The sequence below is a fragment of the Brevibacterium sp. UMB1308A genome, from assembly GCF_030230605.1.
Taxonomy (GTDB): Bacteria; Actinomycetota; Actinomycetes; order Actinomycetales; family Brevibacteriaceae; genus Brevibacterium.
The window spans coordinates 1-57,671 of the sequence record NZ_JASPDO010000008.1 but is presented as its reverse complement, the minus strand read 5'-3'; the positions used below and the strand labels follow the sequence as shown (position 1 = coordinate 57,671).

The following is a 57,671-nucleotide window of genomic DNA, read 5'->3' as shown; positions in this document are numbered from 1 at the left end:
ACCTTTTGAATGAGAAGTTGGGCGATCCTGTCGCCTGCCGAGATTTCCACTGGCTCGTGCGGGTCCAGGTTGATGAGCGCCACCTTGATTTCCCCACGGTAGCCCGCGTCGATCGTGCCCGGAGCGTTGACAACCGTGAGGCCGTGTTTGGTGCTCAATCCCGATCGCGGGTGCACAAGCCCCACATACCCCATGGGGATCGCTAGCGCAATGCCCGTGGGAACGGTAACGCGTTCAAAGGGTTGGACCGTCACATCGATACGTGCGCGCAGGTCCGCACCGGCGTCCCCCGGATGACCATATGTGGGGACCTGGGCGCTTTCATGTACGCGCATGAGTTGAATGGGTAAGATTTCCACGCCCTTGACTCTATCGATCTAGGAATCGTAATAAAAGCCCGGCGACAAAAGAAACGTAGGGGACGTGAAAGAATAGCCCCTATGACTGCACCTTCTTCGCTTTATTCCGAACGCGTCACGCCATCGATCTGGTGGTGGGTTGTTGCGCTCGTTCTCTCCGCGATGACGTCGCTTATGGTGATCCCGCTGTCCTGGATCGCAGGGATTATCGTCCCGATTGTCGTTTTCATCGCGGTCGCTTTAACCCTGCGTTCGCTTATCCCTCGCGTGACGGTGACACAGGACGTGTTGTTCGCTGGCCCCGCTCATATTGAGCGGTCATTTATCACCGAGGCAACACCGCTGAAGGGCGAGGACGCGTTTAAGGCACGTGGTCAAAAGCTCGACGCGCGGGCATTCCTGGTCACCCGCCCGTGGGCTAAAGACGTTGTGAAAGTCGACATTGAGGACCCGAACGATCCCACGCCCTATTGGATTGTGTCGACGAACAATCCAGACGAACTCGCTCGGGTACTCACCCAGCAGGGTTAAACACCCGCTGGTCAGCTACTAGTCAGCGCAGTCTGTGCAGACTGGGCTACCTTCTTCTGATTCGTCGGACATCTGTGAACGGTGACGAACCAGGAAGCACTCTGTGCAGGTGAATTCGTCGTTCTGTTTAGGCAAAACGCGCACCGACAGTTCTTCGTTGGAGAGGTCTGCACCAGGAAGTTCGAAGCCTTCGGCAGCCGCAGTTTCGTCCTCATCAACCTGACTTGCCTGCTGCTGATTGCGTTGGGCCTTCAGTTCCTCGATCGAATCGCTCGAAAGATCCTCGTCCTGTTTACGTGGAACGTCGTAGTCGGTGGCCATGAACCCTAATCACACTCCTGTAAAAGTGTCAGATGCACACATGGTTTGCGCAATGTCTAAAGCATTTTGCATTCTCAAGTAGCTTTTGGCAAGAATCCAGAAGCGACTGTGCATGTGATTTACCGCATAAGAGTAAACAGTAGATGAACTCACGTCAATAACTGGTCTTTCTGCGATAAAAAGACACCCTGTGACGGCACGGGTACTGTTCGTCATGTACGTTGTCTACATAACGCAGACGCAGTCACGCACTGATGCAGAGGGGAAACGCATGAGCGAATTTACCGACGAGATCGACCGCAAAGCTGATCTGTTGCGGGAGAAAATCAACGAGGCTCGCGAAAACGATAACGAGTTCCTCGCAGAACAGCTCATTGACGAACTCCGCAACATCGAGTTGATCGCCCGCGAGCACGACCTCGACACCTCGGAGATCAGACAGGTTATTGCCACCGAAACTGGCCAGCTCCCCGTTATTAACAAAGAACCCTAATCCCCCACCGCGCTTTATGGCATGACTGGCTTGTCAGTTCTGCCCTTACAGCACTGACCTGACTGAGCCAAAGTACATCCGTCGACCGGACCTTCTGGGGTGAGTGCCGGCTGTTCAGGCTCTTCACCACGAACCTGAGCGGCTTTCTCTTCAAGCAAGTCCACAAGGCCCATGACAAAGGCCGGGTTGGTTCCAACCGTTGCAGCCCGCACATAGTCCAAGCCCACACGTTCAGCTGTTTCAGCGGCTTCGACATCGAGGTCGAACTTCACTTCCATGTGGTCTGATACGAACCCGATTGGCGCCACAATCACCCCGGTGATTCCCTGCGAAGCGAGCTTTTCCATCCGGTCGTTCACATCTGGTTCGAGCCACGGAATCTGCGGAGGCCCTGACCTGGAGCAGAACACAAGTTCGTGCGGAAGCGAGTCGTCTAACTGCTGATCGATTGCGTTCATCAGCTGCAGGTGCTGGTCTGCGTACCCAGCGGTTGCCACCTCGGACGCCTCTTGCATCGTCGTGGGAATCGAGTGGGTGACGTACAGAATGCGGTGCTTCTGCGGGTCGAGTTCGCCCACTTTCGCTTCGAAGTCAACCAGCGCGTGCCGCATGATCTGCACTTGCGCGTTCACGAATCCTGGGTGGTTGTAGTACTGACGCACCTTGTTAATGGTCACGTCAATACCTTCGCCCTTGAGGGTTTCTACGGTTGCCCCAAAGTCTTCCCTATACTGCCGGCAAGAAGAATAGGAAGAGTAGGCCGAGGTCGTAATCGCCAAGTACTTCGTGGCACCTGTGCGTTCGTGGTGGTCGCGGATCACGTCAGTGAGGAACGGGTCCCAATTGCGGTTACCCCACAGGATAGGCGTGGTTATGCTACGACGCTCCAGCTCTCCTTCGAGCTGCTGCAAAAGCGCAATGTTCTGTTCGTTGATGGGTGAGACCCCGTCGAACATGTAATAGTGTTCGCCCACTTCCTTGAGACGTTCTTCTGGAATTCCGCGACCGGCGGTGACGTTCTTCAGAAACGGGACCACGTCGTCAGGGCCTTCGGGGCCTCCGAAAGACATGAGAACTACTGCGTCGAATGGAGACAGGGGCGATTCAGTCATACAACCACTCTAACCCGCAGGATATGGCCCAGAGAATTTCGACTCGCCACGTGAAGATCACGGTGAGACGCGCCTGGACGTGACACGCTTAGAAAGACTAAAAGGATGGTGTGTTGTGACTAGATTGTCTTTTCAAAGTATTGAAGATGACTCGCTCAAACTCGTTGATGAACAGGGTAATGAGTATTTTTTGCCCGCTACCGAGGACGTTTTTGCTGCGATCCGTCGAGTGCGCACACACACGGTAACCGGCCACAGCACGGGTCATGTGCGACCAAAAGTGATCCAGTCGATGATTCGCTCCGGAATGTCGGCCGAAGACGTTGCGCACGACACCGGTGCCCCACTGACGCAGATCCAGCAGTACGAAGGGCCCATTCTGGCTGAACGGCGCCACATCGCGCACACCGCTGGTCAGTGCCCGGTGTACTCCGAATCGGGTTCGCGTCCGCTCAGCGAAGTTGTCACCGAACGCCTTCAGGCACGCGATATCGAAGAATCGGACCAGACGTGGGACGCGTGGCGTACCGAAACCGGAGCGTGGCACGTTGAGTTGCGTTATCCAGCGGGCAACACCACCTCGGTCGCAAGCTGGGAATACCGGTCCGGCTCCGTCACAGCACTTGACGATGAAGCCCGTTGGCTGTCCGATACCGGTCCAACGGACTCCGGCCCGATCCCCGACTACGGTTCGGTGTTCAACGTCGAGGCCGATCACACACAGCGCGACACCCGTGACACACAAAGCGAAACCGGGCGCATTTTGGAGAGCCTGCGACGCCGCAAGAACGAAACACAGCCAATCGTGCGTTCAGTTCCGGACGCGCCTGAGTCGCAACCAGATGGCGCGCACTCAGCGCTGTCTCGCCCGCAAGACGCTCACGACGACGCCGTTATGGCGGCTCCCGCTTACCACGATGACGACCAGCCGTCGCTTTTGGACGAGCCAGGCGTGACAGACGACGCGGACGAACAACACGAAGAACAGCCTAAAAAGAAGGGACGTTCTTCCGTTCCCAGCTGGGACGAAATCATGTTTGGGAAAAAGGACTAGGCTCTACGGATCACTAGCGGCGTAGCTCACCCACGGCAATCACGCGGTCGCTCGGCCGGATAAGCGTGTGGTCGTGGGTCACTACGACTACCGCTTTGTCGTGCAAGATCTCACGCAGATCGTCCATGAGCGAAGTCGCTAACTGTTCGTCTAAATGGGCGGTGGGCTCGTCAAGAATGATGACCTGCGCCCCGGCCAGCAAGGTTCTGGCGACAGCTAATCGCTGACGCTGACCACCCGACAAATACGCGCCGGACGCTCCAATCCTGGAGTCGACTTCTGCCAGTTCTTCCAAGCCCACACGGACAAGAACATCGCGAATCTCTTGATCTGTTGGAGCGTTGTCCCGGTCACGTGCAATCGCCAGATTGTTGCGCACCGTGGAGTCGAAGACGTGTGACTCTTGCGGACACCACGCAAAGACCGAAGACAGTTGTGTGGCCGTCAGCTTAAGTGCGTCACCGCCGTTGAGCGTGTACTTTCCGCTCACTGGATCAATGAAACGCAGCAGGAGGCTTATCAGCGTGGTCTTTCCTGATCCTGAACGGCCCGTCACGGTTGTCCATGACCCTGGGGTAATGGAAGCTGAAACGTCACTAAAGACGTCCTCGGTCATGCCCGGCCAGCGGGCAGCCACCTTCTCAAGTTCTGCAGAGTCGAATTCCGCGACAGGTTCGCTAGTGTCCTTACGGATCTCGCCACGTTCATCGAGCGCTGGAACCCGAGCCAGGCTGTGCTTGAGAGCCGGCCAGTTCTGCACGGCAGTCAACGAGTCAATGTAACAGTCAATGAGCGCGAGCGGCAGCAACACCGTCACTGCGAGAAGTTCGGGCGACACCTCTCCACTGGCCACTGCAGACGCTAACAACGGCAACATGAGAACCGCGTTGAGCGTCGTTGCCACGGTGACAATTCCCTCACCAATTCCAGCAGCCCACAAAACCCTGAGTTCGGCGTGCGAAGCCTGCCTGTCGGTTTCGCGAATACTGTCGACCACCTCGGCGGCCCTACCATTGACCAGAACGTCCTCACGTGCCCACAAGAACGCACTGATACGCGCTAACACCTGCGTGCGCGTGCTCAAACGTGCGGAACTCGCCTGCCCGTCCACCACAAGCGTCACCGCAGGGGCACACACCACGCACACCAGCGCGCACACCGCGGTCAACACAGCAGCCCACGGGTGAATGAGCGCCATCACAACAATCGCAGCCACCGCAACGACGGCGGCGACAATCGGAGGTTGCACCACGCGGGGAGCGCCGTCACGCACATCGTCGACATCAGCAACCAGCCGGGTGAGTGCCAACTCCCCTCGAAGCAAGGTGCGGTTCGCGGTTCCGGCCCGCGCAAAACCCAACCACACGCGTTCGCGCAGCTGCGTAAGCGACGTCAGCATCGCATCGTGAAGCAACAGCTGCTTCACGTACGTAAACACCGACCGTGACAGCCCAAAGAACCGCACACCCACGATCGCCACCAACAAATACATGATGGGTGGCTGGAAAGACGCGTGCACAATGAGCCACGCGGACACACCCGAAAGCGCCGCCGCCGACGCAACCGCAGCCACCGCGAACAAGGTAGATCCGATGAACTTCGCAGAAAACACGTTCATCGCATTCACCAGCCTGCGAAGAGCCGTGCAGGTGCTGATCTGGGTTTCGGGCGCCGAGGTGGGCGCTGCTTTGGGTGTATGCGCAGGCTGGGTGTCCGCGGTGGTCGTGGTTGTTGTTTCAGTTGAGCTTGAGGCCCCATCTAAGCGAAGTTCCGTGCCCAGGTTGATGAGTTCTGGGTCGTGGGTCGCAGCGATCACGGGAATCGACTGGGAGATGTTGAGAAGTTCCGTGCGGATCGTGTGCGCCGTCTGCGCGTCCAAGTGGGCGGTTGGCTCATCGACAATGAGCAGTTTTGCTCCTGCGTCCACCCGCATGAGAGCGCGCGCAATCGCAAAACGGCGCAACTCCCCCGGGCTCAACGCAGACGGAGGGGTGTGTGGGTCAAGGTCCAGGCCCACGCGCTGAAGATAAGGCGTGAGCTCAGCGCCGTACAACTGGGCTTCTTCTTCTAACGTTTCTCCGCACGTGCGTGGCGCCTGACCGGCATACGCGATCCTTTCGGGAACACCCACAACGTGCCCGCTCACGGTACACGTGTCGTTTGTCCTAACAAGACCTGCCAACACACCCAGCAACGTTGACTTACCCGTTCCAGAGCCACCCGTCACAACTGTGAGGCCTGAAAAGGTCGCTGACACTGGGGACAGCGCCGGCCGAGGTCGACCCGCGTAGGTGACGGACACCTCGGCGATGGCCAGAGAACCAGGGCGGCACTCAACAGGCGCATTCACCGGCCGCGAAATCACACTTTTAACCCGCTCATACGCAGCCATCCCGTTTTCTGTTGCGTGAAAAGCCGCACCCAACTGACGCAGGGGCAAATAGCATTCAGGGGCCAGGATCAACGCGAGCAGACCGGCCTGTAAATCCAAACTGCCGCTGACCAACCGAACACCAATGAACACCGCAACCACCGCAACCGAAAGGGTCGCAATAAGCTCAAGCGCGAGCGCAGAAAGAAAAGCAACGCGCAAAGTCTGCAAGGTGGTGGTGCGATATGACTCGCTCATGGACTTCAACGCTGCAGTCTGTGCGTACACGCGCCCCAAGCCCACCAGAACAGGTAAGCCTCGGGCCAGCTCCACAAGATTGTTCGACAGTTGATCGAGCGACTGGGTCGCTTCACTGACACGCTCAAGCGTGTACTTGCCGATCAGGATCATGAAGAGCGGCACCAGCGGAAGCGTCACAACAATGACGACGGCCGAAACCCAATCGGCAAACAGAATCCGCACGATGATCAGTGCCGGCACGCACATGGTGGTTAACAGAGCCGGTAGGACGCGGACAAAATAGTCGTCGAGTTCATCCAGAGTGCGCGTGACACTCACCGCCAGGGCTCCGTCAGAAACGCCTGTGTCCCGGCCTGAACCCGCTGTGACCCGGTCCAAAACCCGCGACCGTAGCTCAGTTTTGAACCCGACCGAGGCACGTGCTCCCACGGCTTTTGTCAGCCACACGGCCACTCCGCGGATAGTCGCGCCAACGCACCCGAGTAGTAGAGCAAACTCGAACGGTTCGCCGTGCATGAGGGCGACGATGCCACGCGCGCAGGATTCGGCGATGAGAACCAGGCCCACCGCTTTAAGGACAGCGACGAGCCCCAACCAAGCGAGCGCCCGGGCACCCTGAGGTGCACCGAGCGCTATCGCTACGGGAGACTTACTCACGCTTTGATGCGAGCAGCCACCGGAATCTGGTGTGCTTCCGGAATGTGCTCAACGTGCAGACGCTTAGCCCACAGCGTGTACGAGAACACCGTGTACGCCAGGACGATGGGCACGAAGATCACCGTCACCCACAGCATGACGCCCAACGTGTAGTTAGACGACGATGCGTTTGCAAGGGTGAGCGAGAACTCCGGGTTGATTGTGGATGGCAGAACGTTGGGGAAGATCGAGGCGAAGACGCTTACGACTCCCGCGACCAGGAACAGACCCTGGAAGATAAATCCACCCTTTTCGGAACCTGCACGCAGGCGTACCCAGCTGATTGCTGCGAACACTGCGGCAAGCGCGATCACTGCCCAGCCCCACGCAGGACCGTGCATCACCTGAACGATGACGACCCATACGACGATCGGAAGCAAGAACACAGGACCCCACTTCGCGGCTAGCGCGTGAGCACGGTGGCGAATGTCGCCGTCAGTCTTGAGGCTGACGAAAAGCAGACCGTGCAGGATCGAGAATCCAAGGACTCCCAGACCGCCGATAATGGCGTACACGTTTACCCACGCGAATGGGCCACCGATATTGTCTCCGTTTTCGTTTAGAGGCAGTCCGGTCGTGGTCAGGGCGAGCATGGCCCCCACGCAGAAGGCGGCTACGGCTGAGCCTCCAGCCATGGCCCACGTCCAGAAGTTACGCCACTGATCCGAATGACCTTTTCCGCGGTACTCGATCGACACAGCCCTGAGGATCAGTGCAACGAGAGCGAGCGTCAGCGGCAGGTAGAGAGCCGAGAACAGGGAGGCGTACCACAGGGGGAAGGCCGCGAAGGTAGCACCACCAGCGGTCAGCAGCCACACTTCGTTTCCGTCCCACACCGGACCGATCGAGTTGAGAAGAACGCGACGTTCTTTTTCGTTTTTCGCCAGTGTCTTCATGAGGACACCTACGCCCAGGTCAAAGCCTTCGAGGAAAAGGTATCCCAACCACAGAACGGCGATGAGAATAAACCAGATAATCTGCAGAATTTCCATTGCCACTCCTTAGTAAGCGAACGCCAAGACGTCGTCGTTCTTCGCATCAACGGTGGGCTTGTTGTTGCGGGTGTCGAGTTCTGGCATGGCAGAAGCAACACCACCCCGGGTGTACTTGATGATGAGCTTAAGCTCAACCACCATGAGCGCACCGTACAACAGTGTCAGCGTGATCAAACTGAACAGGAGTTCAGCGGCCGTAACTGACGGTGAAATCGCCGCTGCCGTGTAAAGGAACACGCCGTCAACACCTGACGGGTCAGGGTTGGGGGCCACCACGAACGGCTGGCGTCCCATTTCGGTGAACACCCATCCTGCCGTATTCGCGATAAAGGGAGCGAAGATCGACAAGACTGCGAGAGTGTTCAACCATTTAGCTTGTGGCACAGTGCCCTTGCGAGTGAGCACCAATGCCAATGCGGCGAACGCTGCTGAGAGGACACCGAATCCGATCATCATACGGAAGCCCCAGTACGTGACGATCATGAGTGGCTGGTAGTCCACGGTTGCGCCCGAGTACTCGCCGTACATGTCGCCTTCCGGCAGAGTGGTGCCGTACTTCTCTTCATATTCCGGAATCAGGGTGTTCACACCGGGCACGTCGCTGGTGAAGTCGCCCTTTGCCAAGAAGGACAAGAGGCCAGGGATCTCAATAATGGGCTTAACCGAGTCACACGAGTTGAGGTCGGGCTTACCGATGGTCAGAACCGAGAACTGTCCACCGTCGTGGCACGCAGCTTCTGCCGACGCCATCTTCATGGGTTGCTGTTCGTACATGAGCTTCGCTTGGAAGTCACCTGTAATTGCTACGAACACAAACGCGATGATGGCCGTCCATGCACCCATGCGGAGCGATTTGATCCACACTGAGTGATCTTTTGCGTCACGTCCAGCAATTTCTGGAGCGTCTCCGACGACAACATTGCCTTTGTCATCAACCGTGTCGATGCCGTCCTTGCGACGGCGCCACAGGTGGTACCACGCGATACCCACAAGGAACCCGCCGCCCACGGCGACCGCACCAGCCAGTGTGTGAGCGTAAGCCCACAGGGCCGTGTTGTTGGTCAAAACAGCGACAACATCAACCATCACTGGACGTCCGTCGATCATTTCAACGCCCACGGGGTGTTGCATCCATGAGTTGGCCACAATAATGAAGTAGGCCGACAGCCATGATCCGATCACGGCGGCCCACAGAACAGTCAAGTGCAACGGCTTGGAAAGTCGCTTCCAACCGAAGATCCAAATTCCCAAGAAAGTCGATTCGAGGAAGAACGCGATAAGTGCTTCCATCGCAAGAGGCGCCCCGAAAACGTCTCCCACAAAGCGTGAGTATTCACTCCACGCCATTCCGAACTGAAATTCCTGAACAATACCGGTCGCAACACCCATGATGAAGTTAATCAGGTAGAGCTTGCCCCAGAACTTTGTGGAGCGTAGCCACCGCTCATCACCAGTGCGGTAGTACAGGGTCTGCATAATACCCACGAGCAGTCCAAGCCCGAGGGTGAGCGGGACCATCCAGAAGTGGTACACGGTGGTAATTCCAAACTGCCACCGGCCGATGAGTACCGGGTCCACGTCGCCTCCTCAAATGTGCACACCACGTGCGCAACAGTGTGGTTAATCCACCACAATTTTAACGATACTCACAGGATTTCAGGCTACGTGAGACGCATTCGAAATGGTTGGTCTCATTTTTCGGCTAGCGGAAGTTGCCTGATGGACAGTGCGGTTAAACGTGAGGCTTACGCGTCGATTCGCTGAGCGTCAAGTGAGGCAGCGCCGGACACAATGAACTGCTTACGCGGGGCCACCTCGGAACCCATCAGGAGGTTGAACGTGGTATCAGCCTTTGCGACATCGTCCATGGTCACCCGACGAAGCATCCGGTGTTCTGGGTCCATGGTCGTTTCCGCCAACTGGTCAGCGTCCATCTCTCCCAGCCCTTTGTAGCGCTGAGGCGTCTTGTAGCTCTTTTTCTGCCTGTCTAACCGCGCGATTGTCTTGTGCAGTTCGGCTTCCGAATACGTATAGATGACATCGTTTTCCTTACCCCGGTTGACCACTTCAATGCGGTGCAGAGGTGGAACCGCGGCAAACACCCTGCCGGCTTCGACAAGTGGACGCATGTAGCGGAAGAACAGTGTGAGAAGCAATGTTCGGATGTGCGCGCCGTCAACGTCAGCGTCGGTCATAATGATGACTTTGCCGTAACGCGCTTGTTCTAGATCAAAGCTGCGCCCCGAGCCCGCACCGATGACCTGTGTAAGCGCAGCGCATTCGGCGTTGGCGAGCATGTCGGCAACAGAGGCCTTTTGCACATTGAGGATTTTTCCGCGAATAGGGAAAAGCGCTTGCATTTCTGAGTTTCGCGCCGCTTTTGCCGTCCCCATCGCCGAATCACCTTCAACAATGAAGAGTTCTGTTTCGTCTACATCGGACTTCCTGCAGTCGTACAGCTTGGCAGGCAGGGACGAACTCTCCAATGCGGTTTTACGCCGCTGATTCTCACGGTGCGTACGTGCCGAAATCCTCGATTTCATTTCCGCAACCACTTTTTCCAACAAGGTATTCACCTGGGACTTAGTAGCGCGATGTGAGGACTCCAGGATGGATGTTAGTTCTCTTTCAACCGCCCGAGAAACGATTCCTCGCACAGGAGGCGTTCCCAGCACTTCCTTTGTTTGACCCTCAAACTGTGGTTCAGCGAGAGCGACAGTCACAACTGCCGTGAGGCCAGCAAGGATGTCGTCTTTCTCTAGCTTGTCCTTGCCCACTTTGAGGCGACGAGCATTACTTTCGACTGCCTTGCGAATCGTTTTGACAATTCCTTGTTCAAAACCAGAGACGTGCGTTCCGCCTTTGGGAGTCGCGATGATGTTCACGAACGACTTCAACATCGTGTCGTAGCCGTTTCCCCACCGCAGCGCGACATCGACCGTAATGTCGCGTTCAACCTCTTGCGATTCCATGTGTCCCGAAGAGTTAAGAACCGGAACTGTTTCTTTAAACGACGACTGGGTCGTAAAACGCCACGTGTCCGTCAGCGCGGCATCATGTGCCAAGTGGTCGACGAATGCGGAGATCCCGCCGTCGAACTGAAACTCTTCGACGCGGTGAGGAATCGGCGCACCAGTTTCGTCGACTGCTACTCCCCTATTGTCGACAAGCGTGATTTTAAGGCCCGGAACCAAAAAGGCCGTCTGACGTGCGCGATCCACAAGGCGGTCATAGTTGAACTTAGCGTCGCGAATAAAGATCTGAGGGTCGGCCCAGTAGCGAATCTTGGTACCGGTGACACCTCGTTTAGCCTTGCCGACGACCTCCAGTTTGGACTCTTTTTTAAACGGGGTGAAGTCGTTATCCGGGTGTGGCTCGTTCTTATCCGTGAACGTTCCGGGCGCTCCCCGCTTAAAGGACATGCGGTACACCTTAGAAGACCGCGTCACTTCGATGTCCAAGCGGCTTGACAGGGCGTTGACAACCGACGCGCCCACACCGTGGAGGCCACCCACTGCGGAATACGAACCACCACCGAACTTTCCTCCGGCATGGAGCTTCGTCATGACGAGTTCAACACCAGTCAGCCCCGTACGAGGTTCAATGTCGACGGGAATTCCACGCCCGTTATCTTCGACCGTGACAGATCCGTCTTCGTGGAGGGTCACCGTGATGTTTTCGCCGTAACCGCCTAACGCTTCGTCGACAGCGTTGTCGATAATTTCCCACAGACAGTGCATAAGGCCACGCGAGTCGGTGGATCCGATATACATTCCGGGACGCTTACGCACCGCCTCGAGACCTTCGAGGACCTGCAGTTGCCGTGCTCCGTAATCCGATGTTGCCACCGTCCCAGTCTAGGCCGAAGCCGGCGCAAAACCTTGGATTCACGGGGCTTGTGTCGAGTAGACTGACATATGTGAAACACGCAATTGCGCTATACGCGTGTGCAGTTATGGTCCTTCTGGGTGGCTGTGGGGGCACCCAGACGGCGCAGCCCCGCACCACCGTCGAACCGGAGCCCATTACGCACGAGCATAATCCCGGGGACACCTCGGCGTCGGAAACTCCTCAACGCAAACCTGACGAGTCAGACAGCACCGACAAACCGGCCAACTCTCTCGACGGCGTGACCATTGCATTAGACCCTGGCCATAACGGTGGCAACGCGTCACACCTTTCCCGCATTAACAAAAAGGTGCCGGACGGGCGCGGTGGGAAAAAGGCGTGCAACACCACGGGCACAGCAACCGACGATGGCTTTCCTGAGCACGAATTCAACTGGAACGTCGCAACAAAGGTGCGTGACGAACTCGAAAAGCGTGGCGCTCGCGTCATCATGTCACGCGACTCCAATGACGGGGTCGGACCCTGTGTGGATGAACGCGGGAAGTTCGCTGACGAAGCCGACTTCTTGGTCAGCATTCACGCCAACGGCTCAACAGACTCGTCGATTCGCGGATTCGGAGTCATCCTGGCTCCGGGCGAAAAGGTGGAAGAGTCCACCAAGCTGGCAGAAGCAATTGTGCGGGGGTTTAAGGATCACGACTTCCCTATCAACCGCGCCGGATACGGCAAAGACGGCATGGTGGAGCGCACCGACTTAGCTGGCTTAAACCATGCGTCAGTCCCTGCCGTCATCGTTGAATGTGGCGAAATGCGCAACCCTAAAGAAGCCGAACGCATGCAAAAGGACCCTGACGCATACGCGCGCGCTTTAGTCGATGGCATTGACGCGTTTGCGTCCTATGCAACAATGGGGCTGTGACTGAGAACAAGCCTGTAACCCCTTGTTGGATTGAGCTGAGCTCTCCAAACGTTGAAGAATCGCAGTCGTTCTATTCCGCCGTTTTTGGCTGGGATTTTGACGGCGTGGGCCCCATGGGAATCGGAACACGCGCCGTCGTAAACGGTGCGTCAGTTGCGGGTATCAGTCAACAACCCACCGAGGCGCCCCAGGGTCAGCCGGGGTTCTGGTCGCTGTATTTCCATGTCCCAGATTTTGAAGGATTCCTGCAGGAAATCGCTGAAAACGAGGGACAGGCGCTCATGGCGATCCCCAACTTTGACGACAATGCTTCGGTTGCTCTCGTTGCCGACGCAGCCCAAACCGGGTTTGGCGTATTGGCGTATGACGATGACCGCGGGTTCTCGCTCACAGACGCCGTGGGTGCCCCGGCATGGTTTGAACTGCACACCACCGACACCGGAGTCGCAGACTTTTACACCACTGTTTTCGGCTGGGACGTCCAGTCCAGCGCAGACGAGTACACCACCTTTTCTGCTGGGGACTCCCCCGTAGCAGGGATGGTTGACATCTCTGAGCTGTCAATTCCTGCGCACTGGAAAATATATGTGCGCGTCAGTGACGTAGATGCAACACTTGAGCGTGCTCAGGAACACGGTGGCGCTATTTTGTCGAAGCCCGTTGACACGCACTTGGGTCGCGTCGCGCAGATCATCGACTGCCACAATGCCGCTATTGCGATTGTGAGCACAACTCGCTGACCTGCGTGGGGCGCGGCTACCTCGAATATCAGTCGAGGTAGTCGCGGAGTACCTGGGAACGCGACGGGTGGCGGAGCTTAGCCATCGTCTTTGATTCGATCTGGCGGATACGCTCACGGGTCACACCGTAGACTTTGCCGATCTCGTCAAGAGTCTTGGGCTGACCATCATTGAGCCCAAAGCGCATCGAAACCACACCAGCTTCGCGCTCTGACAAGGTGTCGAGAACCGAGTGGAGCTGTTCCTGGAGCAAAGTGAAGCTGACGGAGTCAGCGGGCACTACAGCTTCTGAGTCTTCAATGAGGTCACCGAATTCCGAGTCTCCGTCCTCACCCAGCGGGGTGTGCAGAGAAATCGGTTCACGTCCATACTTCTGGACTTCGACGACACGTTCGGGTGTCATGTCGAGTTCTTTAGCGAGTTCTTCCGGTGTGGGTTCACGGCCCAAGTCTTGAAGCATCTGGCGCTGCACACGAGCGAGCTTGTTGATGACTTCCACCATGTGAACAGGAATACGAATGGTACGTGCCTGGTCGGCCATAGCGCGGGTAATTGCCTGGCGGATCCACCAGGTTGCATACGTGGAGAACTTAAAGCCCTTGGTGTAGTCGAACTTTTCGACCGCACGAATCAGACCCAAGTTACCTTCCTGAATCAGGTCCAAGAACAACATCCCACGACCCGTGTAGCGCTTTGCGAGCGACACCACGAGTCGAAGGTTAGCTTCGAGCAAGTGGTTCTTAGCAATCCGCCCGTCGTGAATAATCCACTTGTAATCGCGCAGGTCCCGCGCATCCGTAACCTTGCCTTCGTCGACAAGGTGTTCGGCATACATTCCGGCCTCAATACGCTTTGCTAGGTCGACTTCTTCGGCAGCGTTAAGCAGTGCGACCTTACCGATCTGCTTGAGGTAGTCCTTCACCGGGTCAGCGGTCGCGCCGGCAGTCGCAACCTGCTGTGCAGGCTGGTCCTCGTCGTCGGCATCGGACACCACGAAGCCTCCGGCTTCCTTAATCTGGGCGTCCTTTTCCTCTTCTTGAGAGTTACGAGTTTCAGTCGATTCGTCGGTTGTGGCGAGTTCTTCCACCTCGTCGGTTTCGACCTTGTCGTTCTCAACGTCTTCTGCGTCCTGGGCCTTCTGTCTGGTGGCCGTCTTCTTAGCGGCTTCTTTGGCTGCAGTTGCCTTGGCCGCACGCTTAGCGGTAGCTGCTGATTTAGCTGCAGTTGTAGTCTTCTTTGGAGCAACAGTGGACTTCTTAGCAGTAGTCGTACTCTTCTTAGCAGCTGTGGAAGCCGTCTTCTTGGCGGTGGAAGTTTTTGCAGTCGAGGAAGTCTTTTTCGCCGTGGTGGCAGTCTTCTTTGTGCCCGTTGTCTTGGAAGCTGTTGACTTAGATGTCGACGTAGCCTTCTTTGCGGTGGTAGAGGCTTTAGATGTTGTTGCCTTCTTCTTTGCAGTAGTAGAGGCTTGCTTCTCTTTCTCAACAGCTGGCACGAAGTCACCTTTCACCTAAGTTGCCACGCGGGCAGTACTAAGACCCAAGTCAAATCCTCGCGGATACAACTGGGTCAACACCCAATTTTCGCACGATATTCCCGGCAAGTGAAATCAGCGCGTCCACACAGCGGTGATCCCGCGTTCCACAAACGCTTCAACAGTGCCAGCGAAACTATTGGCCGAGTCCACAGCGAGCGCTGACCGTGCGAAATGATGCGCGTAGGAGTTGTGTCCGGCGACCCATTCGAACCAGGCGATTACGCCCAAGAGTTCACTAAAGTACTCATCAGATGCGTGGACTGCAATGAGTTTGAGATACATGAGGACGGAGTATGTGTATGGCATGTGAGGTCGGATCGCGTCCATTCCAGCAAGATGCTGCTCCATGTCCCCTTCTAGGATTTCCAAAATTGTTTCCAGAAATTCTTCTGGACTCAAGTGCCCCACTACATCGGGTCTAAAGCTAGGGTGCCGTGCAGAAAACAGAGTGATAAGAGCGTCTCTGCCAACGCCGTTATCGCTCAACGTCTCGATCGCTCGGACCGCCCCAGGGCTCACGTGGATACTGTCCCAATCGGACGGGGTAGCTTCTGAAAGAGCAAAGGAGCAAAGCTTACTCGCATCCCTAATGAGCGCTTCGAGATCACTCCGTTTATCACCGGTGCAATTTTCTAGTTGCTTACGCACGTGGTCCCTGGCGTGTGGGAGTGCGGACAACGGTGGCAGGTTTGTTGTGGTTTCTACGTTCGGGACAGGTACGCATTCTTCCGGATCGAGGATCCATCCACATTTATTGTGGCCTGTCCACACTGGAGGAATTGATCTCACACCAACTTTGAGCAGTTCACGTTTGATCGCAATCCACGCATGCACAAGTGCGTGAACATCCCGGCTGTTCTTTTCTTCTCCTGCATGTCCAAGAGCTCTGGCGATTTCATCACACGAAAAAACGGGGAGAACCACTTCACACGGCTCGAAACGACGAACCACCTGCGCTATTTGTTCAGCGAGGTCGTCGCTGAACCTGCGGACGGCTCTCATATCGAAATTGACACGTACGCTTCCGCTGAGAGCCCCCACACCTGTTGCGTTTCGTTTCAGAACAAAAACGAGCGAATCGGGCGGGACATGCCCCATGGCCATGTTGACGAGATGAACAATATCGACTGGTGTGCTGATGTTTATTGTTTCCATGACTTCACTGTCATGCTCATCCGCTTGACCCGTAACCCACTCGTTTCGCCCTGTGGAAAAAGGCGTATTCTCCACAGCTGCGGACCACTGCAACACAGTGAATGTGCACATCCCCGTACCCCTAACATCACCGCTGTGACAGGGGAAGACAATTACACTTGGGCCTTATGGGACGGAAACGGGCACAAGACACCAGCATCGAGGTCGAGATATCCACAGGAACTGCGCGCAAGGAAAACATTCCGGGTGACCCCAACTCGTGGGTCCTCTACGTCAACTCCGTACCCAGTTCGTCGATCACGGTCGGCGAACCAACCCGCTTAGATTTTCCATACCTCCACTGGATGGCAACCACAATTGACCACGTGTTCCCACCCGGAACCTCGGTCAGAGCTGTCCATATTGGAGCTGCCGGATGTTCTCTAGCACGGCGCTTGCATGCCACCCACCCGCGGTCCCGCCAGACAGCCATCGACGTCGACGCGCTTCTCATGGAATATGTCCGTGAGTGGTTCGATCTTCCTCGCTCCCCCGCGCTTGCTCTACGGGTGGGAGACGGGGCACGCGAAATCCAAACGTTCGCACCCGGCAGCATCAACATCGTCGTACGCGACGCGTTCGCAGAAGACACCACTCCCCAGGCACTCACAACCCACGATTACTTTGCCCACACCGCCTCAGCCCTTAAACCAGGAGGCCTGGCGTTGTTCAATATCGCAGGAACCCCCGGCCACGCTCGCCAAGAGATCAACGCAATCTCTTCCCAGTTCGCGCAGGTCTACGTCATCCACGCCAGCGGACGAACACGGGGGCAACGTGAAAACGTGGTCATCGCGGCATTGGCATCTGCAAGTGCCCTCGATAAGACGAGACTCGCCGCCACCCTGCGAACAGGGCCCGCTCCGGCGACAATTACCAAAGCATGATTTAACTCACTGCGCACACACCAAAATTCACATGGAATTCGACGCCAAGGTCGTTCGGTTCCGGCATAATTGAATGCCGGAAAGGTACAGGGTGAACGATTTGAACGAAATTTCCATCGAGCAGCAACACGTCGATGCGGTCTACACGAGGCTAGACGAGCTCCGTACCGAAACCACTCAAAAACTCCAAAATGTACGGCTCACCCACGTGGGAAACCACCACCAGAACCGGTCTGAGCGCGACGCTTTTGCCACGGTCTACGAAGACCAGCTCATTCGCCTCAACAGCGCGGAAGAAGGCCTGTGCTTTGGTCGCATTGACGACCGCGACGGCACCACCACGTACATTGGGCGGATCGGCATCAGTGACCAGGACCGGTCTCAGTTGCTCATGGACTGGCGAGCACCTGCCAGCGAACCGTTTTATCGCGCAACTGCAGCTCAACCAGAAAACCTTGTTCTCAGGCGCCATCTCACAACGCGCGGGCGTGAAGTTGTGGCTATTGAAGACGATGTCCTGAGCCTGAGCGATCTAGACTCCGACAAGCGCAAGCACTTGCGCGGCGAAGGCGCGTTGATCGCCTCACTCGACGCGCACCGTACGGGTCGCATGTCAAATATTGTCGAAACGATTCAGGCAGAACAAGACGCGATTATTCGCAAGCCGCTGTCTGGTGTCGTGGTCGTTCAAGGTGGACCTGGAACTGGAAAAACCGCTGTTGCCCTCCACCGCGCGGCATATCTTCTGTATAAGCACCGCACCAAAATTGCGCAGTCGGGGGTACTCATCGTTGGACCGTCGCCGGTGTTCCTCAAATACATTGAAAAGGTCCTGCCAAGCCTGGGCGAAACCGGTGCTGTCCTGTTAACTCCGGGCCAACTGTTCCCAGGGATCGACACGACGCTCCGGGACTCTTTTGCAACCTCGGCGGTCAAAGGCGACCTACGCATGGTCAAGGTGCTGTCCCGAGCGGTACGCAACTACCAGCGAATCCCGGCCTCAGACATCGAGTTGAACGTGGGGCTACGGCAGGTCACACTCACCCGCGACATGGTCAAGACCGCACGCGAACGGGCACGCCGGTCAGGGTATAAGCACAACCGTGCCCGCGAAGTTTTTGCAACCACTTTGATGAACGCCCTGGCGCAGCGAATCGTGGAAAACGGTGAAGGGGGCGCCTCCGAAGATCAGATCGCCGAGGTCGTTGACGATGTGCGGCGCTCCCGCGACGCGCGTGTTGCGATCAATACGCACTGGCTTCCGCTGACTCCCCGAGGTGTCCTGGACGCCCTGTTTTCGAAACCGCACAAGCTGGTGGCGGCGGCCGACAACATTCTGAGTTTCGAAGAGATGGCGCGCTTGCGTCGTCCTGCGGGCTCAGAGATCACGATTGAGGACGTCCCCCTTTTGGACGAGTTGGCTGAACTGTTGGGTACCGCACCTGGCCAGACGCAGGCTGGGTCGCACGAAGTCGAATATGCCGAACGTGTCCTTGAGATGACGGGAACGGGTGATCTCATTTCTGCCGAGCAGTTGGCTCAGCGGTATGCGGATGAGAGTTCGGCTCAGACCTTGGCCGAACGGGCCAGCGAGGACCTCGAGTGGACATATGGCCACCTGATCGTCGATGAGGCGCAAGAGCTCACCCCCATGCAGTTACGACTTCTGTTTAACCGGGTGCCGTCCAAGTCAGCCACGCTTGTGGGCGACCTTGCGCAGGCTTCGGTAGTGGACTCAGACCGCACGTGGAACACCATGTTGTCCCCGCACGTCGACTCCTTTGACGCGCAAGAGCTCACGGTTTCGTACCGCACACCGGGGCGCATCATGTCGATTGCCAATCAGCTTCTCATGGACCACTTCCCCACGCTTACTGTTCCCACTCCGGTCAGGGAGGGCACCCACGATCCCGAGGTCGTCCGGACGTCGTCTGTCTCTGAGTCTGCAAACCGCTTGGCTTCAGTACTGGGCGAGCAAGATTTAGGCGGCACGTGCGCGGTGATAACGGCAGTTGAGCACCGCGAAATCATTGAAGCTACACTGACCAGCACTGGACTTGACTACGGGGTTGGGCCTGCTGGAATCGACCGTACGGTTGCGGTTCTCACCCCCTTTGGAGCCAAGGGTCTCGAGTTCGACAACGTTGTGATTTTTGAGCCTGCATTTATTGCGCAATCGCAGAAGGGCGTGGGTGAGTTGTACGTTGCGTTGACGCGCGCTACTTCGCGTCTCACCGTTGTCACGTCGAATGAGTCAGTCTTAGACGCGTATCTGTAAACCCAAAACTGTGTCAGTGCCTCCTGTCACGATCGTGTACACAACACAAAACAGGAGGAAACATGTACACCCAACTCATTCAAACATTTAGTCCACATATCCCACACGTACCGTCTCTGTCGGCCCCCGTGCGCAGAGCTCACTGGGACAAATACTGGACAGGCGACCGCCCTCCCATTCTCGATGGGGCGAGTGAAGTCATGAGTCGCTGGACTCTCTTTAACCTGGGCGCACACATTGATGGCCCTCAATCAGCACTGAATTTCTACGCCGGTGTGAGCATGTGGGCTGCTGGAAACGCTCCACGGTCCGTTTACCGAGCGTGCAAGCCACTTGCCACGGAAGATTTCGCTAAACGGCTTTTCGAGGCGATCACGCACACACGCGAATGTGAACCCGAGGACGCGTACTGGGCATGGAGTACAGACGTGCGTATTCCATTCGTGGGACCGTCACATTTCACTAAGCTCATGTACTTTTCGCGACGTAACCCGTTGTACGAAAGCGAGAACATGCCATTGATTCTCGACGGTCGAATTGCGCGGGCTTTAAAGATGAAACAGCGGTCAGCGTGGACCGCGTCAACCTACGGAACGTATCTGCGGACTTTGGCTGAAATCGCACACGAGTGGGGCCCCGGCGCAACAGCGGAAGATGTGGAATGTCAGCTCACTGCGCAGGGAATTAGGGCCATTACGCGCAAGACCCAGTTGGCCCAAGCGGCCTAGAGGAACAGCCCCAGTGACCTGCAGAAATATGAAAAGGCCACTGGTGGCGTCGGCTTCCCCTCCGAAGCCACCAGTGGCGGGCGCCATAGCGCTTTTTTATCTTACACAGAACGCCATGCAAAGGCGCAAATCGATTCGTTCTCTGTTGACAAAAATGCTCGGCTCACTCTTCGCGACGTGCAGTTTCGCGTTCTGCACGTAGCGAGGAAATAGCGGCTTCAAAGTCTTCCAAGGAGTCGAATCCTTGGTACACGCTTGCAAACCGCAGGTATGCGACTTGGTCCAATTCGCGTAGGGGGTCAAGAATAGCCAGGCCCACCTCATCCGCGTCGATTTCAGCAATGCCTTGTGACCGGATATTTTCCTCGACACGTTGCGCGAGTTTCGCCAAATCGTCTTCGGATACTGGCCGTCCTTGGCACGCTTTTCGTACACCGGCGACCACCTTTTGGCGGGAAAACTCTTCGGATACTCCCGAACGCTTAATCACAGACAGGCTCGTAGCCTCAATCGTGGTGAACCGTCGCGAGCAGTTGGGGCACTGGCGACGACGCCGGATTGATGCGCCGTCTTCAGCGGTCCTCGAATCCACGACGCGCGAATCACTGTGGCGGCAAAAAGGACAGTGCATTAGCTCTCCCTCCGTAAATGCACAGCATAACCGTGTGCGGGAAGGTTTTCAGCATCGGCAAGTGTTTCAATATGATCGGCGACGTCCAGTAAACCGTCGCGCGTGTAACTCACGATCTGGCTGCTCTTCATAAAACTGTGAACCCCCAGTGGAGACGCGTGAGTCGCCGTCCCGCTTGTGGGTAGCACGTGGTTCGAGCCGGAACAGTAATCCCCCAGCGCCACCGGTGAGTAGTCGCCAATAAAGATTGTCCCACCGTGGCGCAGTTCGCGTGCGAACTCGTGAGGGTCCTCAACCATAACCTCCACGTGCTCACCCGCGTACACGTTGGCCACGCGCACCATGTCTGAGCGCGATTCAACTAACAAAATACCTGACTGGGGTCCTGCGAAAGCTTCGCAAATCCGCTCACGGTGTTTCGCCGTCTCGAGCTGCCGGTCCAGTTCGTCCTGCACGCGAGTCACCAGATCAGCCGAAGCCGTAACAAGAACTGACGCCGCTAACGGGTCGTGCTCAGCTTGGCTGATGAGATCAGCGGCGACGAGCTCTGGCTTAGCCTGGGCGTCAGCGCACACAATGATCTCAGTGGGGCCAGCGATCGAATCAACGCCCACGAATGACCGGACTTGCGACTTAGCACCTGCCACATACGCGTTCCCTGGCCCGGTGATCACGTCCACCGGTTCGCACACTTCGCCGTCGTCAAAACCATAAGCAAACGCAGCGATCGCTTGAGCCCCGCCCATGGCCCACACTTCTTCAACGCCTAACAGTTCAGCTGTCGCCATGACCACCGGGTGTGGCAATCCAGACGGACCGGGAGGTGACGCGAGAGCCAGTGACTCCACACCTGCAACCTGCGCGGGAACTGCGTTCATGACAACCGTCGACGGATACACCGCACGACCCCCAGGAACATACAAGCCAACACGGTCAACCGGCGTCCACCGCGTTGAGACAAAAGAACCGTCAAACTCCGTTGTCGAACCCTGTGGGACATCGTGGGCACTCACCTGGCGCAACCGCGCAATCGACTTTTCAAGCGCCGCGCGTACGCTTGAGTCCAACTCGTCACAAGCACGGGCGAGGTCTTCGCGTGGCACCCGAATCTGTTCCACCGTAACCCCGTCAAAACGCGAGGTTGCCTCCAGAACTGCTACACGACCTCGGTCCCGGACATCCTCTACCACCGGGGCAACACTGGAACGGGCCTTGTCCAAAGAATCATGTGCCCGGGGAACGAGTGAGCGAAGCTCACGAGTAGAAACTCCGGCTGGCACATTGATGATTCTTAACAGTTCAGTCACACAGCCATTCTACTCAGGCACTGTAGCGACACCTCGGCGCCCCGTCTTTCCCACACGGTTCGTCACCCCAAACAGCGGGGCCCCAACAGCGCCTTTAAATCTCCAAAGAGACTTGGCCCGGTTTCTACCCGCCGGTTCAAGCGAATCAACGTCCGCTTACCCGGTTCCAACACGTTGACCCGCACTTCGGTGGGCCCGGGGTTCGCACGCAGGATCTCGTCCAGTTCTTCAACGGTGCCCTCGGTTGCACGATCTAGTGGGATGGTCAGCTGCAACGGAGAGCCAGATGCATTGGAAATGTCCGGAAGTGTCACGGACTGTGCCATCAAGCTAATGGGCCGGTCCTCAGACTGTTTGACACGCCCACGAATCGTCACGACCAAGTCACTTGTAAGAATGTCAGCAACAGGTTCGTACACGTCGCCAAAGAACAGAACCTCAATTGAGGCTTCCAAGTCTTCTATCGTGACAATCGCGTACGGACGCCCCGTATTCTTGGACACTTTCCGCACCAACGATGTGATCATGCCACACACCGTGATAGTGGACCCTTCGGGGCGTCCGTGACTGATGAGATCTACAAGAGGCAGGTCAGACTCTGAGGCGATGACTCCCTCAAGTCCGTTCAACGGGTGGTCGGAAACGTAGAGCCCAATCATTTCGCGTTCAAAGGCCAACTTCTCTTTCTTATCCCACTCCACGCGGTCAGGGATCGGAACTGAGAAGCTCGCGGCGTCCTCACCACCTAAGCCGGCAAAAAGATCGAACTGACCGGCTGCTTCCTGGCGTTTCACTCCTACTACCGAATCAACGGCTTCTTCGTGGATCTCCACCAACGCCCTGCGGGTGTGCCCCAAGGAGTCAAATGCGCCGGACTTAATCAAAGACTCCACCGTGCGCTTGTTGCATACATGCGACGGAACCTTGTCAAGAAAATCAGAGAACGACGTGAATGCGCCCTTTTCGGTACGCGATTCCACAATGCCGTCAACCACATTGTGGCCCACGTTGCGCACTGCTCCCATACCAAAGCGAATGTCATTCCCAACAGGTGTGAAGTTCAGTTCAGATTCGTTCACATCTGGTGGCAGAACCGTGATGTGCATTTTGCGACACTCACCCAAGTACACCGCCAGTTTGTCCTTGTTGTCACCCACACTCGTCAGAAGTGCGGCCATGTACTCGGCCGGGTAGTGGGCTTTCAGGTATGCCGTCCAGTACGACACCACCCCATACGCAGCGGAGTGGGCCTTGTTAAACGCGTAGTCGGAGAACGGCAACAAGATATCCCATAGAGCCTGAGCGGCCTCTTCGGAGTATCCGCGCTCCTTCATGCCCCCGAAGAACCCGACCTGCTGTTTGTCCAGTTCAGCCTTTTTCTTCTTACCCATCGCACGGCGCAAAATATCTGCCTGGCCCAACGAGTACCCGGCCACCTTCTGCGCGATCGCCATCACCTGTTCCTGGTAGATGATCAGACCGTACGTAGTGTCCAGGATTTCCTTGAGCGGTTCGGCAAGCTCAGGATGGATCGGCGTGATGTCTTGTAAACCGTTTTTACGCTTGGCGTAGTTCGTGTGCGAGTCCGCACCCATGGGGCCCGGACGGTACAGCGCCAAGGTTGCGGAAATGTCTTCGAAGTTGTCCGGTTGCATGAGCCTCAAAAGCCCCTGCAGACCCCCTCCGTCGAGCTGGAACACACCGAGTGTGTCTCCACGCGCAAGTAGCTTATACGTGTCGGCGTCGTCGAGCTCCAAACGCTCAAGGTCGATCTCCACATCGCGGTTGCGTTGAATGTTCTCAAGAGCGTCCGAAATAATGGTGAGGTTTCGCAGGCCCAAGAAGTCCATCTTGATAAGCCCCAACCCTTCCGAGGTGGGGTAATCAAACTGGGTGATGACCTGGCCGTCTTGGAAGCGCCGCATGATGGGAATGACATCAATAATGGGCTCCGACGACATGATGACGCCGGCCGCGTGAACTCCCCACTGCCGTTTCAGCCCTTCGAGACCTCGGGCGGTTTCAAATACTTCGCGGGCCTGCTCATTGGTGGCGAGCAGGTTACGGAAGTCGCCGGCTTCGTTATACCGAGGTGCTTCCGGGTTTTCGATGTCGGCAAGGGGAATGTCCTTTGCCATTGCGGCAGGTGGGAGGGCCTTTGTCAGTTCTTCACCCATGGAAAACGGATGCCCAAGCACACGAGCAGCGTCTTTGAGTGCCTGTTTGGTCTTGATGGTTCCGTACGTCACGATCATGGCGACGTATTCGGAACCGTATTTCTGTGTCACATAGTCGATGACTTCGGAGCGTCGACGGTCGTCGAAGTCGACATCGAAGTCCGGCATGGACACACGTTCTGGGTTAAGGAACCGTTCAAAGATCAGGCCGTGTTGAAGGGGGTCGAGGTCGGTGATACGCATCGCGTACGCCACCATGGAACCCGCTCCAGACCCACGACCCGGCCCCACGCGGATTCCGTTGTCCTTGGACCAGTTGATGAAGTCGGCGACCACCAAGAAGTAGCCCGGGAAGCCCATTTTGATGATGATGTCGAGTTCGTAGTCGGCTTGTTTGCGCACCTCATCGGGGATGCCCTGCGGATACCGGTAGTGGAGTCCTTTGTCCACTTCTTTGATGAGCCACGACGTTTCGTCTTCGCCTTCCGGCGTTGGGAACTTGGGCATGTAGTTCGCACTAGTGTCAAAAGACACTTCGCACATGTCCGCAATTTTGAGCGTGTTGTCGCAGGCTTCAGGCAGTTCTTTGAACAGGTGTCGCATTTCAGCCGGCGACTTGAGGTAGTACCCGGTACCAGAGAACGCGAACCTGCTTCCACCTTGTTCATAGGTGGGTTCGAGCAGCTTGGACCCGGACTGTAAGGCCAGCAGAGCTTCGTGCGCTGTGGCGTCAGATTCGTGTGTGTAGTGCAAGTCGTTCGTGGCGACGAGAGGCAGGTTGAGTTCTTTAGCCAGACGCAAAAGGTCCTTGGTGACTCGGCGTTCAATTTCGAGTCCGTGGTCCATGAGTTCGCAGAAGTAGTAGTCTGCTCCAAAGATTTCGCGGTACTCCCCCGCTGCTTTTCGAGCTTCTTCATACTGGCCCAGTCGCAGACGCGTCTGAACTTCACCCGACGGGCACCCCGTGGTTGCGATGAGGCCTTCCGAATAGTTCTGCAAGAGTTCCCGGTCTAAACGCGGACGGTTCCCCAATGCGGAGTCCAAGGAGGCCAGTGAGGATGCTTTGAACAGGTTCTGCATGCCTCGGTTATTGCGCGACAGGAGGGTCATATGCGTATAGCGCCCACCTCCTGACACGTCGTCGGAGCGCTGTGATTCGTCGGTGCGCCATTTGACGACCGTTTTGTCGTTCCTGGCGGTTCCAGGAGTCACATAGGCTTCGACACCAATAATGGGTTTGATACCGGCTTTGGTTGCTTGGTTCCAGAAGTCGAAGGCGCCAAACAGGTAGCCGTGGTCAGTGGTGGCCAACGCTCGCATGCCCAATTCGTTGGTCGCAGCCATGAGGTCGCCCAGGCGGGCCGCCCCGTCGAGCATGGAGTACTCGGTGTGAACGTGCAGATGTACGAAGTCGTCAGCCAATTACCTCACCACTGTGCTGCTCGTAAACGTTCGAGCGCGGTTGCTAAATCCTCTGGGTAGTCCGATTCGAACTCAACATACTCTCCGGTTTCGGGGTGTTCGAAACCGAGTTTGACAGCGTGGAGCCACTGGCGGTTGAGTCCGAGTTTTTGCGCCAGCACTGGGTCTGCCCCGTAGGGCAGGTCGCCGCAGCAGGGCCGCTTGGTTGCGGACATGTGTACACGGATTTGGTGGGTACGTCCGGTTTCAAGCTTGACCTCGACTAGCGAGGCCGATCTGTATGCTTCCAGCACTTCGTAGTGAGTGACCGCGTGCTTGCCGTCTGTGCGGACTGCGTAGAGGCCGTCTTTGCGCGGGTGGCGCCCAATCGGCGCTTCGATTGTGCCCACGACGGGGTCTGGGAGACCCTGAACGAGCGCGTGGTAGGTCTTGTCGACGGTCCGGTTCTTAAAGGCCCGTTTGAGAACGGAGTAGGCGTGTTCGCCCTTGGCGACCACCATGACACCCGAGGTGCCCACGTCCAAGCGGTGTACGATCCCCTGTCGTTCTGCCGCTCCCGAGGTGGCAATCTGGTATCCGGCGGCGGCAAGTCCGCCTATCACAGTGGGGCCGGACCACCCAGCTGCCGCGTGTGCTGCAACGCCCACGGGTTTGTCGACAACCACAAAAGCGTCGTCGTCGTAGATGACGTTCATTCCCGGGACTGGTTCTGCCACGATTGAGAGCGGTTCTTTGGGTTTGGGCATGGTCACGTCGATGCGTGCACCCGCCGTTACGCGCATCGATTTGGGAACTTTGACTCCGTCGACTTCAACGTCGCCACTTTCGGCCATTGCAGCAGCGACCGAACGGGAGAGGCCAAGAAGGCGCGACAGTGCGGTGTCGACGCGCTCGCCTTCAAGCCCTTCGGGCACCAGAATTGAGCGTTCCACTATTCTTCCCTCCCGTCGATACTGGTTCCTTTGAGTGTCAGGAATGCGATGAGAACAGCTGCGCCGCTAATTGCGATATCAGCAATGTTGCACACAAAAAAGTACAAATCAATGAAATCGACAACCGCTCCGTGCATGAACTGCGGAACTTCCCCGTTGGCTGGCATGCGGAAAAACCTGTCGAGAAGGTTTCCGGTCAGACCGCCTAACAGCAATCCCAGACCGATCGCCCACCACGTCGAAGCGAGTTTTCGCGAAATAAACACGATGACGGCAAACACCGCGATCGCGATGACGGAAAACACCCAGGTGGCTCCCGAACCAAGACCAAAGGCCGCTCCGGGGTTGCGGAGGAACGTGAGTCCAACAAAATCACCCACAATGGCGATACGTGGCTGGCCTTGCAGGAAGTTGACTGCGAGAACCTTCGTGAGCTGATCGATTGCAATGACACCTAGTGCGAGTGCATACAGCGTCACAGCTCGAGTGCTCACGTAGTTCTCCTCAGGGTTCTTGGTTCGGTTCGATCTTAGAATATACAAACGCACCGCACGCCGGAACGTGCGGTGCGTTTAACGTGTTTGTGTCAAAGACTACACACGGACCCTGACGTTACAGGGACTGGTTGGTGTTCTTCGAAAGGGTTTCCGGTGCAAGTGATCCGGAGCTTTCGAGGTCACGCAGCTGGTCGGTGAGGTAGCTCTTGAGACGGGTACGGTACTGGCGCTCGAAGTTCTGCAGACCGTCGATGTCCTTTTCCAGGCTGACCTTCTGCGATTCGAGCTGCTGCAGGGTTTCGTCACGCTTCTTCTGAGCTTCGGAAACGATGTCGGCAGCCTTCTTCTTCGCATCACCGATCAAGCGGTCACGGGTCTTCTCACCTTCAGCAACGTGCTCGTCGTGAACGCGCTGTGCCAGCGCAATCAGGCCGTGAGCGTCCTTGTCGCTAGATACTGGGGCTGCGGCGGGTGCGGTAGCGCTTGCAGCAGGTGCAGCCGGAGCGGCTACTGGCTTAGCAGCAGGAGTCGCAACTGCAGGTGCGACCTGAGTTTCTTCGCCTGCCTTAGCGGCATCTGCAACATCAGCCTTAGGCGCTTCAGCCTTGGCAGCGTCTTCCTTAGGTGTTTCTTCCTTCGGAGCCTCGGCCTGAGCAGGTTCAGCCTGAGCGGCTGGCTGCTGAGGAGCGACAACAGGCTTAGCTTCTTCCTTCTTAGGAGCACCCACAGCAGCTGGCATAGCCTGGGTAGCGTCCGCGTCTTCACCCTGTGGGCCCTTGGCTTCGAGTTCAGCTACACGTTGCTCAGCCACAGACAGTTTCTGACGAAGTGAATCGTTCTCTTCGTTCAAGCGACGCAGTTCAACAACTACCTCGTCGAGGAAGTCGTCGACCTGGTCTACGTCATATCCCTCACGGAATTTAACGTGCTGGAACTGTTTGTTGACTACGTCTTCAGGCGTAAGAGCCATGTGGCCACCTTCGGTTGTGCGTACAAATACTTATTTCGATGATCACTGCCACAATACCGCACCACCAGCATGAATGTGTCAAGTCATCATATGAAGTCAGTTTAACCTACCTGAGTCGAGAGCACGAAGAGAAATCTCGAAAGCATCTGAACCCCAATAAATAAGAGGATAAAGCCCAGGTCAATCGCCATATTTCCCAGGCGAAGGGGAGGAATAACCTTGCGAATCGCCTGAACTGGAGGATCAGTGAGGGTGTAGATCGTTTCACACAGCACCAGCACCACACCGGTTGGGCGCCAGTCCCGGGCAAAGACTTGAATGAGATCGATAATGACGCGCCCGATCAGTACATACACGTACAGAGACAAAAGCCACGCAAGAATCTGTAGGACTATCGCCACGAGACCTCTTTCAGAAAAAATTGACGGACCACCGTATACGGTAGCCCGTCAGAGGGAACAATCACGAATTAGCTCTGGTTAAAAAAGCTCGCCTGTGTTTTTGCTACCGAATCAGTTTCTTCGCCAACTTCAACATTGGCAGGAGTCAGCAAGAACACGTTGTTGGTAACTTTGGAAATCGATCCGTGCAAACCAAAAATCAAACCTGCGGAGAAGTCAACAAGTCGCTTTGCGTTGGCTTCGTCCATTGCGGTCAAGTTCATGACGACAGGAATCCCGTCGCGGAAAGCCGTTCCGATCGCTTTTGCGTCGTTGTAGCTGCGTGGGTGGATCACGTGAATGTTAGACATGTTCGCAGGTGATGCCGTTTCTACTGGGCGGACAGAAGAACGGATGGGCGTCACGTCAGCCGGCTCTTCCTGCTCTTCCTCTTCGTACACAGGAGCTTCGTACTCGCTTGCTTCGTACTGAGAGTTGCGTTCGTGACGTGGTTCAGTGTCGTAAGCTTCTTCTTCACCGAAGCCAAAGTAGTTGCTGATTTTCTTCAGGGTGGACATTGGCCCTCCTCGTGGTTAAGTTCCCTCACCTTTTGAAGGTACCGGAGCTCATGCGTAGTTACGCGTCTTTGAGTGGGTGTGTCGCTATTTCTTCTAACCACACAAGTGCCCCGAACCGCCCAGTCACGGCATCTTTTCTGTATGAAAACAGGTCGGAGGACTCTCGTGTGCATGTACTGGAGAAGTCGACAACTTCACAACCTTCTCGGGTCGCTTGTTCCGCGACTCCCGCGGCCACATCGATCGCCGGAGTGCCGTCTCGTGATACGGAGGCCGTCACCGGCTCAACGCTCGCAACTTGATCACGCATCGCAGCCGGTACTTCATAACAACGTGGGCAAATCGACGGCCCAATAGCCACCTGGATCTGGGACGCACCCAACTCACGCATCGCGGCCACAGTCGCGGACACGACTCCGTCGACCATTCCAGCCCGCCCCGCGTGCGCAGCCCCAATAACTCCCGCCTCGGGATCAGCGAACATCACTGGAACGCAATCAGCGACCATGACGACCAATCCCAACCCAGGGGTTCTTGTCACGTGTGCATCCGCGGCCACCGAATCCGTGCGCTCCCCCGTCAGCGGGTCATATGCGCCATCTTCATCCCACGCAATGACGCGGTTTCCGTGAACTTGGTCCACAAACCGCAATGCCTCCGGGTTGAGCCCCAGCGTGTTCGCCACGATTCCTCGGTTGGCTGCCACCACGGTTTCGTCATCCCCCACATGCAATGCCAGGTTCAGGCTACTAAAAGGGGTTGAACTGAAACCTCCCCAGCGGTCGGTGACGGCGACATGTGCGCGCGCCTGACTACTGGGGAGGACGAAACGGCTGTAGAGCACGATTACTTCAGGAAGTCGGGAATCTCGATGTTGTTATCGAAGCTCTTGGTGCGTTCTTCCGGAAGGGACTCCAGAACTGGAGGCGCCTCGGCAGGGGCCTCTGGCTGAGCGGGAGCTGGGCGCTCTTCCGCTTCCTCAGCAGGGGCCTCCGAAGCAGGAGTCGCCTCCTGCGACGCAACCGCCGGGGCTGCCGCCTGAGTTTCGCTCACTGGGACGTCGAAGCCTGCAGCGATCACGGTGATGCGGCATTCGTCGCCCAGGTTGGAGTCGATAACCGTACCGAAAATAATGTTGGCTTCCGGGTGGGCAGCTTCCTGCACTAGGCGGGCAGCTTCGTTGACTTCGAACAGGCCGAGGTCGGTGCCACCCTGGATGGAAAGGAGGACTCCGTGCGCACCTTCGATGCTGGCTTCCAGAAGCGGTGAAGCAATGGCCGCTTCGGCTGCCTTGACGGCACGGTCTTCACCAACTGCTGAACCGATTCCCATCAGGGCGGTTCCTGCGTCTTGCATGACTGACTTCACGTCTGCGAAGTCCAGGTTGATCATGCCTGGGGTGGAGATCAGGTCGGTGATGCCCTGAACACCGGAGCGCAGAACTTCGTCAGCCGATTTGAACGCTTCGACGACTGAAACGTTGCGGTCAGAAATCGTGAGAAGGCGGTCGTTCGGAATGACGATCAGCGTGTCGACTTCTTTTCGAAGCGCTTCGATTCCGGCTTCTGCCTGCGCTGAACGGCGACGTCCTTCAAACGTGAAGGGGCGAGTAACAACACCGATCGTCAACGCACCCAGCGAACGTGCGATACGAGCAACAACTGGAGCCGCACCGGTTCCTGTTCCTCCACCTTCACCGGCGGTGACGAACACCATGTCGGCGCCTTCGAGTGCTTCCTGGATTGCTTCTTCGGAGTCTTCAGCTGCTTTGCGCCCGATCTCAGGGTCGGCGCCGGCTCCGAGGCCGCGAGTAAGTTCGCGACCAATTTCGAGTTTGGTGTCAGCTTCTGACAGCACGAGCGCTTGGGCGTCAGTGTTGATCGCGATGAATTCGACACCGCGGAGGCCCACGTCGATCATGCGCTGTACAGCGTTAACACCACCGCCACCGGTTCCGGCGACCTTGATGTCTGCTCCGGATTGAGGGTATTCAGCCAAGTCGGTTCCTCTTTCGACGCTTAAGGGACAGGTGTCTTTGTCTTGACGCTATTGCCACTCACGGGCTCGCGCAACTACCGCCCCGGTGTGTCGTTCAAGCCGTGTGGATCTGGATTCAACTTTAGCGCGCAACGGGAGTATCTGGGGTAGAAACGTCGACGTACTCTTTCGAGTGTTCGAGGAGTTTAAAGGCAACGTCAAACTTCTTTTCGATATTGCTGGAGTCCCCCACTCGGATTTGGCGAGTCGACTCTTCGTGCGACACCACCACAGTGATGTCATCTTCCTTTTGCGCTTCGACGGATTCGACACGCGAAAGGTCCGGCACATGTTGGACCACGATAAGGGCCTGTTCAATTGCACCTGGGCTTCCACCGCGAATGTTGACCAGATCGGGGTCATCTTGGACCACATCGATCTCTTCGCCATGCGATGAGTACCTCACCCAACCTTTGCTGGTTTTGTACGCAGCGACGGGTTCTTTATCCGTGACCGTGACGTGCAAAGTGTTGATACCGGACCACCTCACACTGACATATTCAGACTTGGTGAATTTCTCCCGGATATCGCGCGAAAGTCCCGTCATCGAAATTCTGGGAAGTGGCCGCCCTGTTTCTTGTTCGAGCACAAAAGCGCGCACCTCATCTCCTGGGGTCAAATCACCGGTTTCGACACTCACGTCTTTGAGACCCATGATGGGTGTGAAGAACATGAGGCAGACAATGAGCACGAGTCCTGCAACTACTCCGATACCCACTTTTACGGCAGTGTGGATCCCGCGCTTCTTCCCAATCACCGGGATGGTGGTCACTGTGCGAGCGCTCCCAGCAACTCGGGCCCCAGAATCGTGACATCACCAGCGCCCACCGTGAGTACGATATCGCCGGGTTTCACCCGCTCAATAACTGTGGGGACTGCGTCAGAGAATGCGGGAACATACGTGACGTCGCTCGTAACTTCACGTGCAATCAGTTCGCCGGTCACGCCAGGAATCGGGTCTTCGCGCGCAGGAAAAACATCCAAAACAATAACGTCATCTGCCAGGCTCAACGCGCGCGCGAACTCCCGGTAGAAGTTCTTGGTGCGGCTAAACAAGTGCGGTTGAAAAATAACGTGCACTTTATTCGATGGGTCGACCACTTTGTTCGCTGCCGTCAGCAAAGCCGTCACTTCTGTGGGGTGGTGGGCGTAGTCGTCATATACGCGCACTCCCTTTTCTGTTCCACGAAGTTCAAAACGGCGACGGGTCCCGGTGAAACTCTCCAGGCCTTGAATAATTCCTTGAGGGTCCCCACCTACCGCGTGTGCACTTAAAAACGCTGCTGTCGCGTTTAATGCGTTGTACGTTCCCGGAAGCGCGATGTCGAAAGCGTACTCCTGACCTTCAAAAGCGATCGAGACACTGACCCCTTGTCCGTGGGTGGACGCATTCACACGCGCGTCAGCAATGTCACTCTCGCCATAAAGGATCACGTTGGTTCCCTGCTCGCGAGCCTCACGCCCAATCGATGCTGCGCCCTCGTCATCTGCACACACGATGAGCGTCCCGCCCACGTTGCCGACATGGGAACTAAACTCGACGAACGCTTCTCGCACTCGTTCCCAACTCCCATAGTGGTCTAGGTGGTCGGCTTCTGCGTTCGTAATGACTCCGACTTCGGGACGGTACTTCAAAAACGAGCCGTCAGACTCATCAGCCTCAGCGATAAACACGTCACCTGATCCAGCGTGCGCGTTAGTCCCAGTCTTTGAAAGCTGACCACCAATAGCAAAGGACGGGTCCTTTCCGGCCGCTTGCAAAGCCACAGTGGTCATCGAGGTGGTAGTAGTTTTTCCGTGTGTCCCAGCGATCGCGATGGTCCGCTTTCCCTCCATGAGGGTGGCAAGAGCATCTGAGCGGTGAATGACTGGAATGCCCAGTTCTTCAGCACGGACGATCTCAGGGTTCGTGGGTCGAATAGCAGAAGACACAACCACCGTGTCCGCCCCTTCGACGTGTGAGCCGTCGTGCCCAATGAACACGTGAGCGCCGTGAGCGCGCAGAGCTTCAACTACCGAAGACTCTTTTGCATCAGAACCAGTCACGGTGTAACCCCGGCTGAGCATGATACGGGCAATACCGGACATGCCGGCTCCCCCGATCCCAATAAAGTGGTACGTGCTCACGTCAGGTCCTCTCGTTCGTCACGGGTCATCAGTTCATACGGGTACGCCCGGCCTGGATATGGGACGTTCGCCGCCTCAAAAATCATGCGCGTCATGTCGCGGTCCGCAGTTGCCGGGAACTTAAGCTCCTTCAAACGTTTGGTCATGTTGCGCAAACGGTGTGGATCTTTAGCCAATGGAATGACTGTGTTTTTAATCGTCGTTGCACTAAACGCGGCATTGTCCACCATGAGGGCACCTCCCGCGGTAACCGGGTCGTGCGCATTCTTCACTTGCTCGCCGTTGCCGATCGCCAGCGGAACATACAGGGCGGGCACCTGGGCGACGGTCACCTCGGCGACGGTCCCTGCGCCGGCGCGACAAATCAACAGGTCTGCAGCCGAATACACCGTTTCCATGCCGTCAACGTATTCGGTCACGTGGTAGTTGCGCAGATCAGCCGTGGCCTCTCGGATCTTGTCAGCCTTCCCTACACCCGTGATGTGAAGCACCTGCACACCTGTGCGCTGGATTTCATCTACCGCGTCACAGAAAGCGTCATTAATGGCCTGGGCTCCGCTGGAACCACCCGTGACAATCACGGTCGCCAGTGACGCGTCCAAGCCAAGCTTCTGCATCGCTTGGTACCGGGTCAGCGGATCTTTGCGGTTGATCTGGGCAATTTCGCGACGCATGGGCATCCCCACATGCTTCCCCTTCAACGGGGTGGACGCGAATGTGTAACCGACGTGCTTGGTGAAACGCGCCCCCAGTTTGTTCGCAAGCCCGGGAACCGCATTGCCCTCGTGGATCACAATGGGCACCCGCAGGGATTTAGCCGCCAAGTACGCGGGTGTGGACACGTACCCACCAACACCCACAACAACGTCAACGTTGTTTTTCTTGATCAGGTCCTTGGTGCGTGAAACTGTACGTAACAAACGCCCCGGAAACTTCACTGTCGAAGCGTTGATCGAACGGGGAAAGGGCACCTTTTCGATCGTGTTGAGCTCATAACCAGCCTGCGGAACCAGCCGGCTCTCCAGCCCTTCTTCGGTTCCCAGGATCGTCACCTGACCGTCCGGATCTTGGAACTTAAAGTCGCGCACAATGGCGAGCATTGGAGCCACGTGCCCCGTTGTCCCACCCCCAGCAAAAAGAACGTTAACCATTCTTACTCTTTCTTGACATTCGGCCCAGCAACGCACTCCGCACGTGAAAACCACGCGACGCCAGCGCCTCAGACGCACCAGGCTCAGACCGTGCAAAAGACAACAAAACACCCGCACCCAACAGTGTCGCAACCAGTGATGAACCACCGTAGGACACAAACGGCAACGGAACACCAATAACAGGTAAAAGGCCTGTCACAACCGCGATGTTAATAAACGCTTGGCCAGCCAGCCACGCCAAAAGCCCCGCAGAAACTGTTTGCACAAACCGGTCTTGGGAACGCATGATGACGCGCACGACTCCGTAGCTCAGAAGCCCAAACAGGACAACCACTGCAAGAGTGCCAACGAGTCCTAACTCTTCGCCGATAATCGCGAAGATGAAGTCATTGTGAGCTTCTGGCAGCCACGCCCACTTTTCCCGGCTACCCCCAAGGCCAACTCCCAGCCATCCACCGGACGCCAACGCGTACAGGCCATGGTTGGACTGCCAATGCTGCCCAAGAGGGTCTGAGACATCAGATGAGTGCCCCGTGAAAAGTGCTTGAATACGGGCCAAACGGTTGGCGTTCGTCAAAACGAGCACCGCCACGCCACCAGCTGCAGCACCCGCGAGCGTCAAAAGCCACTTCCACGGCAACCCACCCACAAAGAGCGCACCAAGGGCAACAGCGATAAGGACAAGTCCGGTCCCGAGGTCGTGCCCAGCGATCACAAGCCCGATAGACAGGCTGGTGGCGGCGAGGACGGGGATGACGACGGTGAAAGATGAAAGCTCTTTGATTTTCGACGCCATAAAACGGCCGATGTACAACGACAGAGCAATTTTAACGAACTCTGCTGGCTGAACGCGGAATCCACCACCTACAGAAAACCACGACCGGTTCCCGTTGACCTCCACGCCAAGAGGGGTCAGTGGCAGTACCTGCAAGGCAAGGCCTCCAATAAGAAGCACAGGAGCCAGTTTCTTCCACGTCTCAACTTTGAAGCGCGCAACGATGAACATGACGATCAGTCCAACCACTGCGAAGAGAGCCTGCCTCATAAAAACAGTAAAGGGACTGCCTTCACCACCCGCATATGACGTGATGGACGAGGCAGAGAGCACCATGATGAGACCAAACGACGTCAGAATCACGACACTCCACAACACAATGTGGTAAGTGGCGACCGGAGCGTCCAACAGTTCTTTCCACTGCTGCGCCCAACGTCGCACACGTGACGTGTTCTCGACTGCCTGGCTTGCCACGTTTACAGCTCGCTTACTGCCTGCTCAAAAGCGTCCCCGCGCTCAATGTAGTTGGTGAACTGGTCCATGCTGGCAGCCGCTGGGCTCAACAGAACGGTGTCACCTGGCTGAGCCAGCTCGCGGGCGGCGTTCACAGCACGTTGCATAACGTGCGGACCTGGTTCAATGCGGATCGTGTCAACGTGTGACGCTTCCAAAGCACTGCTCAGCGCCGAATCGTCTTCACCGATGACGACTACTGACCGGAGACGGTCTTTAAAACCTTCAACGATGTCGTGGTAGTCCGCGCCCTTCGGCAGACCACCAGCGATCCACACAATTGGGTCAAAGGATCCCAGTGCGGCAGAAGCAGCGTGCGGGTTCGTGGCTTTTGAATCATTCACCCACGTGATGTCGTCAAGCGTGCGCACAACCCGCATACGGTGGTCACCCGGAGCGAAGGACCGCAGGCCATCACGCACCGCAATCGGCGGGAGATCGATACTGCGGGCAAGCGCGGCCGCAGCGAGCGCGTTCATGACGTAGTGGTCTGGAGCAGACGTGGTTCCAGCTGCTTTCGCAACATCATCCAGGCTGGCGAGTTCCAACGCGCTCGAATAACGATTAGGTGCAAAGGCACGGTCCACCAAAACGTCTTCTACCAGGCCAAACTCACCTGGCCCTGGAACACCCAAACCAAAACCGACCGCACGTGCGCCAGCGACCACCTCGGCGTCCTCAACCAACTTACGCGTAGCAACGTCTTCGCGGTTGTACACACAGGCCTTCATCACATTCGAGTACACCCGCGCCTTATCGGCGACGTAGTTCTCATAGGAACCGTGCCAGTCCACGTGGTCGGGAGCCAGGTTGAGCACGACAGCAGAGTGCGCGCACATCGAGAACTGCCAGTGCAGTTGGAAACTTGCCAGTTCGATCGCAAGTATTTCAGCGGCCGGGTCCAGAACGGCTTCGAGGAGCGGCGAACCGATATTGCCACACGCGACAGCGTTCACGCCCGCGGCCTGAAACATCGACGCGAGCATTGAGGTGGCCGTGGTTTTTCCGTTCGTTCCGGTGACTACCAACCACGGTGCGGCGTTCGTTCCACGTACGCGCCACGCCAGTTCCACTTCCCCAATAACCGGCACGCCCTTAGCTTGAGCATCAACAAAAAGCGGCTGGTCTGGACGCCACCCTTGGGACGTGCATACCAAATCAGGAAGCGAACCGTCGGGGGCCGTGGGAAGCTCCGTGACGTGTTCGGGGCCACGACGAATGTCCACGTCAAACACGCGCAGAATCTTCTCGTGTTCGCTTCGGTCGATCTGTGTGTCACCGTCGACACAAATGACATGGGCCCCGCGTTCAGCCAGGTGCACGGCCATGGGGAATCCCGAAACACCCAAACCAGTGACCACGATCGTGAGGCCGTCTAAGGGCGACGCCGGGCCAACAATCTGATCAGGGATCTTGTCGGCGAGTGGGTATTCCACCGGGGTCGCACCGGGTACCAGAACATCAGGCAAGGTACGACACCCACTCGGCGTAGAACAGGGCGACAGCGATAACTACACCAATGAGGGCCACGATCCAGAAACGGATCACAATCGTCACTTCGCCCCACCCTTTAAGCTCAAAGTGGTGCTGAAGCGGAGCCATGCGGAACACCCGTTTTCCGGTGAGCTTGAACGACGTCACCTGGATAATCACGGACAGGGTAATAATGACGAACAGGCCACCCAAAACAACCAGCAGAAGTTCGGTGCGCGACATCATCGCGAGCCCACCGATCGCTCCGCCAATGCCTAGCGAACCGGTGTCGCCCATAAAAATCTTGGCTGGTGAAGCGTTCCACCACAAGAACCCAATACACGCAGCACCCATTGCCGCGGCGACGATCGCCAAATCGCGTGGGTCACGCACAATGTAACACCCCGCGCGCGCAGTGGTCATGAGATCACAGTTTTGGATCGACTGCCAGGACGTAATGATGACGTATCCGGCGAACACCACTGCGGCGGCACCCGATGCGAGTCCGTCCAAACCGTCAGTGAGGTTTACTGCATTCGAAGCGGCAGTGATGATGAGGTTGGCCCACACAACAAACAGGACCATTCCCACGACTGTTCCCCAAAAAGCGAGGTCTAGGGCGTCAATGTCACGCAGAAACGAAATCTTTGTTGACGCCGGAGTGCGCCCGTGCTCATTCGGAAACAGGAGTGCGAGAACCGCGAACGATACACCGACAAAACCTTGGCCAATGAGCTTGCCCGCAGGGCGTAGACCCAGTGACCGTTGCTTCGACACCTTGATGTAGTCATCCAAAAGTCCAACGATTCCCAGGCCTACGGTCAACCACAGCACCAAAAGGCCTGACGGAGTGGGGCTGGAACTTGTGAACAAGTGCGCCAAGAAGTAGGCGACAACTGCTGACAAGAGAATGACAACACCACCCATGGTGGGGGTGCCTCGTTTGGTTGCGTGGGATGCGGGTCCGTCATCGCGAACGAACTGCCCATATCCGCGTTTGACAAGCACACGGATAAAAAGTGGTGTTCCCACGAGTGTCAGGACAAGCGCAATACATGCTGCGAGGAGTACGGCAATCACTGGGCCCCCGAAACTCCGGCGATCTCATCACCGAGGAAACGCAGTCCAGCATCGCGTGAGGACTTAAAGAGGACGATGTCTCCCGGTTGAAGTTCGGACTGCAGAAGGTCACGTGCTTCAGAGATGTTTTCAACCCAGGTGGCTTCGTTTCCCCAGGATCCTTCGAGGTTAGCGGCCTGGTAGATAGGACGTGCGCCTTCGCCCACCGCGATCGTGCGCGAAATGTTCAAGCGCACCACAAGACTTCCAATTTTGTCGTGTTCTTCAATTGACGTGTCGCCCAACTCAAGCATTTCGCCCAACACCGCGACCGTGCGCCGAGGTGGGTTTTCGTCATCGCCGCGCCCCATCTCCGCGAGTGTGATCAGGGCAGCGCGCATCGAGTCCGGGTTGGCGTTATAGGCATCGTTGATAACGGTAACGCCGTTAGGCGAGTCGACGAGTTCCATCCTCCACCTGCTGGCAGCGCCTGCGGTCGCAAGAGTGGTCACGATTGAGCGTGCCGTCACTCCGCACAGGTGAGCAACTGTTGCTGCTGCTAAAGCGTTTGACACATGGTGCCGTCCCAGTAGGGAGAGCTCAACCTGTGCCGGTTCTTCGCCTGGGAGGTGTAAAACGAACGATGAACGGCCTGTTGCTCCTGTTGTGACATCGCTTGCCCACACTGTTGTGCCTGGGTGGGTTGGTTCACCTTCGCTGAACCACATGGTGTTAACACCTTGAGCGAGAACGTTCTGCATGTCACGGACGCGCGGGTCGTCGGCATTGAGAACCGCCCACCCTGGTTCCTGGAGCGACTCAACCAGTTCTGCTTTAGCCCGCGCAGTGTTGTCGATCGAGCCAAACACTCCCGAGTGAGCTGCACCGACGTTGAGTTCAACCGCAATATCAGGACGGATAAGCGATGTGAGGTATGCCAGGTTTCCAATTGACCGCGCACCCATTTCAAGGACAAGGAAACGAGTCTCTTCACCGGCGCGCAAAGCTGTCAGTGGAACACCGACTTCGTTGTTATACGAGTTAGGCGGGTAGACGGTTTCACCTTCACCGGCCAAAAGAACAGACACGAGGTCTTTCACTGAAGTTTTTCCGCTGGAACCGGTGATCGCAATGACAGTCATGGTTTCACGCAAGGCCTCGACACTGGCCGATGCGAGTTTCCCAAGGGCGACCGTGGCGTCCGTAACGACACACGACGGAAGAGTGTCGTCGCCAACGGTCGGGACCGCCTCGGCAATCACGAGAGCAGCTCCGGCAGCTATCGCAGACGGTGCGAACTCGATTCCGTTGGTTGTCTCTCCCCTACGGGCGACAAAAATATCGCCTGGAGAGACCTCGCGGGAATCGGTTTCAACTCCGGCACTCAGGGTTGTCTGGGGGTCAATGCCATATAGCTCTCCCCCAACGATGTCAGCAATCTGCTGTGCGGTGAATTCCTTCATATCATTCCTGAACTTTACCGGTTCTCATGACGGACATGAGCTTCAATGGCTTCGCGTGTCTGGTCACGGTCGCTAAAAGGAAGCACTTCACCAGCGATTTCTTGACCGGTTTCATGCCCCTTCCCAGCAACAACAATAGTCCCGTTTGCGCCCGCGAGCTCAACTGCTCGACGGATCGCTACGCCACGGTTCTCGCACTCTTCAACGGTATGGGCACGGGCGTCAGTTGCTCCGCGGGCACCAGCCAAGACCTGCGCCCTAATAGCGGCCGGATCCTCCGATCGCGGATTGTCGTCTGCGACAATCACAACATCGGCGCCGCGCGCTGCAGCCTCACCCATCGCTGCACGTTTCGTTGAGTCCCGATCGCCTCCAGCGCCCACAACAACCACAACTGGGTCGCCCGATAGCCGGTCCAGAACTTTTTCGATTGCATCCGGCGTATGCGAGTAGTCAATGATCGCCCGGGGGTGCTCAGCGTTCACCACCTCCATGCGCCCGGGAACAACGACCTCGGTCCCGTTCGCAATCGACGCGACCGCGTCAAACTGAACCCCGAACTCCAACAGCATCGAAAGAGCCAGCGCAGTGTTCGTCACGTTGAACAAGCCGGGCAGAACGGGGGTAAATGGAATGTTGCCCTGTGGCGTGTGGAGTTCCCACGAGTCGCCTTGAACCACCAGATAGTCCGGTTTGTCCTCGCTGTGCATCGACACGGTCACTACTGGGATTTGAGACACCGAAACGAGTTTGCGAGCCCAGTCGTCCGCCAGGACAACTACTCCGCGGGAGGCGAACTCCGGAGTAAAAAGGGTGGCTTTCGCATTGAAGTACTCGTCCATGGTGCCGTGATAATCCAGGTGGTCCTGCGAAAGGTTCGTGAAACTCACCACATCAAAGTGGACCCCGTCCACCCGGTGCTGGCTGAGTGCGTGAGAAGACACTTCCATCGAACACGTATCGACGCCCGCGTCCCGCATTCGAGCTAACAGTTGGTGCAGCGCTGAAGCCTCTGGGGTTGTGCGCACACTGTCGACCCGGTCACCTGCGATCACCGTAGCGACGGTGCCTATGAGACCTGTCGTGTGACCCAGCGCTTGAAGAAATGCGTCGAGAATGAACGTGGTTGTTGTCTTGCCGTTAGTTCCTGTCACTCCGAACATGGCTGGGCTCTCACCCGTGCCATATACCTGGGCTGCAATATGCCCGGCGATTGCTCGCGGAAATTCGTGGACAAGGATTGTCAGATCTGTGAGGTCCAACTGTGCCTCGCGCATGATCTCCACACCTGCTGGGTCCGTGAGGAACGCTCGTACGCCCTTGTCAACCAGCGGGCCGGCAAAGCTTGCACCGTGGACGTTAGCGCCTGGAAAGGCAGCGTACAGACCACCTGACTGGGTGGTACGGGAGTCGTTGTCCACGCTGGTGATTTCACGGTTTGGGTCGCCCATCACCGTCGTGTGTTCAAGCGTGAGGTCAGCGATCTTCATTTTTCCACTCTCTAGCTGGAAGTTCTGGGACAGGGCCGGATGGAGGTACGCGCATTTGTTTTAACGCATACCCGGTGACATCGGAAAACACTGGCGCGGCCACCGAACCACCATAGTGGCCTTTGCGTGGTCGTTGCAGGGTTACCGACACGGTGATTTTGGGGTCGTCAATGGGAGCGATTCCAATAAAGCTCGCGGTGTAGCCGTCATATCCGCCACCCTTGTCCGCCGGCGCTTGTGCGGTACCGGTCTTACCACCCACACGGTAACCGGGAACTTTAGCGTTTCCTCCAGTCCCGTCGACAACCGTCGCTTCGAGAATCTCCCGCATGGTCTGAGCGGTCTGGGGTTTCACCACTTGAGTGCCGTCTTTGAGCGGAATCTCCGTGATTTTCCCAGTGGGGTCCACTGTTCCGTTGACAATCCGTTGTGGGATCGCTTTTCCGTCGTTAGCGATGATGGCAAACGCTTGCGTGGTCTGTAGTGAGGTCGCTGCGACACCTTGACCGAACATCACCGTGTTACGGGTGCGCGCATCCCACTTGTCGGGTGAGCGCAGGATTCCGCGGCTCGTTCCGGGGAACTCCAAATCAGGAGGTGTACCGAAACCGAACTTCTTAAGCCACTCATAGCGTTCTTGATCGTTCATACCCTCTGCGGCGATGAGTGTTCCCGTGTTGGAGGAGTCCATGAGGATCCCCGCCAGAGTGAGGTTCTGGTCTTCGTGGTTGTGGGAGTCACGGAAGACTTCTCCATTGGGGGCCTTCCATTTGTCGGGCACCACGTATTGCGAATCGGCGGTGGCTTTTCCGCTGTCGATGAGCGCCGAGGTGGTAATGAGTTTCGCTGTTGACCCAGGTTCGAAGGTTGCGGTAAAGGCGCGAGATCCGCGGTCTTCGGCTTTGCTTTTGCCTGGATTGTTGGGGTCCACGGTGGGTGATTCGGCAGCGGCGAGGATGCGTCCAGTTCCTGCTTCTTGAATGACGACGGTTCCCCATTCGGCCTTGTGCTTTTTGACGGCTTCGCCAATAGCGTTTTGGGCGTACATTTGAATGTTCGTGTCGATGGTGAGTTGTAGGCCAGTTCCGTCGACAGGTGGAACTTGCGAATTGCTTCCCAGCGGAATGGGGTCACCTGACAGTCCGCGTTCGTACTGTTGTTTGCCATCTTTTCCGGTCAGGAGGTGGCGGTACTGGCGTTCGAGTCCAGTGAGCGCTTCCCCGTCACGTCCAACAAACCCCACAACGTTTCCGGCTATTTCTCCTGCCGGGTAGGTGCGGACGGAGGATTCGTCGACGGTGATGCCGGGTATTTTGAGGTCACGGATTTTCACCCAGACTTCATTGGTGAGTCCGTCCGCTATGGGACTCCACCGTGTTTCTCCTTGAGGTTTGAGCTTGGGATAGATGAGTCCAGGGTCGGTGTTGAGGATGGGTGCGATCTTATTGGCGGCTCCCCAGGCCCCAATAACCTTGCCCTGTTCGTCCTTGTACGCCGCCACGTTTACGGGGTCGGCTATCAGTTGAAACCGTTTAGCGTTGTCCGCAAGGACGGTGCCGTCGGCAGCGAGAATGGCACCACGTTTGGCGGGTAGGGTTTTGTCCACGAGCCTAGAATCCAGTGCTTTTTCCGCTAGCTTCGCCGTATCCATACCCTGAATCATTACGAGCTTGGCCACGATGAGAACCAGGGCAACGACGATTGCGAGTACGACGAATGCCATGCGACGCTTGGGGTTAGCAACCTTTCGGCTGGCCGTCGTCGCGGGCATTCTTCATCCTTTTCTACGGGGTTTTCACTGTGGGCGCTTCGAGATCTTTTCCGCTTTCTCCAACTGCGGGAAGCTTCTCATCCGATCGTAGGTTTGGTCGGACGTCATCCCGTGTATCGGCACGCGGGCCGGGCACGGTTCCCACGTTCTTGCCAGGGTCTTCGCGTGCTTCGACGACTTTGCCGTCGGCCGTCACAAAGAACACCTTGTCTGCGGGAACGAGGCCCATCTGGCTTGCGGCTTTGTGAACATTCTGTGGGCTTTGCCTGTACGCAATGTCTTCTGATAACCGGTCGCGTTCAGATTGTAGGTCTTCGTTCTTTTGGTTCAAGTCGTTGATCTTGTAAGTCGTGTTCGACACGAAGATATTGGCCAGCAGCACCGCGACAACACCGACGAACAGAATTCCCATGCAAATAAATGGGAACGTACGTGTTCGGCGCACCGGGGACGTGATGAGTTTGAGTGGTCGTTGGGTGGTGACTGGGCTCCGCTGAACGGAGCGCTTTAGTGCTGTGCTCACGCGGGATCAACTCCAATTTTTCTCACGGCTCTCAGCCGCACAGATGCGGCGCGGGGGTTGTGGTCGATTTCTTCTTGGGGCGCTTTGTAGGCGCCTCGGACAATTTCTTCTAGCCACGGTTTGAGGTGGTCGGGCACAACGGGAAGGTCGGGTGGTGCCTGAACAGTGGTTCCCTGGCGGAAAATGCGCTTGACGATTGTGTCTTCACCTGACTGGTAGGACTCCACAACAGCCACTCCCCCGAGGTGGAGGGCAGAGAGTGCCGCAGGCAGCGCCCGTGTGATGTTGCCGAGTTCGTCGTTGACTTCGATGCGCAGGGCTTGAAAGGTGCGTTTGGCTGGGTGGGAGCGTTTCCGTTGGTTCTTGGGATCTGGCACTATCCGACCGATCAGGTCGGCGAGTTGTTGAGTGGTGGTCCACTGCGTGTGTTCCCGGTCGGCAACGATCGCGCGGGCGATTTTGCGCGCGTATCGCTCTTCGCCGTATGTGGAGATAATCCGGGTGAGGTCGTTTTCTGAGTATGTAGCGAGAACGTCGGCGGCGCTGATGCCTTCCGTGGGGTTCATGCGCATGTCCAGCGGGGTGTCGCGCGAGTAGCTGAAACCACGTGCGTCGTCGTCGAGTTGTAAAGAGGAGACGCCGAGGTCGAAAAGGACTCCGGAGATCGGCGGGTTTCCGCGTTGTTCGAGAACCTGGGCAATGTTGTCGTCCGAGGTACACACAGCCTCAAAGCGGGAACCAAACGGGGCGAGCCTGGAGGTCGCGATCTCGATAGCGGCAGGGTCACGGTCAATTCCGATGACGTGAACGTCGTCGAAAGCGCGCAGGATTCCTTCTGAGTGGCCACCCATGCCCAGTGTGAAGTCGATGACGACGGGCGCAATACCGCGTGCCCGTGCTTCTTCTATTCCGTGCCCCAGAAGTTCGACGCACATGTCGAGTAAAACGGGAACGTGTGGGTATGTCATGGCCACCTCCTTCCTGGCTGTTGTCGTGTTGCTGAAAACTGAACTCCGTTCGTCCACGGCCCTGGCACCGGGGAAGTGTGTCAGGACTAGGGCTTTGGAACCGGGGAAGTGCTCCAAAACAACGTGGACGAACAGAGATCGGAATCCAGCAACATCAGAAGACTCCCTGGATGACTTCGTCGGTCCGGTCCGCGAATCCTTGTTCGGTTTCGTTCAAGTAGGACTCCCATGTGTGGGCGTCCCAGATTTCAACCCGATTCCCTAGGCCGATCACCGCAAGTTCACGCTCGAGTCCCGCGTATTTGCGGAGAATCTGCGGGATGGTGATGCGCCCTTGTTTATCGGGTTGTTCTGCCGAAGCCCCAGAGAGGAACACGCGCAGGTAGTCACGTGCGTCCTTACTGGTCATGGGTGCGGTTCGCAGTTTTTCGTGGACTGTTTCGAACTCTCGGGCTGAGAACAGGGTGAGGCAGTGCTCTTGTCCGCGAGTTACTACGAGTCCACCAGCCAGTTCCTCCCGGAACTTTGCGGGCAGGATGAGGCGACCTTTGTCATCGAGCCGCTGCATATGCGTACCCAAAAACATGTCATCTCACCCCTTTCGAAACTCCACGAGCTCCGACAGGGACCACTGTACTCCACTTTCCCCCACCAAATACACCTTTTCGCTCATAAACACTCTGAGAACATCTATAACCGCAGGTCAGATAGGTGGAGGAAAGTGGGAGAAATTTTCGTAGTTACGTGATTTCTCATGATGTTGACCGGTCTTTTCCGGGGTTACACCGCGCAGAAAGCACTATGGGGAGGAAAGTGGAGGCATCAGGTGGGGCAAAGTGGGGAGGCCTGGTGGTGCAAAGTGGAGATGCCATGAGCAATAAGCCAAAATGGAGAAATGAGCACACCCACAGAGGCAGAAATCGCATCCATCGCTGATCTCGCGGCACGAGCCCGCAATTCCATGAATACGGTTCTCGACGGCAAAGACCGCGTTGTTGAGCTCAGCCTGATTACTCTTTTGGCTGGCGGACACCTTCTCCTCGAGGACGTTCCTGGCGTGGGTAAGACCTTGCTCGCTAAAGCGCTGGGGCGAGTGGTGGACGGGTCAGTTCGACGCATTCAGTTCACACCGGATCTCCTCCCCTCCGACGTCGTGGGTGTGAACTTGTTCAACCAGGAAACCCGCCACTTTGAGTTCCGCGCAGGACCGGTCTTTTCCAACGTCGTCATTGCCGATGAAATCAACCGCGCTTCACCTAAGACCCAGTCCGCAATGCTGGAGTGCATGGCGGAAGGACAGGCGAGCGTCGACGGGACCACATACCTCATGCCGCAACCGTTTATTGTGGTGGCAACTCAGAACCCTATTGATATGGAGGGCACGTATAGCCTTCCAGAGGCTCAGCGTGACCGTTTTATGATCCGCACCTCTGTGGGCTATCCGTCGGTTGAGTCTGAAGCTCAAATGCTGGCGCACAACACTGGGCGCGATCCTCTCGATGAGTTGAGCCCTGTGACCACGTTGGATGAAATTGAGCGCGCCCGCACGGTGGTCACGAATGTCACTGCAACGGATGAGTTGCGTGCCTATATGGTCCGCTTGCTCACCGCTACCCGCTCGCATGACGCCATTTCCGTGGGAGTATCTCCACGTGGTGGTGTGCTGTTGCTACGGGCAGCTCAGGCCCATGCTGTTCTCAACGGTCGCAACTACGTGACACCTGATGATGTGCAGAACTTGGCTGAAGAAGTTTTAGCTCACCGCATTATCGCGGTTGAAAGCGACCACCCCGAACACACTTCTCAACTGATCCGTGACGTGGTGGCCGCAACTCCGGTTTCCTGATGCGCGTTACGACTTCTGGCATTGTCTTTTTGATTGCAGGCGTGAGTCTGTGTATTGCCGCGTACCGTTTTCAGCTTCCCGCGCTGTTGCCCGTGGGTATTCTGTTGGTGTTCCTCACGGTTTTTTCGCTTCTCTTCGCTCTTGTGACCAGCACCCGTATGAAGGTGAAGCTCCGGGCGTTCGCGCCGCACGTCAGCGGATATCCACTCACGTATGTCGGAGCTGACACTGATGTGCGTGTCAGCGTGACGAACGCTCTTCCATTTCGCAGCGGGTCGTTTTATTTGGAGATTGAGCCAGAGAACGGGTTCGGTTTCCCACAGGGCGTCAATGTGCCGTCTGTAGCTGGCGGTGGAACCGTCGAGGTGGATGCAACCTTCACTCCTTCGGCCCGAGGTCTTCGTGGACTTTCCGCTGTCACAGTGGCAGTCAACGGTCCCTTTAAGCTGACGATGTTTAAGAAGAAGGTGTCTCGAGGGCTCAAAGTTGCGGTGGCTCCCCCACGGGTTCAGTTGGCTGGACCAGGAATGAGCGGCCGCCCTAATCCGCTGGCTGAAACAGACCGCTTGTCACGCGGAACTTCAACCCGTGATTTCTATACTCGCGAATACACGCCGGGCGACGACTTGCGCCACGTGCACTGGAAAACGGTTGCGCGCACCGGTCAGTTGGTGGTCAGGCAAGAAGCGGATGAAGATAATCCTGCGGCGGCTGTGATCGTGCACGGGGAAGGCATTTCACACCCCGTCGAGTTCGATCTTTTGGTCGCCGCGGCAGTGAGCGCTACGCATGCTCTCACCCGGTCTGGTTTTACGGTTCACGTCGTTATGGGTGAACAGTCGGTTCGAGCTGAGGCCGGCGAACGCAATTTACCGGTCGACGTCTTAGCTGCCCGCGCAAGTACAGCACCGGCACGTATGCCGTCTGCTCGCGAAATGCGCGCCTTGTCAGAACTTGTTGTCTGTGCCCCTGATCCCGATCACGTTCCGCGCATTACGGGGGGCCAACGTGTTCGCACGCACCGGTGGTACGCCTCGGATATCGACAGTGAAACGATTGAAGATATGAACTTCACAGGCATGTTCGGCGGCGATGTAGATCTTCCTGCTCAGTGGAGCCTGCGAGGTGTGGCATGAGAATAGTGTCAGCTCTCACAGTCTTCGTTGCCATGGCGCTCTCCGCGGTGGCGACCTCGGCCGTCTTCAGCGACTGGAACTGGTTCGTGCCCACCGTCGCGGTCATCTTCCTCACGGTTGCGACCGGGTGGCTGGCACGGCTGTCCGATGTCGCACGAAACACCGGACTCACCGTACTCGTGCAGTTCGTGGTGGGGTTTTTTGCTGTCATTGCGGTTACCCTGCCTGCAACCACACTTCTGGGGATCATCCCTACAGGGAGCAGTTTTACTGAACTCGCAGGGTCGATCGCGCAAGGCTTCCGAGATGTCTACGCTGCTCCAGCTCCAGCCCCATCGACTGCTGGGCTGACCGTCCTCGCAGCCGTGTCTTTTGCGCTTCTGACCATGCTGGTTGACAGCCTGGTCCACGACCTGCACTTAACCCACATCGCCGGAGCGTTAGTCCTGGCTACGTGGCTCATTCCCGTGTTCATTGCGGCTTCGTCAATCCAGTGGTGGCACACGTGCGCCGTGGCGGTCGCGTTCATTCTGCTTTTGCTCACTGCACATGCCGGAACGTCGCGCGGTTTCTTATGGGCTGTCACAGCCGGCGCTCTTGCCCTTTTCTTAGGTATTGGCCTCCCCCTTCTCATGCCACCGATTGTTCCGCAAGCGAACAAGCCAGCTGGGGACGACCAAAACGTCAAAGTCATCAATCCGTTCCTCGACCTGCGCGCCAATCTGACCAACAAGAGTGACGACGTCGTCTTCTCCTACGAATCTACCGACCCACTCGAACCTCCTGTGCGGTTAACCTCGGTGTCGGAATTCGACGGCAAGAAGTGGGCCCCAGCGGCTTTCTCCTTTAAACGCGGAGCTTCACCGGATGCAGGCCTTCCCGTGGGCGACCTCGGGCCAGACATTGAAGCCAACACATACACCAGCACTTTTGCGATCACTGGGCTTGGTGGCAACCACTTGCCGGCGCAATATGCGCCGATTGAGACCTCGGGCTTGGGCGACAGGTGGATCTACGGCCGGGACACTCTCACGATTGTGGGTAACAACGTGGGTGTTGACGGTCTCAACTACTCGGTGAAGTACCGTTCGGTTGAGCCCACGTCAGAGCAGTTGAAAAAGGCTCCAGCGGTGAAAGAGGACGCCTTTGAGCAGTATTTGAAACTGCCCAACGATCTGCCCAGCGACATCCGGGAAGAAGCCTCCAAAATCACCAAGGACGCTGAAACAGACTGGGACAAAGCCGCGAAGTTGCAGGCGTACTTCCGTGATTTCGAGTACTCGCTCGACGCTCCTAACGAGGCCTCCGGAAGTGTCCTTTCCCAGTTCCTCAAAGACCGTCGCGGGTACTGTGTCCAGTTTTCAGCAGCAATGGCCACGATGGCGCGTATGGAAGGGATCCCGGCGCGCATCGGGGTTGGGTTCACGGCTGGTGAGCCCAATGACGCTGGCGGTTATGACGTGACCATGCAACGGTCCCACGCTTGGCCAGAACTGTACTTCGAAGGTGCGGGGTGGGTGCGCTTCGAGCCCACTCCGGGAGGGCCTGCAGGTCCTCCACCTCCGTGGTCGATTGAAGGTGGCGAGGCCCCAGAACCGGAAGAGCCCACTCAGGAGCCTTCGGAGGAGCCGGCCCCCGAGGAAGAGGAGGCGGCCGAACCTACTCCCACCCCATCAGAGGAGCCTGCGCCGGAAGAGGAACCAAAGGCGACCTCGGCGGTTCCGTTCCTTGTAGGAGCAGGCGTGCTGGCGTTGATCCTTCTGGCTCTGGTGCCGTTTGTGCTGCGTACCCGCGCCCGTAGTCGGCGCCTGCGCACCCCGCTGAATGCGAACTTGGTGTGGGAAGAGATTCGGGCGACCGAGGTGGATTGCGGTTACGCTGTCACCCCGTCGGATACGCTTGCGAAACGCGGCCGTGACCTGGCCGAACAGTACCCCGACCACGCGCAGGACATTGAAGCGCTTATTGGCGCATTGGAGCGCGAACGCTACGCAGGCACGGATCGTGAAGCCCTGGATATTGACGCGCGCGGGCTGGTCGCAGATGTGAAAAAGGACAGGGCGGGCTCAGCGTTTGCGCGGGCACGAGCCACCCTGTGGCCACGGAGCTTGTGGAAGAAGAAGTAAGGTCAGAACGAACCGCGACGCTTATCCCAGCGTTCTTCGACACGGTTCATGAAACCGCTTTTGTTTGGCTTGTTTGCCTTCCCTTGAGCCTTGGGAGCGGATTCGTGAGATTTTGCTGCCGGCGCTACCGCGAAAGCGTAGTAGGCACCTCCTACCATGAGGAAGAACCCGAGCACTCCACCCACGGTGGACAGCGGTGAGGTCAAAAAGAACACTGCGCCCAGGGCTACAGCTAAGCCAACGACCATCACGAGCGTTCCAGTGACGAGGTGTTTGGGTGACAGCGCGATACCTGCTGGGCTGTGGGATTGTGAAATATTTTGCGCAAATCGAGGGTCTTCATTTCGCAACTGCTTTTCCAGCTGGTCAAGAAGTTGCTGTTCATGTTCCGACAGCGCCATCACAAATCCCCCATTTCAAAGCTCGGTATCCCTATCATAGTCGGTCTTGCGCGTGGGTGCGCCATGGGTTTTATCAGGATTCGTACGAATGAGTGACGCACGTGAAATTGCGCCCTTCCCAAAACGATTCCGAACAGCGTCTAGCGCGATTTCTGAATCCCGTTTTCCAGTGCCGTGATCTTCCAAGGTTCCTTGCCGTCCCACCTCGCCGAGGTCGTTGAGATCGCCCGCGCGAACGCCCAGTAGGCGCACCCCGGTCCCTCGTTTGTGGAGGTTACGTAGGGCAGGCAGAAGGGCGTCGCGGAACTCGCTGGCGACGTCGCTGGGTGCTTCCAAGGTCACGGACCTGGTGAACGTTGAGAAGTCCGAGGTGCGATATTTCAGGCCCACGGTTCGGGCTGCTTTACCTTCTTTGCGCACACGGCTTGCCACGGTGTCAGCTAAGCGGATGAGCTCGAGTTCAAGCTCGTCGATGGAAAAGATGTCGGCTGGGAAGGTGTGCTCGGCACTGATCGAATGGTCCCGAACCCGGCTTGGGTCCCGTGAGTCCTCGCCATGGGCAGATGCGTATAGACCTTTTCCGTGTGCACCAAAGCGGGCGTTGAGCCAAACAGGTGAACACGCAGCGAGCTGACCAATCGTAGTGATTCCGTACCGTGCGAGTTTGTCTTGCGTCTTACCCCCTACTCCGGGGATTGCTTCAACTGGCATGTCGTGAAGAAACTGGGCAACTTGAGCGCGGGGAACAATCAACATGCCGTCAGGTTTAGCCCTGGCAGACGCCATTTTTGCGACCACGCGAGAATGGGCGACACCAATTGAGGCAGCCAAGCCCGTAGCCTCGCGAACCTGGGCGCGCATGTCCTGAGCGATGGCCCCCGGGCTTCCCAGTCTGCGCACGGCCGAAGCGACGTCGATATACGCTTCGTCAACGCTCACTTGATGCACCTCGTCGGTAAAGGTTTTCAGGATGTCAAAAACCCGGGCGGAGTACTGCGTGTACAGGCCACGTGACGGTGGGATCACCACAGCTGACGGGCACTGGGCGAGCGCCCGGCTCATGGGCATGCCCGCATACACCCCATATGCTCGTGCTTCATATGAAGCCGACACCACGACTCCCCGGCCTGCACGGCCACCCACAATCACCTCGGCACCCTTGAGGTCTGGGCGATCTAACAGCTCAACTGACACGAAGAAGGAGTCCATGTCCACATGCAGAGTGGTACACCCGGTGTCGTCGCCGGACAGTGCGGACAGGTCCCCACCAGACCGGGCGAGTTGCTTGCGGCTCACACTTCCCCCTGTAGGCTTGCAGGCATGGATCGGTTACATCAGCCTGCGGACATTATTGCCCACGTCGACGCTGTTTTGGAACAGGAACTTGGCACGTTCGCTCATGAACTGGCTGGTTTGTCGCCCGTGGCCTCTGAACTCACCGACCCGATTCGCGCCTTCTGTGTGGGCGGAAAGCGGATTCGTGCGCTCGCCACGTGGTGGGGGTATCAGCTGGCGGGTGGCACCCACCCGGGAATCGCGCATGTGGCGGCGAGTGTTGAACTTCTTCACGCGGCCGCGCTCATTCACGACGACATCATTGATAACTCCGATACGCGACGGGGTAACCCTTCCACTCACGCGTTCTTCTCCCAGATGCACGGCAGTGCAGGGTTTGAGGGAAATGCCAGGAGCTTTGGCATCAATGCCGCGATCATTGCCGGTGACGTGTGCCTTGGGCTGTCCGAACAACTGTTCAACGCTTCCGGTCTGAACGTGGCTGACCCGAATGCTCGGGCCACACACGACGCGTTTCGTCGAGACGTCATGCTGGGGCAATACCTGGACATTCGGATCCAAGCGGCACCGGTCCCGGACTCCCAGATTGTGGACCGGGCCATGGAAGTGCTCACGTACAAGTCCGCAAAGTACTCGGTTGAACAGCCCTTTGAACTAGGGGCGCGCTTGGCAGGTGCAGAGCCTCAGTTTGTGCACGATCTTTCGGCGTTTACCTTGCCACTTGGACAAGCGTTTCAGTTGCGAGACGATGAACTAGGTGTGTTTGGCGATCCGCAAGCGACCGGCAAACCCGCAGGTGATGACCTTGTTGAAGGTAAGAAAACCGTTCTTGTAGGGCTGGCGTTGGCACGCATGAGTAATGAGGACGCCCGGTGGTTCCGTGAGCGCTTGGGAACGGACACAGACACCGACCGCATGATTGCGCTCCTGGACGAGTGCGGTGCGAAACGCGAACACGAAGAGCTCATTGAGACCAAACTTCAAGACGCGTTCGTTGCGCTGGACACTCTGAGCCAGCACGGTGTGGGCTCGAATGACCTGGAGCTATTACGCACCTACGCCAACCGACTCACACGCCGGGATACGTGAGGGTTAGTACGTAAGAGCGCTACGGGCCTTACAGCGCAAGTGCTTGAGCACGTCGGCGCACTTCGGCTTTAGCACCTTTTCTCAAGTGGTCGATGGGACGTCCGGGAAGCGTCTGGTCTTCAGCGAACAACCAGTTGATGATTTCTTGGTCGTTCATACCCGCGTCGTCCAAGAGTGTGATAGTTCCACGCAGAGCGGGTACCGGCTCGTTGTCCTTGAAGAACAACTCCGGAATCTTCACTACGTGCCCGTCCTTAACTCCGCACACATACCGGTCTTCCAGCAGGCGACGGACCTTCGACGGAGTGACTCCCAAAAGCTGGGCGACTTCTTCACGTGTGAGCCATGTGTCAACAGTCATGGTTTAAGAGTACTTGCGACACGCCGCACTGCAAACCCACCTAAACGTGGCTGGCCGCAACTAATCTGGAGGTGCGAAACCCGTCTTCCCCCGGAGCATTTTTCATGACCAATTTCCGCTCGTCGCGCCAACGACCTCCGCGCACGCACCCCGGTGCCGATGCGCTCGAAGTCGAGGCTCTACTCCAGCGGGAACACGAACAGCCGCGCAAACTCCCTGAACGTTTTGAAGAACGCCCGCTCATTGACGACGCGCCCGGATTCACCTCGGGCACCCTGACCGAGGCCGTTCCAGTCACGCACGGGGGGCGCACCTACCGGGTTAAAAGTTCAGACACAATACTGAGCATTGCGAAAAAACACGGGGTGTCGATGCCCGCCCTGGTGGAGCTCAATAACCTGACAGGAGGGGCAGTACGTCCCGGTCAGATTCTGTCCTTGCCAGAAAAGAACGTTGCTCCACCACCGGCCTCGCACCGCGTGCGTCCGGGTGATTCGCTCGAATCCATTGCGTTGAAATACTCAACTTCCGTGGGTGCGCTCATGCGCGCCAACGCCATGACCAGTCAGCACATCGTGGTGGGCGAACTTCTGATGATGCAGGGGTCAGGGGCAACATCCGGCAGGACTCGTCCCACATTTGACCACCGGCTGCCTAAACTTCCCACGCACCACGGTGACGAACCGTACCCAGAGTCCGTTCTTGCAGCCGCTAGGTTTAACAAGTGGGTGCTTTCAACCAAACCTGCACCACGCCGCGACTGGGTGTACACAACACTGACGCGGTTGGCTTCAGAAATTGGTGTGAGCCCACATTTAGGGCTTGCGATCGCCACTCAGGAGTCGGGCCTGAATCACCGAACCGTCTCCCCCGTTAACGCGATTGGCATTATGCAAGTGACGCCACGAGCCGGAATGTGGGCGTCTTCGCTCGCGGGGCGTCAGCTCAACATCACCGACCCGGCTGACAATATTGTGGCCGGACTCGTGATTCTCCGCTCACTTATTGGCTCAACCGAGTCGGTACCAGCAGCAATCGCCGCGTACTATCAAGGTGCTGGAAGCATCGAAACGCACGGTCTCGCAGCAGATACACGCGCATATGTACGTGCCGTCCAAGTGCTCGCCAACCGGTACGCAACAACCGGATCCACGCAGTCAGCTGACAGCCACCTCGGCGACCCTTCTGCGGACGGTGAACAGTGAAAGACCCTCTCGTAGGCACCGTGCTCAACGGTCGCTACCGCGTCGATGACAAAATCGCGCGTGGTGGTATGGCCATGGTGTATTTGGGCACCGATCTGACCACGGACCGGCAAATCGCCATCAAGGTCATGCATGCGCACCTGGCAACAGATTCGTCGTTCGTTGAGCGGTTCGAACGCGAGGCCATGAACGCAGCACGGCTTGAACATCCCAACCTGATTTCAGTCACCAACCAGGGGCGTGACGGGGATGTCGTGTACCTGGTGATGGAATACCTCGAATCCGTCACCCTGCGCAAGGAACTTCGCCACCGGGGCAAACTGACACCTCGGCAGGCAATCGTCGTCAGCAACGCGATCTTGGCAGCGCTCGAAGCTGTCCACGACGCGGGCATGATCCACCGTGACCTCAAACCGGACAATGTCCTGCTGGGCACGGATGGCACAATCAAACTCACCGATTTTGGGCTGGCCCGCGCGGTCACCACGGCAACTACCACCAAAACGCTCATCGGAACGGTGGGGTACGTGGCGCCGGAGCTGGTCACCCGGGCGGGAGCGGACGCGCGCACCGACCTGTACACACTGGGCATCATGCTGTACGAAATGCTTACCGGGTCCCAGCCGTACACCGACGAGGTGCCCATTCAGGTGGCGTACCGGCACGTACACGACCGGGTGCCCGCCCCCAGTGAAGCGCTCCCAGGACTGCCACCAGCAATCGACGCGTTGGTGCTGTGGGCGACCTCGCCGGAACCGGAAGATCGGCCAGAGTCTGCCAGCGCTTTTAGGCAGGCGTTAACCGAGGCGCGTGCGGAACTTAGCGATGACGAGCTTGACTTTGGTGCGACAGACCCCGTGGATGACTCTGGTCCAGTCATCACCGCGACCGCTGATGTCGAATCATCGGACCCGATCGAGCTACCTAACGAAAAGCCCTTGAGCAGCGAAGATGTCGAAGAGGAACACGAGGAGCTGGAACACGGGGCGCAGAGCGACGCTGCCGAGACACCCTCCCCCACTACCGTCGTACACACCGCTGACGTGGAGGAGCGCAAAGCCGACGATGAGCACGCAAAGGTAGCGGCCACCTCGGCTCCCCATCCCCGGGTAGCACGTAGGCGGCGCACCATTTTTGCCCTGATCGCGGTTGCCGCCATCGTGGCGCTTGTTGCGACTGGGATTGTGTGGAACCGTCAAGCGTCGAACGCTCCTAAGGAAGTGCCAGCGATTGCCACTGGCGTGGACCAGTCTGACGCGAAAAACATGGTTGAATCGGCTGGTTTGACCGTTGCGATTACCCAAAAATTTAGTTCAGACGTGCCCGCTGGCAGGATCCTCGAAACGCACCCCGCCCCTGGAACACAGGTCGAACCGGGTGGCACTGTCACGCTGGTGGTGTCTAAGGGGAAGGACCTGGTTGCTGTTCCAAAACTCACCGGTCTCAAACGTGGCGACGCGGACAAAGAAGCCGAAAAGGCTGGAGTCACGATTGGCAACGTGGAGGACAAGTACTCTGACGCACCCAAGGGTGAAGTCATCCACCAGTCCCACAAGCCCGGTGAGAAGGTTGAACGCTCTGAGCCAGTGAACATTACGGTGTCGAAGGGCGAGGAGCCTATTTCGGTGCCAAATGTGAAAGGTTTGGAGTTTAAGAGCGCCTACCACAAGATGCTCAGGCTAGGTTTCCGAGTGGGAACCGACGAGCGGTACCACGACACGGTTCCAAAGGGACGGGTCATCTCGCAACACCCCGCCCCTGGAACGCCTAAGCACCCAGGCGACTTTATCCTTCTGCGTATTTCTAAAGGGAAGAAACCGACAGATGACAAAAAGCCTCAAGAGGACAAGAAGGACGAAGCTCAAAAGGGCGAAAAGAAGGACAAGTAGCCCTTCTAAGTCCTCTTAGCCCCTGGACCTTAGCCCCCTGGCCCGTCAGTGAGACGTCAGGTACTCCGCGACTTGGAATGCCATTTCGAGTGATTGGTCGTGGTTCAGACGTGGGTCAACACGTGTTTCGTAGCGACGACGCAGGCCCTCTTCGTCGATTTGAGCGCCTCCACCCATAACTTCGGTGACGTCGTCACCGGTGAGTTCCATGTGAAGGCCACCTGGAATGGTTCCGGCTTCTGCGTGTGCGTCGAAGAAGCCCGAAACTTCGCTCATGACGTCTTCGAAGCGGCGTGTTTTGTAGCCGTTGGAGCTGGTGATGGTGTTTCCGTGCATGGGGTCGCACACCCACGTGACGTGTGGAAGGTCGACGCTTGCGAGTAGCTTTGGGAGGCGTTCGCGGATTGTTTCTGCTCCCATACGGGTGATGAATGTAAGGCGCCCTGGGGTGCTGTTGGGGTCGAGCTTTTCGGCTAGGCGCAGTGCGTCATCAGCGGTGGCTGTAGGACCGAGTTTGACACCGATGGGGTTCTTCACACGTGACAGGAAGTCGACGTGTGCGCCGTCGATGTCGCGGGTACGTTCGCCGATCCACAGGAAGTGGCCGGATGTCCCGTATGGTTCGCCGGTTCGTGAGTCGATTCGGGTGAGCGCCCGTTCGTATTCGAGGAGGAGCGCTTCGTGGGCGGCGAAGAATTCAACTGAACGCAGGTTGTGGAAGTCAGCACCGCAGGCTTCCATGAATTTGAGTGCGCGGTCGATTTCGGCTGCTGTGTGTTCGTAACGCTTGTAGTTTTTGTTGGCGCTGAGGAAGCCACGGTTCCACTGGTGGACGAAACGCAGGTCTGCGAAGCCACCGGTGGTGAAAGCGCGAATGAGGTTCAACGTAGATGCCGAGGTGTTGTATGCCTCGAGTAGGCGTCGGGGGTCGTGACGACGGGCTTCTTCTGTGAATTCGTGCGAATTGACGATGTCGCCGCGGTAAGACGGGAGGGTGACACCGTCGCGTGTTTCGGTGTCTGCTGAACGGGGTTTTGCGAATTGGCCGGCCATGCGTCCGATTTTCACGACAGGTACTGATCCACCGTAGGTGAGGATGGCTGCCATTTGCAGAATGGTTTGAACGCGGCGGCTAATTTGGTCAGCGGTTGCATCTGCGAAGGTTTCTGCGCAGTCGCCACCAGCAAGAATGAAGGCTTCTCCGCGTGAGGCCTTTGCGATGTGTTCGGTGAGAACGTCTGCTTCACCGGCAAAGATCAGTGGTGGTTGCTGGCGTAGCTGGTTGAGTGCTGTTTCGAGTTCGTCAGCGTCGAGATAGGTGGGTTGCTGTAGCGGGTTGAGTTCGCGCCAACGCTCCAGACCGTCGATGGTCTGTTGTGTTGCTTGAGCGGTCCCTGCAGCGGTGAACATGTTGTCGTTCAACTTACCTACCTTCTGTTAGTCAAAATCTTCGGGCGACACGTGGTCGAGGAATTCGCGGAATTGTGCGACTTCTTCCTCGTCAGCTTGAGGCGCGTCGATTCCAATGTCGTCGAGTAGTTCTTGAGTGGTTTCAATTGTGCACTGGGAGATGAGTGCCATGGCGACGGCGTCCGAGGGGCGGGCGGATATGACTTTGCCGTCGCTTAAGTGGAGTTCAGAGTAAATGATGTGCCCGTCGCGGTGGGTGATGACGACTCGGTCGAGTTCGGTGCCGAACGCCTCGATGATGTCGACGAGTAGGTTGTGGCTTAGAGGCCGAGGTGGTTCCCACCCA

At 57.2% G+C, this 57,671-nt stretch carries 50 protein-coding genes (1 of these 50 running past the window's edge); 14 read left to right on the top strand and 36 right to left on the bottom strand.

Translation table 11 applies throughout. The features are described from left to right. On the bottom strand, nt 1–359 hold the 5' portion of the coding sequence (dut, locus tag QP868_RS05435; RefSeq protein WP_005882415.1) for a dUTP diphosphatase. The gene continues 82 nt to the left of window position 1, outside the view; 359 of the gene's 441 nt are visible here — the first part of the coding sequence; it begins with the start codon at nt 357–359; its stop codon lies off the left edge, out of view. An 81-nt stretch (nt 360–440) separates the two neighbouring features. Here dut and QP868_RS05430 point away from each other — a divergent pair, with 81 nt between their 5' ends. Then, nucleotides 441–890 (top strand): DUF3093 domain-containing protein, encoded by a 450-nt coding sequence (locus QP868_RS05430; protein ID WP_005882413.1) that lies wholly within the window; start codon nt 441–443, stop codon nt 888–890. Between the two features lie 18 nt (nt 891–908). On the opposite strand, the gene QP868_RS05425 is transcribed toward QP868_RS05430, so the two are convergent. After that, a complete protein-coding gene (locus QP868_RS05425; protein ID WP_005882411.1) occupies nt 909–1,211 on the bottom strand; it encodes a DUF4193 domain-containing protein in 303 nt (100 codons plus the stop codon). A gap of 271 nt (nt 1,212–1,482) precedes the next feature. On the opposite strand from QP868_RS05425, the gene QP868_RS05420 reads away from it, so the two are divergent. Continuing rightward, nucleotides 1,483–1,704 carry a hypothetical protein gene (locus QP868_RS05420; protein WP_284925594.1) on the top strand — a complete coding sequence of 74 codons (222 nt, stop codon included), beginning with the start codon at nt 1,483–1,485 and terminating at the stop codon, nt 1,702–1,704. A 14-nt stretch (nt 1,705–1,718) separates the two neighbouring features. Here QP868_RS05420 and QP868_RS05415 read toward each other — a convergent pair whose 3' ends face one another. Beyond that, a complete protein-coding gene (locus QP868_RS05415) occupies nt 1,719–2,816 on the bottom strand; it encodes a ferrochelatase (RefSeq protein ID WP_284925593.1) in 1,098 nt (365 codons plus the stop codon). A 115-nt stretch (nt 2,817–2,931) separates the two neighbouring features. Here QP868_RS05415 and sepH point away from each other — a divergent pair, with 115 nt between their 5' ends. After that, entirely contained in the window at nt 2,932–3,870 is a 939-nt protein-coding gene (gene sepH / locus QP868_RS05410; RefSeq protein ID WP_284925592.1) for a septation protein SepH, read from the top strand. A gap of 13 nt (nt 3,871–3,883) precedes the next feature. Here the strand turns inward: sepH and cydC are convergent, their stop codons facing one another. The 4 genes from cydC to QP868_RS05390 all read right to left on the bottom strand — a co-directional run bounded on the left by cydC (nt 3,884) and on the right by QP868_RS05390 (nt 12,041). Then, complete coding sequence (gene cydC / locus QP868_RS05405) at nt 3,884–7,159, bottom strand: thiol reductant ABC exporter subunit CydC (RefSeq protein ID WP_284925591.1); 3,276 nt, start codon at nt 7,157–7,159, stop codon at nt 3,884–3,886. Continuing rightward, entirely contained in the window at nt 7,156–8,190 is a 1,035-nt protein-coding gene (gene cydB, locus QP868_RS05400) for a cytochrome d ubiquinol oxidase subunit II (RefSeq protein WP_284925590.1), read from the bottom strand. The genes cydC and cydB overlap by 4 nt, the downstream gene beginning before the upstream one ends. A gap of 9 nt (nt 8,191–8,199) precedes the next feature. Then, nucleotides 8,200–9,771: a cytochrome ubiquinol oxidase subunit I gene (locus QP868_RS05395; RefSeq protein WP_284925589.1), complete on the bottom strand. Its 1,572-nt coding sequence runs from the start codon at nt 9,769–9,771 to the stop codon at nt 8,200–8,202. 167 nt (nt 9,772–9,938) lie between these two features. Next, nucleotides 9,939–12,041: a DNA gyrase/topoisomerase IV subunit B gene (locus QP868_RS05390; RefSeq protein ID WP_284925588.1), complete on the bottom strand. Its 2,103-nt coding sequence runs from the start codon at nt 12,039–12,041 to the stop codon at nt 9,939–9,941. A gap of 71 nt (nt 12,042–12,112) precedes the next feature. Here QP868_RS05390 and QP868_RS05385 point away from each other — a divergent pair, with 71 nt between their 5' ends. Together QP868_RS05385 and QP868_RS05380 are read left to right on the top strand one after the other, a co-directional pair. Continuing rightward, nucleotides 12,113–12,961 carry an N-acetylmuramoyl-L-alanine amidase gene (locus QP868_RS05385; RefSeq protein WP_284925587.1) on the top strand — a complete coding sequence of 283 codons (849 nt, stop codon included), beginning with the start codon at nt 12,113–12,115 and terminating at the stop codon, nt 12,959–12,961. Beyond that, nucleotides 12,958–13,701: a VOC family protein gene (locus QP868_RS05380; protein WP_284925586.1), complete on the top strand. Its 744-nt coding sequence runs from the start codon at nt 12,958–12,960 to the stop codon at nt 13,699–13,701. Before QP868_RS05385 ends, QP868_RS05380 begins: the two co-directional genes overlap by 4 nt. Before the next feature lie 28 nt (nt 13,702–13,729). Here QP868_RS05380 and QP868_RS05375 read toward each other — a convergent pair whose 3' ends face one another. Together QP868_RS05375 and QP868_RS05370 are read right to left on the bottom strand one after the other, a co-directional pair. Beyond that, nucleotides 13,730–15,193, bottom strand: coding sequence for an RNA polymerase sigma factor (locus QP868_RS05375; RefSeq protein ID WP_284925585.1), 1,464 nt, complete (start codon nt 15,191–15,193; stop codon nt 13,730–13,732). 114 nt (nt 15,194–15,307) lie between these two features. Then, a complete protein-coding gene (locus tag QP868_RS05370) occupies nt 15,308–16,390 on the bottom strand; it encodes a DUF4192 family protein (protein WP_284925584.1) in 1,083 nt (360 codons plus the stop codon). Between the two features lie 167 nt (nt 16,391–16,557). On the opposite strand from QP868_RS05370, the gene QP868_RS05365 reads away from it, so the two are divergent. From QP868_RS05365 to QP868_RS05355, 3 genes are all read left to right on the top strand, one after another. Continuing rightward, nucleotides 16,558–17,316 carry a spermidine synthase gene (locus QP868_RS05365; protein WP_284925583.1) on the top strand — a complete coding sequence of 253 codons (759 nt, stop codon included), beginning with the start codon at nt 16,558–16,560 and terminating at the stop codon, nt 17,314–17,316. Between the two features lie 91 nt (nt 17,317–17,407). Continuing rightward, complete coding sequence (locus tag QP868_RS05360; protein WP_284925582.1) at nt 17,408–19,594, top strand: HelD family protein; 2,187 nt, start codon at nt 17,408–17,410, stop codon at nt 19,592–19,594. Between the two features lie 62 nt (nt 19,595–19,656). Further along, a complete protein-coding gene (locus QP868_RS05355) occupies nt 19,657–20,322 on the top strand; it encodes an 8-oxoguanine DNA glycosylase OGG fold protein (protein ID WP_350309977.1) in 666 nt (221 codons plus the stop codon). Nucleotides 20,323–20,485: 163 nt separating this feature from the next. Here QP868_RS05355 and nrdR read toward each other — a convergent pair whose 3' ends face one another. The 22 genes from nrdR to mraZ all read right to left on the bottom strand — a co-directional run bounded on the left by nrdR (nt 20,486) and on the right by mraZ (nt 45,152). Then, complete coding sequence (gene nrdR, locus QP868_RS05350; RefSeq protein ID WP_284925580.1) at nt 20,486–20,953, bottom strand: transcriptional regulator NrdR; 468 nt, start codon at nt 20,951–20,953, stop codon at nt 20,486–20,488. Then, on the bottom strand, nt 20,953–22,260 hold the full coding sequence (hisD, locus tag QP868_RS05345; protein WP_284925579.1) for a histidinol dehydrogenase: 1,308 nt from the start codon (nt 22,258–22,260) through the stop codon (nt 20,953–20,955). Before hisD ends, nrdR begins: the two co-directional genes overlap by 1 nt. A gap of 62 nt (nt 22,261–22,322) precedes the next feature. Then, entirely contained in the window at nt 22,323–25,814 is a 3,492-nt protein-coding gene (dnaE, locus tag QP868_RS05340; protein WP_473964629.1) for a DNA polymerase III subunit alpha, read from the bottom strand. Between the two features lie 50 nt (nt 25,815–25,864). Beyond that, on the bottom strand, nt 25,865–26,794 hold the full coding sequence (locus QP868_RS05335) for an RluA family pseudouridine synthase (RefSeq protein WP_284925619.1): 930 nt from the start codon (nt 26,792–26,794) through the stop codon (nt 25,865–25,867). Further along, nucleotides 26,791–27,285 carry a signal peptidase II gene (locus QP868_RS05330; RefSeq protein ID WP_284925577.1) on the bottom strand — a complete coding sequence of 165 codons (495 nt, stop codon included), beginning with the start codon at nt 27,283–27,285 and terminating at the stop codon, nt 26,791–26,793. Before QP868_RS05330 ends, QP868_RS05335 begins: the two co-directional genes overlap by 4 nt. A gap of 118 nt (nt 27,286–27,403) precedes the next feature. Further along, a complete protein-coding gene (locus QP868_RS05325) occupies nt 27,404–28,258 on the bottom strand; it encodes a DivIVA domain-containing protein (RefSeq protein WP_284925576.1) in 855 nt (284 codons plus the stop codon). Nucleotides 28,259–28,359: 101 nt separating this feature from the next. Further along, the gene (locus QP868_RS05320; protein ID WP_284925575.1) at nt 28,360–28,659 is read right to left on the bottom strand and encodes a YggT family protein; all 300 of its coding nucleotides are present in this window, start codon (nt 28,657–28,659) and stop codon (nt 28,360–28,362) included. Nucleotides 28,660–28,727: 68 nt separating this feature from the next. Continuing rightward, the gene (locus QP868_RS05315) at nt 28,728–29,216 is read right to left on the bottom strand and encodes a cell division protein SepF (RefSeq protein ID WP_284925574.1); all 489 of its coding nucleotides are present in this window, start codon (nt 29,214–29,216) and stop codon (nt 28,728–28,730) included. A gap of 58 nt (nt 29,217–29,274) precedes the next feature. Then, entirely contained in the window at nt 29,275–30,060 is a 786-nt protein-coding gene (gene pgeF / locus QP868_RS05310) for a peptidoglycan editing factor PgeF (RefSeq protein WP_284925573.1), read from the bottom strand. Nucleotides 30,061–30,062: 2 nt separating this feature from the next. Further along, nucleotides 30,063–31,214 (bottom strand): cell division protein FtsZ, encoded by a 1,152-nt coding sequence (gene ftsZ / locus QP868_RS05305; RefSeq protein WP_284925572.1) that lies wholly within the window; start codon nt 31,212–31,214, stop codon nt 30,063–30,065. A gap of 121 nt (nt 31,215–31,335) precedes the next feature. Then, a complete protein-coding gene (locus QP868_RS05300) occupies nt 31,336–32,025 on the bottom strand; it encodes a cell division protein FtsQ/DivIB (protein WP_284925571.1) in 690 nt (229 codons plus the stop codon). Then, nucleotides 32,022–33,380, bottom strand: a complete 1,359-nt coding sequence (gene murC, locus QP868_RS05295) for a UDP-N-acetylmuramate--L-alanine ligase (RefSeq protein ID WP_284925570.1) — start codon at nt 33,378–33,380, stop codon at nt 32,022–32,024. Before murC ends, QP868_RS05300 begins: the two co-directional genes overlap by 4 nt. Further along, the gene (gene murG / locus QP868_RS05290; RefSeq protein WP_284925569.1) at nt 33,377–34,531 is read right to left on the bottom strand and encodes an undecaprenyldiphospho-muramoylpentapeptide beta-N-acetylglucosaminyltransferase; all 1,155 of its coding nucleotides are present in this window, start codon (nt 34,529–34,531) and stop codon (nt 33,377–33,379) included. The genes murC and murG overlap by 4 nt, the downstream gene beginning before the upstream one ends. Then, entirely contained in the window at nt 34,524–35,780 is a 1,257-nt protein-coding gene (gene ftsW, locus QP868_RS05285; protein WP_284925568.1) for a putative lipid II flippase FtsW, read from the bottom strand. The genes murG and ftsW overlap by 8 nt, the downstream gene beginning before the upstream one ends. 2 nt (nt 35,781–35,782) lie before the next feature. Continuing rightward, the gene (gene murD, locus QP868_RS05280) at nt 35,783–37,288 is read right to left on the bottom strand and encodes a UDP-N-acetylmuramoyl-L-alanine--D-glutamate ligase (RefSeq protein ID WP_284925567.1); all 1,506 of its coding nucleotides are present in this window, start codon (nt 37,286–37,288) and stop codon (nt 35,783–35,785) included. Next, a complete protein-coding gene (gene mraY / locus QP868_RS05275) occupies nt 37,281–38,372 on the bottom strand; it encodes a phospho-N-acetylmuramoyl-pentapeptide-transferase (protein ID WP_284925566.1) in 1,092 nt (363 codons plus the stop codon). The genes murD and mraY overlap by 8 nt, the downstream gene beginning before the upstream one ends. Next, nucleotides 38,369–39,814 carry a UDP-N-acetylmuramoyl-tripeptide--D-alanyl-D-alanine ligase gene (locus QP868_RS05270; protein ID WP_284925565.1) on the bottom strand — a complete coding sequence of 482 codons (1,446 nt, stop codon included), beginning with the start codon at nt 39,812–39,814 and terminating at the stop codon, nt 38,369–38,371. Before QP868_RS05270 ends, mraY begins: the two co-directional genes overlap by 4 nt. A 14-nt stretch (nt 39,815–39,828) precedes the next feature. Continuing rightward, a complete protein-coding gene (locus QP868_RS05265) occupies nt 39,829–41,304 on the bottom strand; it encodes a UDP-N-acetylmuramoyl-L-alanyl-D-glutamate--2,6-diaminopimelate ligase (RefSeq protein ID WP_284925564.1) in 1,476 nt (491 codons plus the stop codon). Then, the gene (locus QP868_RS05260) at nt 41,291–43,075 is read right to left on the bottom strand and encodes a peptidoglycan D,D-transpeptidase FtsI family protein (RefSeq protein ID WP_284925563.1); all 1,785 of its coding nucleotides are present in this window, start codon (nt 43,073–43,075) and stop codon (nt 41,291–41,293) included. Before QP868_RS05260 ends, QP868_RS05265 begins: the two co-directional genes overlap by 14 nt. 13 nt (nt 43,076–43,088) lie before the next feature. After that, complete coding sequence (ftsL, locus tag QP868_RS05255) at nt 43,089–43,598, bottom strand: cell division protein FtsL (protein ID WP_284925562.1); 510 nt, start codon at nt 43,596–43,598, stop codon at nt 43,089–43,091. Further along, a complete protein-coding gene (gene rsmH / locus QP868_RS05250; protein WP_284925561.1) occupies nt 43,595–44,566 on the bottom strand; it encodes a 16S rRNA (cytosine(1402)-N(4))-methyltransferase RsmH in 972 nt (323 codons plus the stop codon). The genes ftsL and rsmH overlap by 4 nt, the downstream gene beginning before the upstream one ends. 154 nt (nt 44,567–44,720) lie before the next feature. Next, nucleotides 44,721–45,152, bottom strand: coding sequence for a division/cell wall cluster transcriptional repressor MraZ (gene mraZ, locus QP868_RS05245; RefSeq protein ID WP_102238258.1), 432 nt, complete (start codon nt 45,150–45,152; stop codon nt 44,721–44,723). Between the two features lie 309 nt (nt 45,153–45,461). Here mraZ and QP868_RS05240 point away from each other — a divergent pair, with 309 nt between their 5' ends. Genes QP868_RS05240 through QP868_RS05230 form a run of 3 tightly spaced genes read left to right on the top strand, consistent with a single transcriptional unit; the run spans nt 45,462 to nt 49,674 of the window. Then, a complete protein-coding gene (locus tag QP868_RS05240; RefSeq protein WP_284925560.1) occupies nt 45,462–46,412 on the top strand; it encodes an AAA family ATPase in 951 nt (316 codons plus the stop codon). 41 nt (nt 46,413–46,453) lie between these two features. Continuing rightward, nucleotides 46,454–47,548 (top strand): DUF58 domain-containing protein, encoded by a 1,095-nt coding sequence (locus tag QP868_RS05235; protein ID WP_284925559.1) that lies wholly within the window; start codon nt 46,454–46,456, stop codon nt 47,546–47,548. Then, the gene (locus tag QP868_RS05230) at nt 47,545–49,674 is read left to right on the top strand and encodes a transglutaminase TgpA family protein (RefSeq protein ID WP_284925558.1); all 2,130 of its coding nucleotides are present in this window, start codon (nt 47,545–47,547) and stop codon (nt 49,672–49,674) included. Before QP868_RS05235 ends, QP868_RS05230 begins: the two co-directional genes overlap by 4 nt. A gap of 2 nt (nt 49,675–49,676) precedes the next feature. Here the strand turns inward: QP868_RS05230 and QP868_RS05225 are convergent, their stop codons facing one another. Both QP868_RS05225 and dinB read right to left on the bottom strand, forming a co-directional pair. Continuing rightward, nucleotides 49,677–50,075: a DUF3040 domain-containing protein gene (locus QP868_RS05225; protein ID WP_284925557.1), complete on the bottom strand. Its 399-nt coding sequence runs from the start codon at nt 50,073–50,075 to the stop codon at nt 49,677–49,679. A 15-nt stretch (nt 50,076–50,090) separates the two neighbouring features. Further along, nucleotides 50,091–51,371 carry a DNA polymerase IV gene (dinB, locus tag QP868_RS05220; protein WP_284925556.1) on the bottom strand — a complete coding sequence of 427 codons (1,281 nt, stop codon included), beginning with the start codon at nt 51,369–51,371 and terminating at the stop codon, nt 50,091–50,093. Nucleotides 51,372–51,395: 24 nt separating this feature from the next. On the opposite strand from dinB, the gene QP868_RS05215 reads away from it, so the two are divergent. Next, nucleotides 51,396–52,460, top strand: coding sequence for a polyprenyl synthetase family protein (locus tag QP868_RS05215; RefSeq protein ID WP_284925555.1), 1,065 nt, complete (start codon nt 51,396–51,398; stop codon nt 52,458–52,460). A 28-nt stretch (nt 52,461–52,488) separates the two neighbouring features. On the opposite strand, the gene QP868_RS05210 is transcribed toward QP868_RS05215, so the two are convergent. Beyond that, a complete protein-coding gene (locus QP868_RS05210) occupies nt 52,489–52,821 on the bottom strand; it encodes an Rv2175c family DNA-binding protein (RefSeq protein ID WP_284925554.1) in 333 nt (110 codons plus the stop codon). A gap of 104 nt (nt 52,822–52,925) precedes the next feature. Here QP868_RS05210 and QP868_RS05205 point away from each other — a divergent pair, with 104 nt between their 5' ends. Continuing rightward, nucleotides 52,926–54,026 (top strand): lytic transglycosylase, encoded by a 1,101-nt coding sequence (locus QP868_RS05205; protein WP_284925553.1) that lies wholly within the window; start codon nt 52,926–52,928, stop codon nt 54,024–54,026. Beyond that, nucleotides 54,023–55,915: a Stk1 family PASTA domain-containing Ser/Thr kinase gene (gene pknB / locus QP868_RS05200; protein ID WP_284925552.1), complete on the top strand. Its 1,893-nt coding sequence runs from the start codon at nt 54,023–54,025 to the stop codon at nt 55,913–55,915. Before QP868_RS05205 ends, pknB begins: the two co-directional genes overlap by 4 nt. A gap of 45 nt (nt 55,916–55,960) precedes the next feature. Here the strand turns inward: pknB and QP868_RS05195 are convergent, their stop codons facing one another. Together QP868_RS05195 and QP868_RS05190 are read right to left on the bottom strand one after the other, a co-directional pair. Beyond that, entirely contained in the window at nt 55,961–57,325 is a 1,365-nt protein-coding gene (locus QP868_RS05195) for a class II 3-deoxy-7-phosphoheptulonate synthase (RefSeq protein ID WP_284925618.1), read from the bottom strand. Nucleotides 57,326–57,352: 27 nt separating this feature from the next. Continuing rightward, nucleotides 57,353–57,671 (bottom strand): bifunctional nuclease family protein (locus QP868_RS05190; protein ID WP_284925551.1); only part of this gene is annotated, 319 nt, incomplete at its 5' end.

What these genes read in the sequence shown, in the direction of transcription:
- QP868_RS05420 (WP_284925594.1), top strand. Translation starts at nt 1,483, where the DNA reads ATGAGCGAATTTACCGACGAGATCGACCGCAAAGCTGATCTGTTGCGG.
- QP868_RS05265 (WP_284925564.1), bottom strand. Translation starts at nt 41,304, where the DNA reads ATGAAGATCGCTGACCTCACGCTTGAACACACGACGGTGATGGGCGAC.
- QP868_RS05225 (WP_284925557.1), bottom strand. Translation starts at nt 50,075, where the DNA reads ATGGCGCTGTCGGAACATGAACAGCAACTTCTTGACCAGCTGGAAAAG.
- QP868_RS05370 (WP_284925584.1), bottom strand. Translation starts at nt 16,390, where the DNA reads ATGGAAACAATAAACATCAGCACACCAGTCGATATTGTTCATCTCGTC.
- QP868_RS05215 (WP_284925555.1), top strand. Translation starts at nt 51,396, where the DNA reads ATGGATCGGTTACATCAGCCTGCGGACATTATTGCCCACGTCGACGCT.
- cydB (WP_284925590.1), bottom strand. Translation starts at nt 8,190, where the DNA reads ATGGAAATTCTGCAGATTATCTGGTTTATTCTCATCGCCGTTCTGTGG.
- QP868_RS05210 (WP_284925554.1), bottom strand. Translation starts at nt 52,821, where the DNA reads ATGACTGTTGACACATGGCTCACACGTGAAGAAGTCGCCCAGCTTTTG.
- QP868_RS05260 (WP_284925563.1), bottom strand. Translation starts at nt 43,075, where the DNA reads ATGCCCGCGACGACGGCCAGCCGAAAGGTTGCTAACCCCAAGCGTCGC.
- QP868_RS05355 (WP_350309977.1), top strand. Translation starts at nt 19,657, where the DNA reads ATGTACACCCAACTCATTCAAACATTTAGTCCACATATCCCACACGTA.
- QP868_RS05425 (WP_005882411.1), bottom strand. Translation starts at nt 1,211, where the DNA reads ATGGCCACCGACTACGACGTTCCACGTAAACAGGACGAGGATCTTTCG.
- QP868_RS05270 (WP_284925565.1), bottom strand. Translation starts at nt 39,814, where the DNA reads ATGAAGGAATTCACCGCACAGCAGATTGCTGACATCGTTGGGGGAGAG.
- QP868_RS05205 (WP_284925553.1), top strand. Translation starts at nt 52,926, where the DNA reads ATGACCAATTTCCGCTCGTCGCGCCAACGACCTCCGCGCACGCACCCC.
- QP868_RS05325 (WP_284925576.1), bottom strand. Translation starts at nt 28,258, where the DNA reads ATGGCTCTTACGCCTGAAGACGTAGTCAACAAACAGTTCCAGCACGTT.
- QP868_RS05230 (WP_284925558.1), top strand. Translation starts at nt 47,545, where the DNA reads ATGAGAATAGTGTCAGCTCTCACAGTCTTCGTTGCCATGGCGCTCTCC.
- QP868_RS05430 (WP_005882413.1), top strand. Translation starts at nt 441, where the DNA reads ATGACTGCACCTTCTTCGCTTTATTCCGAACGCGTCACGCCATCGATC.
- nrdR (WP_284925580.1), bottom strand. Translation starts at nt 20,953, where the DNA reads ATGCACTGTCCTTTTTGCCGCCACAGTGATTCGCGCGTCGTGGATTCG.
- mraZ (WP_102238258.1), bottom strand. Translation starts at nt 45,152, where the DNA reads ATGTTTTTGGGTACGCATATGCAGCGGCTCGATGACAAAGGTCGCCTC.
- QP868_RS05240 (WP_284925560.1), top strand. Translation starts at nt 45,462, where the DNA reads ATGAGCACACCCACAGAGGCAGAAATCGCATCCATCGCTGATCTCGCG.
- rsmH (WP_284925561.1), bottom strand. Translation starts at nt 44,566, where the DNA reads ATGACATACCCACACGTTCCCGTTTTACTCGACATGTGCGTCGAACTT.
- QP868_RS05365 (WP_284925583.1), top strand. Translation starts at nt 16,558, where the DNA reads ATGGGACGGAAACGGGCACAAGACACCAGCATCGAGGTCGAGATATCC.
- QP868_RS05195 (WP_284925618.1), bottom strand. Translation starts at nt 57,325, where the DNA reads ATGTTCACCGCTGCAGGGACCGCTCAAGCAACACAACAGACCATCGAC.
- dnaE (WP_473964629.1), bottom strand. Translation starts at nt 25,814, where the DNA reads ATGCTCGACGGGGCGGCCCGCCTGGGCGACCTCATGGCTGCGACCAAC.
- QP868_RS05315 (WP_284925574.1), bottom strand. Translation starts at nt 29,216, where the DNA reads ATGTCCACCCTGAAGAAAATCAGCAACTACTTTGGCTTCGGTGAAGAA.
- QP868_RS05415 (WP_284925593.1), bottom strand. Translation starts at nt 2,816, where the DNA reads ATGACTGAATCGCCCCTGTCTCCATTCGACGCAGTAGTTCTCATGTCT.
- murG (WP_284925569.1), bottom strand. Translation starts at nt 34,531, where the DNA reads ATGGTTAACGTTCTTTTTGCTGGGGGTGGGACAACGGGGCACGTGGCT.